The sequence below is a fragment of the Nocardia sp. NPDC058499 genome (assembly GCF_042719915.1).
Taxonomy (GTDB): domain Bacteria; phylum Actinomycetota; class Actinomycetes; order Mycobacteriales; family Mycobacteriaceae; genus Nocardia.
On the sequence record NZ_JBHXMZ010000004.1, the window covers coordinates 270,538 to 323,481 of the forward strand.

Below are 52,944 nucleotides of genomic sequence, written 5' to 3' on the forward strand. Positions count from 1 at the left end.
CTTCTCACCTCCTCTCTCTTTTCCTCCCCCCTCTTTTCCTCCGCCCCCCCCCCCCCCCCCGGGCCGAAACCTTTCAGGGCCTCGCTGAACTCGGCACCGCCGTTTCTCACGATTGGGTTCGGTGCGGTTCGAGTTCGGATGCTACGAGGGTTCGCGGGTCTGTTGGTGACCCGTTTGGGCGGGCACCACTACTTGTCGAGTTTGTCGCCGAGTTCGTCGACTACGAGCAGGTCGGCGCGGTAGCGCCCTTCCCGGTAGGAGGTGCGGCCGATGAGGTGGGCGATCACCGGGGCGGTGAGCAGGGTGAACAGGCCCACCAGGACCAGCATCCAGACGTTCGGGTCGTCGTAGACCCGCAGGCAGGTTCCGGCGAGTACCAGGTTGAGGCCGATCACCTGGGGTTTGGTGGCGGCGTGCATACGTAGCAGGGTGTCGGGGAAGCGGACGATCCCGATGGCCGCGGTGAGTGCCATCAGCGCGCCGATGATGATCAGGGTGCCCGACAGCCAGTTCAGTATCGTGCTCATCGGTCGTCCCGGACCCGGTAGCGGGTGACGGCCGCGGATCCCAGGAAACCGACCAGGGAGAGCGCGACGATGGCGGGTACCACGGACGTGTCGCGGCTGTAGGCGGCCCATACCGCCAGACCGCAGATCGCCATCGCGATGATCGAGTCGATGCCGACCACTCGGTCGAGGGTGCCGGGGCCGGCGAGGATCCGGTACCCGGTGATCAATGCGGCCGCCGAGAGCAGGATGCCGGCCACTACGGCTACGACGATCACGGCTTCACCTCCTGAGTGGGCAGCGGGGTTGCGCGGTTCTCGAGGCCCGCGATCAGCAGTGCTTCGATCTGCCGGATGGTGCGGTAGAAGCTGGTGACCGCCTTATCGCTGCTGACGTCGATGACGTGGACGTAGGCCACGCAGCGTTCCCGGTCGATCTCGAGCACCATGGTGCCGGGGATCAGGTTCAGCAGGTTGGTGCACAGCACCATCACGAAGTCCGAGCGGAACGCGAACTGGACTTCGAGCACACCCGATACGGGCGCCGGTCCGGGGCGTAGCGCGAACCAGGCGAGCTGGAGACTCGATTCGATCGCGGAGTAGACGCTCACGCCCAGCAGTTTCAGCAGCGGCCATATTCGCAGCCGGCCGCGTACCGGGATCCGGGGCAGCGGCAGCGCCACCATGATCACCGTGCCGACCGCCAGGCCCGCCAGCACGTTGGCCGGGCTGATCTGGCCCCACAGCGCGACCCACACGACCGTCAGCCAGGCCAGTACGCCGAGGCGATGGATGTTGTCGCGGCTGAGTGCCAGCCGCAGCCGGGTCATTTCGTACCCCCGTCGAGGACGGCGCCGATATAGATCCCGCGGTCCTGTAGTTCGGCGGCGGAGCGGTCGGCGATACCCAGTACCGGCCCGGCCCAGACCGTGAGCGCGACACCCACCGCGACCAGTGCGGCGGTCGGCAGCACCATCATGGCGGGCAATCGGCCGGGGTCGGTGCGTTCGTCGTAGAGCATGTCTGTGTTGTCCTCGACCAGCGAGGGCAGGGTCGCGGAGACCAGATGGCCGTCCGGTGCCTGTTCCCGCGGCCGCCAGAAGGCCTTGCTCCACACCCGGGCCATCACATACAGCGTGAGCAGGCTGGTCACGATCGATCCGGCGACGAGGATCCAGGCCAGCGCACTGCCGTCCTGGGCGCCCGCCTGCAGGAGCGCGACCTTCCCGATGAAACCGGAGAAGGGCGGTATTCCACCGAGGTTGAGTGCGGGGATCAGGAACAACGCGGCCAATATCGGGCTCGCCGCTGCCATTCCGCCCACCCGGCGTAGCGAGGTCGACCCGGCTTGTCGCTCGATCAGACCGGCGACCAGGAAGAGCGCGGTCTGCACAAGAATGTGGTGCGCGATGTAGTACACGGCGCCGGCCAGGCCGATCTTGCTCGCGATCCCCACACCGAACATCATGTAGCCGATATGGCTGACCAGCGTGAAGGAGAGCAGCCGGCGGATATCGTTCTGCGCGATGGCGCCGAATATGCCGATCAGCATCGTGAGCAGGCCGGCGATCAGCAGCAGATTGTCGAAGCCGCCGTCGGGGAACAGCAGGGTCTGGGTGCGCACGATGGCATAGACACCGACCTTCGTGAGTAGGCCGGCGAAGACCGCGGTGACCGGTGCGGGAGCGGTGGGGTAGGAGTCGGGTAGCCAGTTGGACAGCGGGAATACCGCTGCCTTGATGGCGAACGCGACGAGCAGGACGGCGTAGACCGCCTGGCGGATACCGTCGGGGACGGTATCCATCCGCATGGCCAGCTGCGCGAGATTCAGGGTGCCGGTGGCCCCGTAGACGACGGCGATACCGATCAGGAAGATCAGCGACGACACCATCGACACCATCACATAGGACACACCTGCCCGGATGCGTTCGGCGGTGGCGCCGAGGGTCAACAGGACGAACGAGGCCACCAGCAGGATTTCGAAGCCGACGAACAGGTTGAACAGGTCGCCGGCCAGGAAGGCCATCGAGACACCGCCGTTGAGCACCAGATAGGTGGGCCAGAAGATCGAGGTCGGCTGGCGCACCTTACTGTCGCCGATATTCTGCCCGGCGCCGTAGGCGGCGACGGCGAGCAGCACGATCTGCGAGACCAGCAGCATCGCCGCCGACAGCCGGTCCACCACGATGGTGATACCGATCGGGGTCTCCCAGCCGCCGACCTGAACCGCGACCGTACCGTCGCGGTCGGCCAGGTACAGCATGAAGGCGCACACCACGACGGCGGCGGTGAGCGCGACCATGACGACGGCTCGCTGGAAGCGGGGCCGGCGGCCGACGATGAGGGTCGCGGCGGCGGTGAGCAGCGGGATGAGCACCGGCAGCGGTGCCAGGACGGGAAGCAGGGTCTGCGGAAGGGTCATTCTTCGGGTTCCTCCGGCTCGCGCTCGGCGATCCCGACATCCTCCGGGTCGTTCTCGACCTTTTCGCTGGTGGTCAGGATGTAGGAGCGATACGCGAGGGCCAGGACGAACGCGGCGACCCCCATGGTGATGACGATGGCGGTGAGGATCAGAGCTTGGGCGAGCGGGTCGGCCATGGTGTCGCGCACGGTATCGGTCGCGCCTTGGATCGGCGGCGCACCGTCCGGGCCGCCCATGGTGAGGATGAGCAGGTTGACCGCATTGCCGACCAGCAGGATGCCGAGCAGCATCTTCGTGACCGTGCGTTCGAGCAGCAGGTAGACGCCGCAGGCCACCAGGACTCCGACGACGGTCAGCAGGGTGAGGTTCGCGCTCATGATTGCACCAGCTCGTCGTCGAGTCGCGCGCCGAGGCTGCGCAGTACGTCCAGGACCAGCCCGACCACGATCAGGTAGACACCGAGGTCGAAGAACAGCGAGGTCACCAGCTTGACGTGGCCGAGCACGGGCAGAGTGGCCTCCAGAATCACCGAGTGCAGCGGTGGCGCGCCGAACAGCAGCGGAACGGTGGCCGTTCCGGCGGCCAGGATCAGGCCGGCGCCCAGTAGATGACCGGCATCGACGGGTAGTGCCTCACCCAGTTCGTATTGTCCGCCGGCCAGATAGCGCAGGACCAGCGCGAGGCCGGCGATGAGCCCGCCGGCGAAACCGCCGCCGGGGGCGTTGTGGCCGGAGAAGAAGAAGTAGACCGACAGCACCATCATCGTCGGGAACACCAGGCGAGTGGTGATCTGCAGGACCATCGACCGGTCCCGGCGGTCCACCAGCCGGCCGGCAGGCAACCAGCCCACTTTCCCCGGGTTGTAGTTCGGTGCGTCGGCCGCCCGCGGCGGCAGGCCGAACCGGCGGCTGCGGAACACCAGCGAGGCCACGCCGGTGGCAGCCACCAGCAGGACCGATATCTCGCCGAGAGTGTCCCAGGCGCGCATATCGACCAGGAGTACGTTGACCGCGTTCTTACCGCCGCCGAATTCGTAGGCGGCCGCGGGGATCCGTTCCCAGATCGGCTCGGTACTGCGCGCGGCTGTGGCGAAGGCCGCCAGCACGGGCACCGTGATACCGGCGGCGAGGGCGATCGCGGCGCGGCCGATCTGGAAGCCGGCCTGCTGTTCCGGCCCGATTTCGGCCGGGAAAGCGCGCAGGACCAGGACGAAGGCGACCAGTGTCAGGGTTTCCACCAGGAACTGGGTCAGCGCCAGGTCGGGTGCGCCGTGCAGGGCGAAGATCACGCCGCAGCCGTAACCGGTGAGCCCGACCACCAGCACACTTGCCAGGCGGTTGCGCAGCACGGTGGCGCCCAGGGCCATGGCGATCATGATCGCGCCGATCACCAGTTGCAGCGGGCGGTCCCAGAGCCGCAGCTCGACTCCCGTGCGGGTGCCGAGGGCCAGCACCGTCGCCGGGAGAATCACCAGGGTGCCCAGGATGACGGCCTGGTTCAGGGGGAGGGAACCGCGCTGCACCGAACCGGTCATCCGCAGTGACGCCCGGTCCATGGCGCGCAGGGCGGCATCGTAACCGCGGTCGGCATTGCCGAGCAGGGTGGTCGACTCGCCGAACCGGTCGCGGAGGACGAAGAACACGGCACCGCAGCCCACGGCGACCACGGTGAGCAGCAGCGGCACTGTGAAGCCGTGCCACAGTTGCAGGTGGCCGGTCAGTGCGCCGGGCAGTGATTCGGCGTAGGGGGCCAGTAGTCCGTCGACCCAGGTTGCCGCCAGCCCGGTGCCCAGACCGGCCAGCGACAGCAGGGCCGGGGGCCCGATGAGCGAGATCTTGGGCGGATGCCAGTCCGGTATCTGGACGCCCGGTTTGTCGGCGAAGGCTCCCCAGAGGAAACGCGCGCTGTAGGCCGTGGTGAGCATCAGCCCCAGCACCAGCCCGGCACCGAGCAGCAGCCGGCCGGTGGTGCTGAATTGTTCCGCGTCCAGGACGGCGCCCAGCGCCGCCTCCTTACCCACGAACCCCAGCAGTGGCGGGATGCCCGCCATACTGGCCGCGGCCAGCACCGAGATGATCATCAGCGCGGGCGCGCGCCGGCCGAGGCCGGACAGTTCGCCGATGGTCCGAGTGCCCGCCCCGTGGTCGATTATGCCCACGACGAGGAACAAGCATCCTTTGAACAGGGCGTGCGCAACGACGAGGGCGATACCCGCGAGCGCCGCGGCGGGGGTACCGATACCGACCATCGTGACCAGGAAGCCCAGCTGGCTGACCGTACCGAAGGCCAGTACCAGTTTCAGGTCGGTGACCTGCATGGCGCGGAGTCCGCCCAGCAGCATCGAGGCCACTCCGAGGGTCAGTACCAGCGGCCGCCAGACCGGTTCCTCCGCGAAGGCGGGTGCGAGCCGGGCGATCAGGTAGACACCGGCTTTCACCATGGCGGCGGCGTGCAGATACGCGCTGACCGGGGTGGGCGCGGCCATTGCGCCGGGCAGCCAGAAATGCAGTGGTACCACGGCCGATTTGCTCAGCGCGCCGATGAGGACCAGCACCAGACCCACCTGGACGGCGATCCCGCCCGGCGCCTCGGCGGCGAGGATATCGGAGAGCAGATAGCTGCCGTAGGTCTGGCCGAGTACGACGATGCCGCCGAGCATGGCCAGCCCACCCGCGCCGGTGACCAGCAGCGCCTGGAGCGCTGCCCGGCGCCCGGCCGCGCTGTCGGAGTTGTGCCCGACCAGCAGGAAGGAGAGCACCGTGGTGATCTCCCAGAAGACGAACAGCAGCAGCATGTTGTCGCTGGTGACCAGTCCGAACATGGCTCCGGCGAAGGCGACCAGCCAGGCGGCGAAGGACCCCAGTTTCGGTTCGTCGTCGTCGAAGTAGCGGGCGCAGTAGGCGAGCACGAGTGCGCCGATACCGAGTACCAGCGCGCTCATGACGGTGGCGAGGGAGTCGAACCGCAACTGCAGCGAGAGGTTGATGGTGGGTGCCCAGGCGTAGCTGACCTGCTGGACGTCGTTCCATCCGGCGATCACCCACCCCAGGGAGACCAGCGGTACCAGTGCCAGCGGGTAGAACGCGTTACGCCCTACTACTCGCACGGCTGCGGGCGCGACAAGCGCGGCCAGGGCGTGTGCAAGCAGGATGGCGAGCAAGCGTTACCTCCGTCGGAATCAGGGGCGGCGGGGTATGCGCGCTCATCATATGCGAGCACGAACTGGCACAATCGTACACGTATGCGGACCTCGGTCCGTATTCGGCTACCGTCCGGCAACGATTTCTGCAGGTCAGACATAACGGACAGGGTGCTGCGGCGACCGGTATGCGGCCTCGACTCGGCCCGGCCTGCCCCCGGTGCGATCCGGCCGGTCCGAGGGCACTGCCCGGCCCGGTGTTGATGGTGAGGTCCGTCGGGGGCCGGATCGAAGGTGGGTGGCGCCGCCCTGTTCCATGTGCGTCCGTCGGGGCACGTAAAGGTCATGGACCGGAAGCGGCGATATCCGCTGCGCCGGAGCTGTCGTGAACCGCGAGCAGTATTTCACCGTTCGGAATAGCGGCGTAGCGCCTCGACCTGAGCCGGGTCGAGTGAAGGCCGGACGGCCTGACGTGCGGCGGCGATATCGTCGGCGGTGACATCGGCGGCCAGTACATCGCGGCGCATTGCGGCGAGCGCGGCTTCGCGGAGCAGTGCGGCGCAGTCGGCGGCGGAGAAACCGTCGAGGTCGGCGGCCAGCCGGGTCAGATCCACCGATTCGGTCAGCGGAACCGAGCGCCCCGCCGTCTGCAGAATCGCCTCTCTGGCCTGTGCGTCCGGCGGTGGAACGAACACCAGACGTTCGAGGCGACCCGGCCGCAGCAGTGCCGGGTCGATGAGTTCCGGACGGTTCGTGGCGCCCAGCACCACCACGTCACGGAGCGGTTCCACCCCGTCCAGTTCGGTCAGCAGGGCCGCGACCACCCGATCGCCGACCCCGGAATCGGAACTCTGCCCCCGGCGCGGCGCCAGCGCGTCCACTTCGTCCAGGAAGATCAGCGACGGCGCCGAATCGCGGGCGCGCTGGAACAGCTCGCGCACCGCCCGCTCCGACGAGCCGACCCATTTGTCCATCAACTCCGCGCCCTTGACCGTGTGCACACTCAGCTGCCCACTGCCGGCCAGCGCGCGGACCAGGAAAGTTTTCCCGCATCCCGGCGGGCCGTACAGCAACACTCCGCGCGGCGGTTCGATACCCAGCCGGGCGAACGAATCGGGGTGCCGCAGCGGCCACAGCACCGCCTCGGTGAGCGCCTGTTTGGTCTCGGCCATATCGCCGACATCGTCGAGGCCGAGACTGCCGATCGCCAGTTCCTCGGTCCCCGACCGGGACAGCGGCCGGATCACCTCCAATGCCCCCAGCAGATCCTCGTGCTCCAGCCGGGGTTCGGTGCTGTCATCCCGGCAGGCCCGGGCCGCCGCCCGCAACGCCGCCTCCCGGCACAGTGCCGCGAGATCGGCGACCACGAAACCGGGCGAGGACGCGGCGATCTTCTCGAGCCGGAGTTCACCGGTGGGCACCTTCGCCAGCAACTGCTCGAGCAGGGCCTTACGAATGGCTGCCGTGGGCAGGGTCAGCGCGAGTTCGCGATCACACAGGTCCGGCGCGCGCAGCCGGGAATCGACCGCCGCGGGATGCGCGGTGGTCGCCAGCAATGCCACACACGGTTCGGCCACCGCCGCGCGCAGCTGATCCAGGATGAGAGTGGCCACCGGTTCGGCCGGTTCCGGGAGCAGGGCATCGATATCGGTGATGAGCAGTATGCCGCCCTTACCCGAGGTTGCGGCCACAGCGGCTGCCACCTCGCGTAACCGGGCTCCGCTCTCGGCGGCGCCGACCGAGGGGCCGTCCAACTCCACCACCCGGCGCGGTGCGGCCACCGCCCGCGCCAGCGTGGCCTTGCCGACCCCGGCCGGTCCGGTGATGAGAACGCCCAGGTGGGGCGCGGCGCCCAGCGCTTTCAGCAACTCGGGTTCGTCGAGCGCGAGGCTCAGCCATTCCTCGAGTTTGGCGGCCTGCTGGCGCGCACCGGCCAGTTCTTCCACGCGGACTCCGGTGGCGGGTGTGCTGGTCACCGGTACGGCTCCCGGCAGGTCGGTTTCGCAGACGGTGTCGAGATGGCTCGGTACCAGCGGTTGGTCCGGCCCGGCTTGCCCGTTGACCCGCACCACCGCCGGCTGACTCCCGGCGACCGCGCCCGCAGTCCATTCGACCGCCGAATTCGGCTGCACACTCACCGGGCCGGGCGGCTCGGTGGCAACCACCGTGAGCAGTTCGGAGGTCCAGGCGATGCCGAACGCCCGGGACAAGGCCTGGCTGGCCGCCGACGACGGAATATCCGGGCCGAGATCGCGGGGCAGCAGTGAGACTGTATCGCCGACGGTTACGACCTTGCCGAGCAGCGCCTGCCGCAGGGTGGCGGCCGGTATCGACTGTGTGGCGTGCCGGGACCCGCTCACCGAAATATGCCGGGCGCCGTGCACCGCCGCGGGCGAGACCACCACGGTGGCGTTCTCCCGCAACCCCGCGTTGGACAGGGTCACATCGTCGAGCAGGGCGGTGCCGGCCGGCGTATCGGCCGGGGCGCGACCGGCGACGGCAGCTGTCCGGCGGGCGCCGACCAGCGTGATCCCATCCCATTCGCGTAGCCCCAGCGCGGTCAGCACTTCCGGGTGCAGGCGGATCACCCCCCGCCGGGCATCCGCGGCGGACGAATTCAGTCGGACGGTCAAAGCCAGTTCAGCCACAGTGTCTATTCTGCGCGCGGAGAAAGGAGCCTCACCCGTTGACGACGATCCCGGAGACCACGGCGACCTTCTGATCGGCGAGTTTGCTGGAATTGCAGACCAGTTTCGCGGTACCGAGGGCGGCATTCGGGTTGCCGACGAAGGTGGAATCGGGGTTCTCGGCGAGAATCGTCTGCACCAATTGCTGCTGCTCCGGTTCGTCGAGCTGGGCGAACTGGGCGCATGTGGTGTCGGACGCTCGTTCGGAGGCGGGGGCTTCCTCTTCGGCGGCGGAGGTCTGCGCGGGCGACTCGGAGGCTTCGGGGCTTTCGTCCGGTGCAGGGGTTTCGTTCGTGGCGCCGGTCTCGGACTCGGTCTGCGGCGATGTCTGCCCGGTAGCGGTGTTCTTGCGGAGCCCGGACGCTTCGGCGGGTTCTTCCGACGAGCAACCGGTCAGCATCAGCGCCGCGGTGGCGGTAGCGGCCAGGACAACAGTTGAAATTCGCTTCATAACGCATTCCCCGAGATCAGCCACGCCGGAGCCTCCGGCGCGACCAGCAGCGTACTGTAATTTTGGCGCCGCCTCCGGCGGCGCGGGGTTCGGGGCCCTAGGGGTCTCGTTCTTCACTCCTCCGCTCCTCCGCTTCGCTCCCCCGCTCCGTCGCTCCAGAACGAGACGGGCCCCGAACCATGGAGGTGATCAGAATCGAAGCGGCTGGATTCGTGGTGGCAGCGCAGCGTTGCTCGGGTGCAGTCGCCGCAGGTTCGAGACGGGCATCCAACCATCGAGGTGAACCGTCGTGGGAGGTTGGTTCTGTGTCTATGGCGCTGCCTGCGTAACGCCGGGTTTGCGGGGGCATTTTGTGCCGCACCATCAGGGGCCGGCCGGATCAGACCCGGTGTCTGCGCACCATATCGAGTTCGGTGGGGGTGAGCAGACGTTCCAGCCGTTCGTCGACGCGGTCGTCGCCGACGGCGTCCTCCGGTTCGAGCGCGGGCAACTTGGGTAGCCCCTCAGAGTTCTGGCGGCGTAATAGCGAGCGAAGGTTCACGGCCCATCACCTTACCGTAGCTGAGTGTTTGCTGGCGTCGTGTCGTCCTTGCGTTGGCGTTAACTGAACCGGCGGGTCTTACACCTCGATTCTGCTTCCGGATCCACGCTATCGATATGCCGGCCGGGAAAACGTGACCGAGACGAAGCCGATCGCTACTCTTTCTGATACTTGGAGTGTCAGCTATCTGGAGGCAGTGGTGCCGAAGAACTTGGAAGCCAGTATCGATATCGCCGCGGCGCCGGACCGGGTCTGGACGGTGCTCGCCGACCCGCGCCGGATGCCGGAGTTCAGCCCGCAATGCGTGCGCATGATCCCGATCGGCAAGCCGAAGGCGGGTGTGATCACCGTCAACCTCAACCGCGACGGCTGGAAGTTCTGGCCGACCACATCCCGCATCCTGCGCTACGAAAAGAACAGCGCATTGGCGTTCCGGGTCAGCCAGAACCGCACGGTCTGGACCTACACGCTCGAGCCGACCGCGGAGGGCACCCGGCTCATCGAACGCCGCGACGTTCCCAACGGCACCACCTGGGTCTCGAGCACCCTGGTGAACGCGATGCTCGGTGGCGAGGAGGCCTTCGAGGAGAGCCTGGTCCGCGGGATGAACGAATCGCTGGCGCAGATCAAGAAAGCGGTCGAGGCGAGCTGAACTCCGGCAGCTTCACGACCTGCGCCGCGTAGGAGAGTCCGGCGCCGAAGGCGATCAGCAGCGCGGTATCGCCCGGTTTCGACTCGCCGGTCCGCAACAGGGTCTCCATGGCCAGTGGAATCGAGGCTGCCGAAGTGTTGCCTGCCTCCTCGATATCGTTGGCCAGCGCGCAGTTCTCCGGAAGTTTCAGCACCCGCGCCATGATCTCGATGATCCGGCCGTTGGCCTGGTGCGGGATCATGGCGTCCAGGTCGTCCATGGCCAGCCCGGCCCGGTCGACCGCGTCGCGGCATACCTTCTCCAGCGAATGCGCCGCCCACCGGAACACCGCAGTGCCCTCCATCGCGAGGTAGGGCCGCACGGCGTCGAGGCCCTTCTCCTCGATCTCGGTGAAGAACTCGATCCAATCCTTGTCCTGCCGGATCGCCTGGTGCTGGGTGCCGTCGGACCCCCATACGGTCGGGCCGATACCCGGTTCGTCGGCCGGGCCGACCACGACCGCACCCGCGCCGTCGGCGAACAGGAATGCGGTGCTGCGATCGGCCGGGTTGATCGTGTCGGTCAGTTTCTCCACGCCGATGACCAGCACCCGCGACGACGTACCGGCGCGGACGAGATCCGAGGCCATGGCCAGGCCGTGGCAGAAACCGGCGCAGCCGGCGGAGATATCGAAGGCCGCGGCGCCGCCCGCGCCCAGTTCGGTGGCGATGCGGGGCGCGGCGGCCGGAGTGAGCAACAGGTGGGTCGAGGTCGCGACTATCACACAGTCGACCTGGTCGGCCGCGATCTTGGCGGATTCGAGGGCGCCCCGCGCGGCCGCGACGCTCATCGAGTGGATGGTTTCGGAATCGTCGGCGAATCGTCGGGTGCGGATACCCGAGCGGGTACGGATCCACTCATCGCTGGAATCGATCGGCCCGGCCACTTCGTCGTTGGTGACGACGCGGGCCGGGCGATAGACGCCCAGTCCCAGGATCGCGGTGAACTGCGCCCCGGTCGTCTGGGCGATCTGAGTAGCCATGGTGCTTCTCCTATGTACCTGCGGCGGCATCGCCGCGAGGGTTGACCCGATTCGATGTGGATTCCTCGCCCGGCGTCGGCTGACGTCTGCCGGGCAATCCGAAGACATGAGGCACCCTCATATTAGCTCGGTGTTCGCGCGATGGCAGCTCATATCCGATTTTCATCCAGGGGTTATCCGGACTGTGCCCGGGTATCGCCCGGATAGGCGTTCGCCACCGCGAGCGCGCAACCGAACAGATAGCGAGGGACACTCATGCTCGGTCTCGGCATCATCGGCTGGATCATCATCGGCGGGATCGCCGGCTGGATAGCCAGTAAGATCATGAAAACCGATGCACAACAGGGGATCCTGCTCAATATCGTGGTCGGTGTCGTCGGTGGTCTGCTCGGCGGCTTCCTGCTCGCGGCCTTCGGGGTCGACGTCGCGGGAGGTGGCTGGTGGTTCAGCTTCTTCACCTGCCTGGCCGGCGCGGTCATCCTGTTGTTCCTGGTGAAGTTGGTCGTCAGGAGGTAAGCCTGCGGCGACACCCGGCACGAATACCCCTGCTCGGCGTAAGGTGTGAACGCTTGCGCCGACAGGATCGGCCGGGACGCCACGGGTGTCCGACCGTACCGTCGGTCCGAGTGGATCGAATCGAGTATGAAAGAGGAATCTGTGGCACGCCGTCCCACTCCGCCCGGTACCCCGGAACGTACCGGGCCGGGCCATCTGGCCGATCTGGTGCGCAAAGCGGTCCCGCCGATGCATCCGGCCGGATTGCCGTTCGTAGCCGCGCCACTGGCCGTGGCGCTGGCAGGACGGCGTCGCCCCTGGCTACGGCGGGCCGGACTGGCCGCCGCCGCGGCGAGCGCCACATTCTTCCGGCACCCGCACCGGGTGCCGCCGAACCGGCCGGGCGTCGTGGTGGCGCCTGCCGACGGTGAGGTGGCGCTCGTCGATACCGCCGCCCCGCCCGCCGAGCTCGGTCTCGGGGATCGGCCGCTGCCGCGGGTGAGTATCTTCCTGTCCGTTCTGGACGTGCACGTGCAGCGGACACCGGTCTCCGGTGTGGTCCGCGAGGTGCAATACCAGCGCGGCAGCTTCAAATCCGCCGACCTCCCCGAGGCCAGCGCGGTCAACGAGCGCAACAGCATGCTGATCGACACCGAATCCGGGGAACAGGTGGTGGTGGTCCAGATCGCCGGACTGCTGGCGCGGCGGATCGTCTGCGATGCGGCCCCCGGTGACCGGATCACCATCGGCGACACCTACGGCCTGATCCGTTTCGGTTCCCGGGTTGATACGTATTTCCCGGCCGGTACCGAACTGCTCGTGAACACCGGGCAGCGGACGATCGGAGGGGAGACGGTGCTGGCGGTTCTGCCGTCGGCGGGTTCGTGATGGAGCAGGTCATCGAAGGCAGGCGGCGCCGGTCCATCAGGTTGCTGCCCAGTATCGTCACGATCCTGGCGCTGTGCTCGGGGCTCTCCGCGGTGAAGTTCGGTCTCGAAGGCGAACTGAAGATCGCGCTGGCCATGATCGGCGCCGCCGCGGTGCTCGACACCCTGGACGGCAGGCTGGCCCGGTTGCTGTCGGCCACCACCAAGATCGGTGCGGAGCTGGATTCACTATCCGACGCCATCTCGTTCGGGGTGGCGCCGGCGCTGGTGATCTATGTCGTGCTGTTCGACGGTGAGAGCAGTAGCGCGGGCTGGATCATCGCCCTGCTGTACGCGGTGAGCATCGTGCTGCGGCTGGCACGGTTCAACACGCTGATGGACGACGACACTCGGCCCGACTGGGCGCGGGAGTACTTCGTCGGCGTCCCCGCGCCCGCGGGTGCGCTGATTGCCATGGCGCCGATCGCGTTGTTCGTCCAGTTCGGTGACGGCTGGTGGACCAGTTTTCCGATCGTGGCGGCCTGGACGGTGTTCACCGCGGCGTTGTGTGTGAGCACGATTCCGACGCTCGCCATGAAATCGGTTTCGGTGGCCCCGCAGGCTGCTGCGGGGCTGCTGGTGCTGGTCGCGCTGGCCGGTGCCGCGCTGATCACCTACCCGATCGTGCTGCTGCTGGTGCTGATCGTGCTGTATATCGGGCATATCCCGTTCGCCTGGTATTCGCAGCGCTGGGTGGCCGCCCGGCCCGAGACCTGGCAGTACAAACCGGCCGAACGGCGGGCTCAACGGCGGGCCGGCCGCCGGATGCCGGTGCTGCGCCGGCCGGAGATCCGGCGGCCGGTGCTGCGTGGGGATTCCCGCCTGCGGTTGCGGCGGCCGAGCGGCCGGAACTGAGATCGTCAACCCTTGGTTGACGATGATAGGGCGTCAACCTATAGTTGACGCATGAACTCACCAGTGCGATTGGACGACCTCATCGAGGTCATCAAAAAAGCCCGTCCCGACAACGCCCTGGAACAGCTGTCCGACGCGGTGGTCGCCGCGGGACACCTCGGCGATGTGGCCGACCACCTGATCGGCCATTTCGTCGATCAGGCCCGCCGCTCCGGCGCCTCGTGGACCGATATCGGGGCGAGTATGGGTGTCAGCAAACAGGCCGCGCAGAAACGTTTCGTTCCCAAGCCGCCCGGGGATCCGTCGGCCGAAATGGACCCCAACGCGGGCTTCGCCAAATTCACCGAACGGGCTCGGACCATGGTTGTCGCCGCTCAGGAAGCAGCCGGCGGTGCCGAAAGTGCCGAAATCCACCTTCCCCATCTCATCCTCGGCCTGCTCAGCGAGTCCAACAGCCTGGCGGTCCGGCTCATCGCCGACCGGGGGGTCTCGCCGGCCGATCTCGCGGCCGCCGCCATCGCGGCATCTGGTGCGGAACCGGGCGCGCCGATCTCGCCCGAAGAATTGAAGGCCGCCACCTCCAGCGGCAAGATGGGCGCACTCGTGCCCTTCGACGCCGAAACCAAGAAGGCGCTGGAACTGACGTTCCGGGAAGCGCTGCGACTCGGACACAACTACATCGGCACCGAACATGTCCTGCTGGCGATCCTGGAGCAGGAGAACGGGACGGGCATCCTGTCCGGTGCGGGCCTTCGTAAGGATGCGCTCGAAGCGCGGTTGATCGAGATCCTTCAGCAGATCGTCGCCGGTAAGCAGTAGTCCGCGAGCGGCGACGTGCCCGATAAATGGCTTGACCAGCAGAAATCGGTCACGGGTAGGCGTCGCAGTCGCGGTCGGTGAAACTGTGGCGCGTCGTCTGCGTTCGCGTCGGCGCTCCCGGTGCGGGTGGTAGTCCCGGTAACCTATAGCAATGGCGGATGAAACGGACCCCGATCTGGTCGCCGGGGAACACCGGGACGATCTGCTGCGCGCGCTCACCTACGTCTCCACCGAATCTCTGTCCGATGGCAGTTACGTGGTCAACGGTGATCTGCCGCCCGAGGTCGCGCCGCCGTTCATCCGCGCGATCATGCGGGTCGAAGCGGAGCTGCTCCTGCACGATGCCGAATTCGTCACCATCGACGAGGGGGAGCCCCGGAGCCCGGAAGAGCGGCGCGCGGACGCTTTCCTGGCGCTCGCGCTTCGTGTCACCGACAGCCTCTGAGGTATTTCCGACGGGTGGAGCGGTTGGGTTCTCGCGGTCTCCGTACTCATCGACCTTGCACTCGCTATCGGCGAGTGCTAAAAATGGCTTTGGCACTCTCGAACCGAGAGTGCTAGGTCGGGACGGTGAGATCGGGTACACGACACCCCTGGTCGTCCGTCGCGGGCACCGAGCCTGGCCACAGCGTAGCTAAGGGTGACCCGACAAGGCGGTCATCCTGTGTGTCAGCCTCATCATTTGGAGGATCTCACCGCAATGGCCAAGACAATTGCGTACGACGAAGAGGCCCGTCGCGGCCTCGAGCGGGGCCTTAACAGCCTCGCCGACGCGGTCAAGGTGACGCTGGGGCCGAAGGGCCGCAACGTCGTGCTCGAGAAGAAGTGGGGCGCCCCCACGATCACCAACGATGGTGTGTCCATCGCCAAGGAGATCGAGCTCGAGGACCCGTACGAGAAGATCGGCGCCGAGCTGGTCAAGGAAGTCGCCAAGAAGACCGACGATGTCGCGGGCGACGGCACCACCACCGCCACCGTGCTCGCCCAGGCGCTGGTGCGCGAAGGTCTGCGCAACGTCGCGGCCGGCGCGAACCCGCTGGGCCTGAAGCGCGGTATCGAGAAGGCCGTCGAGGCCGTCACCGCCAAGCTGCTCGACTCCGCCAAGGAGGTCGAGACCAAGGAGCAGATCGCCGCTACCGCCGGTATCTCCGCGGGCGACCCGTCCATCGGTGAACTGATCGCCGAGGCCATGGACAAGGTCGGCAAAGAAGGCGTCATCACCGTCGAAGAGGCGCAGACCTTCGGTCTGTCGCTGGAACTCACCGAGGGGATGCGCTTCGACAAGGGCTACATCTCGGGCTACTTCGTCACCGACCCCGAGCGTCAGGAAGCGGTCCTCGAGGATCCGTACATCCTGCTGGTCGGCTCGAAGGTCTCCACCGTCAAGGACCTGCTGCCGCTGCTGGAGAAGGTCATCCAGGCCGGTAAGCCGCTGCTGATCATCGCCGAGGACGTCGAGGGCGAAGCCCTGTCGACCCTGGTCGTGAACAAGATCCGTGGCACCTTCAAGTCCGTTGCCGTCAAGGCCCCGGGCTTCGGTGATCGCCGCAAGGCCCAGCTCGCCGATATCGCCATCCTCACCGGTGGCGAGGTCATCAGCGAAGAGGTCGGCCTCAACCTGGAGACCGCCGGCATCGAGCTGCTCGGCCAGGCCCGCAAGGTCGTCGTCACCAAGGACGAGACCACCATCGTGGAGGGCTCCGGCGATGCCGAGGCCATCCAGGGCCGCGTCGCGCAGATCCGCACCGAGATCGAGAACTCGGATTCGGACTACGACCGCGAGAAGCTGCAGGAGCGCCTGGCCAAGCTGGCCGGCGGTGTTGCGGTCATCAAGGCCGGTGCCGCGACCGAGGTCGAGCTCAAGGAGCGCAAGCACCGCATCGAAGATGCCGTGCGCAACGCCAAGGCCGCCGTCGAAGAGGGCATCGTCGCCGGTGGTGGCGTGGCCCTGCTGCAGTCGGCTCCGGCTCTGGAGGACCTGAAGCTCGAGGGTGACGAGGCGACCGGCGCCAGCATCGTGAAGGTGGCGCTGTCGGCTCCGCTGAAGCAGATCGCCTTCAACGCCGGCCTCGAGCCCGGCGTGGTCGCGGAGAAGGTTTCCAACCTTCCGGCCGGCCAGGGCCTCAACGCCCAGACCGGTGACTACGAAGACCTGCTCGGCGCCGGTGTCGCCGACCCGGTCAAGGTCACCCGCTCGGCCCTGCAGAACGCGGCCTCCATCGCGGCCCTGTTCCTGACCACCGAGGCCGTTGTCGCCGACAAGCCGGAGAAGGCGGCCGCCGCGCCGGCCGACCCGACCGGCGGCATGGGCGGCATGGACTTCTGAGTCCAGCCTCCCGGCAACCCTTTACGAACCGTGGGCCGGTCCACCGTCAGGTGGGCCGGCCCACGGTTCGTTTGTCGCGGGGCACCGGCGTTACGTGCAGGAACCCGGCTGACCCGCGACGCCCGCCCAGCACCCGCGCCGCGGTCGCGGGCCGGAACAAGGCCGTGGGCGGATCGAGCAACGCGGCGACGCGCATGAACGCCACGGTGAGCCTGGAGTCGTACGCCGCGGCAGCGTGCAGCCGGCGGATGTAGTTGTTCGCCAGCCGCACCGCGGGCGTACGTTTGCCCGCGACGCCATCGAAGGCGAGGTCACCGCCCGCGGCGAGTTGCCACGGAATGTCGACCCTCGTAGCTATCCGCCGCATAACCTGCCGAGCTCGCGGTATGTGGCCACCTGTCAACGCCGCACGCAGGGCGTCGGCCTCCATCGCCGCAACACTCATACCTTGGCCGTAGATCGGGTTGAAACTGCACAGGGCATCGCCCATGACGACCAGCCGATCCGGGAAGCGCGAGAGTCGCTCGTATCGGTGTCGCTCGCTGGAGGGGAATCGGATACGCGCGGGTTCGCCGACCGGTTCGGCATCGTGGATGGCCTCGTAGATATCGGGTACCGGCAGCGATCTCGCATAATCCACGAAGGCGTCCATATCGACGGGCGGTCTGCTTCCGAGCAGTCCCATCAAGGTCACGATATGACAGCCGTTCTCGATCTCGGCCACGCCCGCGCCCCGGGTCTGTCCGGGCGCCGGAGGTGCGAGGATCGCCCGATCCTGTCCGAGCGCACCCTTGCGTAAGCGCAGCACCACGGTCGTGTAGGCAATATCGGCGGTGATCCGCTGTATCGCCGGCGCGGGGTACCCGAGTGCGGCCAGCCATCGCGGAGTGCGGGAACCGCGGCCCGTGGCGTCGACGACCAGTCCGGCGTCGATGATTTCCGCGGCACTGCTATCTGCGCGGCCGATCACCTCGACGCCTGTGACTCGGCTGTCCGCAGTCCGCAACCCGAGCGCGTCGTGCCGGTCGGCGATGACGATTCCGGGCATCCTCCGAACGCGTTCGCGCACATAGCTTTCCAGTAGTGGGCGGGAGGCGCTGATCACGGTGCCGCCGCCGGGCGCCTGCCGCAGCCGCTGCCCGCCCAGGAAAAGCCTGGCATCACCGGACTGGTCCAGCACCGGGGCCCCGCACGCGCTCAGGTCGGCGCCGAAGCCAGGGAAGAGTTCCTCCAGAATCTGCTGGCCGCGACCCATCAAACCGTGAATATGGCGGCCCTGCGGTACTCCCCGCCGATGTGCGGGCCCGGTCGGTAGCTCGTCACGTTCCACGACGACCACCTCACGGAACGATTCGGCAAGAACGCGCGCGGCGAGCAGTCCGGCCATACTGGCGCCGAGTACGACGGCCCGGTCGCCGCCGCTGATAGCACTGTCGTTCATGGCAACCTCCTCGATATGTGAGGAGTGTGTCCCCGGCGACTACTCAGTCGCCAGGCCGAAAGCTGCTCATTTTTGTTCAGTGCGTCCGCCGCCTGAGAACCCGTGTACGTCGCGCTCCCACAACCATGCGGTCAGCCAGGTGGTTCCGTGGCCCAGATGACGGCGATACGTGCTGAACGGCAGGCCGAGCAGCGCGGCCGCCGATTCCTGGGTCGCGGCGGGGCGTAGATAGGTTCGGTCGACAGCGCGCAGCGATTTGTCACCCCGCGGCTCCTCACCCAGGGCGACCACCGCATCGCGGAGCAATCGCTCCAACGCACCCGCATCCGGTTCGCCGTGCGCGTACTCATGCAGTAACCGCGTGCGGAGCAACGGATTCCGCGCCAGGGCAGCGGGCGCGCGTAGATCGTGCAGCGCCTGTTTGGCCGCCAGGGCGAATTCGGCCTGCGAGAGGACGAGCAGTTCCGGCTCGGCGGGTCGCGCTACCGGAGTGGAATCGCGTGCCAGTGCGCGTTCGGTGACGAATTCGAGCCAGCTGTCCACCGGTATCCGCCGGAAATCGTGCGCGAACAGGCCGTATCGGCGTCCCCCCACCGTGAAGTCGGCGCCGGTCGCGCGGGGCAGATCCGCGGCAGCGAAGTAGGCGTCCCACTGGTCGGGCTCGGCGAGAGCGAGAAAATCCCAGGCCAGATCGGGTGTGCACAGGTATCGCTGCATAGTGAGAATCGGTGTGGCGTTGAGGGTGGGTGAGGGGGCCTGATATGCCGTGCGGTCGATGACGAACCTCGTTTGCGTCACCACATCCCCGTCCCGCAACCGGGCGTCTCGGGTGGCGAAGGCCCATGCCGCTCGCGCTCCCGGGTCGGCGGCGATATCACCGGGATCGGCCCGAGTGAGTTCGAGCAGGGCGAGGAAACCACGTACCTCGCCGTCGTGCTCGCGCAACACGTGGAAGCCGCCGGGTTGCCGGTCGAACCAGTGCGCCGCGATGGCGGCCGACTCGTCTCCCTCCGCGGCCGCTACCAGGGCAACCACGGTCGCGCGGTCGGCAGTTACGGCAGGTTCGGGATAGGCGCCGCCCCAGGATTCCCAGTCGACCGGCGAGAGTACACCCGGAAGATTCCGGAATACGTACTTGAGATCGAAGATGGCGCGCTGCTGGGCCCTGCCGGAGGTGCTGCGCAGCGCCTGCCGGATATGCGTCCACACTCCGTGGAATATTCGCTGATAACCGTCGATATCGCGCCAGCGCAAGTCGGCGTCCAAGGCGTCGCGGGCCAACTCGTGCGGATACAGGCCGTCGCCGCCCGGGTACACGAATGAGAGGTCACGCAGCCAGGCGAACAGTTCGTGCGCGTCGGCGAGGCCGAGCGCATCCCGCAGCAATGACTCGGTGGTCACCCGGGCCAGCGCGCACACCTCGAGTGCCTGCCGATGCCGCTCGGACGGCACTACGTCGACAAAGCGGTGCAGCAGCATCGCCACCAGATCAGGTGGGAGCGGATCCTCCAGCGGGCCGGTGCCGTGCGCGCAGAGGTCGGTGAGCAGGGCGAGCCCGAGGGGATGCCCGTGGCTGACGTCCACGATCCGGCCGTGATGTTCCGGATCCACCTGGTTCACCAGCAAGTACTCGCGCGACTCGGCCGGGCTCAGATTCCGCAGCGCCACCACCCGGAGCAGCCCACCGAGCCCCGTCTCCGCGCGCCACGCGGGGTCCGGCGGCGGCCGGCCCGCGATCACGACGAATGCGGTCGCGGGTAGCCGAGGCAGTAATCGGCGGCGCAGCCAGCCATCGAGCGGGGCCATTCGCTCATAGGTGTCGATGAGCAGGACGAGCCGGTTCGGTGCGGTGATGCGGCCGGTACCGGCCACATCCACCGAGGCGGCGAGCGCGTCGAGAAGGTCAGCGGGAGTCGGAGTGAGCTCCCGGCCGTCGATTCGGACGATGGTGGCGCCGGTCGCGGCCGCCGATTCGGCGATGATATCGAGCAGGCTGGATTTGCCGATCCCACCCGGCCCGTGCAGGTACAGCACCGAAAGCAACGGTTCATCGCATTCGAGCGTCTCTCGCGCCAACGCCAGTTCCGCCGTCCGGCCCACGAAACGATGCCGCCGTCGCTCGGCGAGAAGTTCCCCCAGGCTGCGCTCCGCTGCCATACGTACCTACTTTACCGCCGCGACGCGGAGAATTTGGTGCTCATGCGCTCCGAACTGCTCGACGACTGAGACGCGATGCACCGTCCAGCGAGTGCACGATCTCGAACATGACATTCCATACGGTGCTCACCGATAACGCGGAATTCAGGCCGATAATTGATGTGTACTACGACAACGACGTCGAGGGGGCCGGCCCGGTTCCGGCGGGCTCGAAAGTCGTCTACCACGCTTCGCAGGCTCATCCGGCAGGTACCGGCCGGGCCGGGACAGCTGACCTTCTGAAGAAGTTCGCCGACGAAACTGTCGGCTGCCTCAGTGATGCGACGATCGAGACCGTGGTCTTCAACCCGCCGATTGATGATGGCGATGTGGACCGTTCGATGACGGTGTACTACACCACCGAGTAGCGCATACTCTCGCAGTTCTATCCGAGTCCACCCGCGGCGTGCCCACCCGGACCCTGTTCCTGGACGCTACCCTGCGGGTCGGACCGGTGGGTGCAGGCTCTCGAACATTCGCTCGGAGCTTTCGTGGCCGTATCCGGCGGCGACCTGCCGGTCGATGAGGTTTTTCACCGGGCCGATGATGTCGAGGTCCACGCCGGCGTCGCGGCTGGCGGAAACGATAGTGTCGACGGCGGCTTTGGTGAAGTTCAGGCTCTGGAACGGCACCGAGTAGTCGCCGCTGTCGATCTGCTCGCCCGCGGCGGTCAAGGTCGAGAGAACGGCGCCCATCCATGCTTCGGCGCGGCGGCCGAATTCGGTTGCGGACATTCCGGCCGAACGCACCATCGCGGCGCCGTGGTAATAGCCGGAGAACATTACATACATCCCGGACAGCAGTGCGAAATCGACGAGTGAGGCCTTTCCCGGTTCGGCGCCGAAATACTCCGCGGAGCCCAGTAGTTCGAGAACCTTCCGATGCCGGTCGAAAACCTCTGCCGCGCCGCTGTACAGCAATGCGGAACCCGGTTGTCCGATCATGGGCGGCGTGGCCATGATGCCACCGTCCAGGAACGGAATCCTCTGTCGGGCAGCCCAATCGGCGAGCTCCCGGGCGCCGGCGGGTTCGGTGCTGGTGAGGTTCACCAGGTCACGGCCGGCCAGTATTCCGGTCACCGGGTCGAGGGTTTCGTGGACCGATGCGTGGTCGAACAGGCAGGCGATGACCAGTTCTCCGGCGGCGACGGCTGTTTCGACCGAATCGGTGCCGAGCGCGCCGGCCGCTATCAGTTCGGCGTCCTTGCCGGGGGTTCGGTTCCAGACGGTTGTGGGGTGTCCGGCCTTCACGAAAGCGGCTGCGAGGGCGCTGCCCATCGCGCCGAGTCCGAGCACGGTGACAGGGGTCGGTGCGGGTTGTCCCATCGGGGGTTACTCCTTTTCGAGCACTGGTTCGGCACGTCGTTTGTGCGTGCACCGAGCGTCCCCCGGGTACTGTTGCTCCGGCAAGTACCTACTTTATGGTCCGGTACTTACCAAATAGTATGTATGCAGGTAGTGAGGTCGAACGAATGAGCGATAAGCGATGCGGTCCGTACTTCTGCGGTATCGACGCCGCGATGGACGTTGTCGGTGGCAAATGGAAATCGCTGATTCTGTGGGAGTTGCACGAGAAAGGCGTCCGGCGGTTCGGTGAACTCAAACGCGGGCTGCCCGGGGTCTCCGAGAAGATGCTCATCCAGCAATTGCGGGAGCTGGCCGAGGACGGGATTGTGCACCGCGAGGTGTACCGGGAGGTGCCGCCGCGGGTCGAGTACTCGCTGACCGCCGACGGGACCGCGCTCAACGCCGCGCTGGAACCGCTCGGCCGCTGGGGTGTCGACCGTATCGCCCGGATCGACGCCGAGCGGGTGCACGTCCCCACCTGATCGCCGGCTCGGCGGGGTCGCGTCTGCGCGGGGTTGTCAGAATCCGGATACCGCCGATACCCGGAACGGGGTGGTGGGGCTGCCCGGCCCGAGCGGGCCGCCTTTGTCGAATTGCGAGGCGACGACCAGGGTCGTCTCCGGTCCGCGGACCAGGGTGGTCGGGGTGGCGAGGGTGTCGTCGTGGTGGCGGCCGGTGCGAGTTGCGGTGGTGCCGTCGGGCGACAACTCCCAGCGGGTGAGGGTGTTCTCGGTGTTGTGGGCGACCCGGAGGGTACCGGCGTGGAGGTCGAGGCCGTCACCGAGAGTGAGGTCGCCGCCGTCGAGGGCTACTTTGCTGATTGTGGTGGTGGTGAGGTCGATTCGGTAGAGGTCGCCGCCGGTGGAGTCGACTGTGAGCAGGTAGGACCCGGTGGGGTCGGCGACTATGCCGTTGAGGGTGTAGGCGCCTGGATCGTGGGGTTCCAGGGAGGGGGTCAGGTCGAAGGATTCGGTGAGTTCGCCGTGGCCGCCGGTGCTCATGGCATGGGTGAGGGCGTCGGCGGTGATCCGGTAGACGATTGAGCGGCGGCTGTCGGTGAGATAGGCCGTGCCGTCGGGAGTGAGGGCGATGTCGTTGAGGAATCGGTCTGCCGGGCCGGTGACGTCGAAGCGGGCCAGCAGGGTGCGTGCGGTGAGGTCGTAGACGGTGACGCCGGTGGTGGAGTCGATCACCCAGAGCCGGCCGGCGGGGTCCACGCGTAACCCGTTGGCCGTCCGGCGGCCGTCGGTGCCCGCGGGCAGGAAGACCTCGGCGCGTGGGGTGCCGGGGGTGGCTCGGTAGATGGTGCCGTCGGCAAAGGAGCCGACGTAGATATCGCCGGTCCGTTCGTCCAGGGCGATGCCTTCCGGGTAGACCCGGTCGCCCGGAAGTGCGAAGGCCGTCTCGACTCGGGGTGGCGATGCGGCCGGGGCTGTATCGCCGCAACCGGTGAGAGTAAGGCCCGCGGCAGCCGCCAGAAGTGTGGTTGACCAGCGGAATTTCTGTGGATCGAGCATCGGGTTTCCGGCCTTCCGTTGCTATGCGATAGAGGGCAAATTCTAATTTGAATACGAATATAGATTAGAGCTCTAATGAACGTCAAGGGTCTAATCTTGAAGGGGCTGGATACCATGCCTGCATGACCTCCATGCCCGCCGGCGAGCGCATCGGTTCGTACGTGAAACGCGCGGAACAAGCCCGCACCGCGGCCAAACTCGCCGTGCTGAAGCCGGCGGGGGTCACCGAGGCGCAGTACGCGGCGCTGTTGTTCCTCACCGAGAACCCGGGGATTTCCGCCGCGGCGCTGGCCCGGCTCTGCGGGGTGACGCCGCCCACCATGAACACCGTGCTCACCAACCTCGTCGATCGCGGGCTGATCGAACGCACCCCGCACCCCTGGCACCGGAATGTGCTGGAAACCCGGCTCACCGAGAAAGGCGAATCGGTGATGCACGATGCCGATGCGCGCGCGATTGCCGTGGAGCGGTCCGTCGGCGAGGGGTTCACCGATTCCGAACGGGAAACGTTGTTCCGGTTGCTCAGCCGCTGCGCCGACCTGTTCGACACTGCCCGCGCAGAAGTACCTGCCCGCTTCCGAACCTGAACCTGCGCCCATCCGGACCGCGGCGGCAGGGATAACCGGTGACGACATCGGCGCGCACCGGCCACAGCCTGCCGGCCCGGCATGCAGATCGAGCGAACTGGACGTCTGCCCGCCGGCCGCGCGCCGGGGTCGGGCGCCGACCGGCAGCGCACCCTCCTGTCCTGCTGGGCCAGAATGGTCGGATGAGCGATGCACCGGACAGCGCAGCCGACCCCTATTTGTGGCTCGAAGAGGTCGCCGGCGAGCGGTCGCTGGATTTCGCCCGGGCGAACAACGAAGTGGTGATGCAGCGGTTCGCCGCCGATGACCGCTTCGACCTGTTACAGCGGCGGATCCTGGACATGCTCGATACCGATGCCAAAATTCCGTTTCCGGGCCGGCGCGGGGAATGGTTGTACAACTTCTGGCGTGATGCACAGCATCCGCGAGGGTTGTGGCGACGGACCACTTTCGCCGAGTACCGGAAAACCGAGCCGGAGTGGGATGTCCTCATCGATCTCGATGCGGTCGCCGCGGCCGAGGACGAGAACTGGGTATGGGGCGGGGCGGGGGTGTTGCGGCCGGAGCAATCCCGCGCCCTGATAAGTCTTTCCCGGGGCGGCGCCGATGCCAAGGTCGTGCGCGAATTCGATCTCGGGACACGGGAATTCGTCGCGCCCGAGGCCGGCGGATTCTTCCTGCCCGAGGCGAAATCCCGGCTGAGCTGGATCGATATCGACACCGTGTATGTGGGTACGGATTTCGGGCCCGGCTCGCTCACCGATTCCGGCTATCCGCGGATCGCGAAACGCTGGCACCGCGGTACCGCACTCGAAACCGCGGAAACGGTTTTCGAGGGCGCGGCGACGGATGTTGCGATCAGTGCCGGTTACGATCGCACGCCCGGTTACGAGCGCCACTATGTCGGGCAGGCGACCGATTTCTACAACGAGGACGTCTACCTGCTGCAGGCCGACGGTTCCCGGGTCCGCCTCGAAACCCCTTCCGACGCGGACGAATCCTGGTACAAGGAGTGGCTGCTGGTGCGGTTGAAATCGCCGTGGGAGACCGGTGGGCGCACGTACGTAGCCGGATCACTGATCGTGACGAATTTCGACCGTTTCCTTTCCGGCGAACGCGATTTCGACGTGCTGTTCGAACCCGATGCGCATACCGCGCTGCACGGTTACGGCTGGACCGAGAACCATCTGCTGCTGGTGACCTTGGAAGATGTGCAGACCAAACTGTATGTCCTCACTCCGGGCGACGGCGGTTGGCGCAGTGAGCCCCTCGCCGATACCCCGGCCATGGCCACCACGAGCGTCATGAATCTCGACCCGCTCGAAGGCGGCGACGATTTCATGCTGATGACCAGTGGTTTCACCACGCCGACAACGTTGCTGTCGGGTGTGGTGGGCGCACCGGCGACCGAGTTGAAACAGGCGCCCGCCTTCTTCGACGCGACCGGGATCGAAACCGAACAGTTCTTCGCCCGCTCCGACGACGGCACCATGATCCCGTACTTCGTGATCCGGCATCGCGATAATCGCGGCCGGCCCGCCCCGACGGTGATGTCCGGCTACGGCGGATTCGAGGTTTCCCGCACCCCCGGATACAGCGGGGCATCCGGTATGGGCTGGCTGGAACAGGGCGGCACGTGGGTGATGACGAATATCCGCGGTGGCGGCGAATACGGGCCCGAATGGCATACCTCGGTACAGAAAGCGAACCGGCACAAGGTCTACGAGGATTTCTCGTCGATCGCGCGGGATCTGGTGGAGCGGGGGATCACCACCGCACCGCAATTGGGCGCGGTGGGCGGCAGTAACGGCGGTTTGCTGATGGGTGTGATGCTCACCCGGTATCCGGAATTGTTCGGCGCCCTCGTCTGCCAGGTTCCGCTACTCGATATGCGCCGGTATCACCTGCTGCTGGCCGGGGCGTCGTGGGTCGCGGAATACGGTGACCCCGATATACCGGAGGAATGGGAGTACATCAGCCGCTATTCGCCGTATCAGAAGGCGATGGAAAACGGTGCGGGCGCGACGTATCCGCCGATTCTGCTCACCACCTCCACCCGTGACGACCGGGTCCATCCCGGGCATGCGCGGAAAATGGCGGCGCTGCTCGAAGAGCAGGGGCATCGCGTCTGGTATCACGAGAACATCGAGGGCGGGCACGGCGGTGCCGCGGACAACAAGCAATCGGCGTTCCAGGCGGCGCTCATCTACGAATTCTTCACCCAGATGCTGATCGAGGGCCGTACCTCGAAATAGCCGCTTCAGCGGTCGTGCAGCCATTTCTCGATGCTGTCCACCACCGGGGCCGGGTCGGAGATCCAGCCGTTGTGGCCGAGCTTCCGGGGTTCGTGCCGGCTGGTCTTGTCAGCGGCGGGAAGCTTTTCCAGCAGGTGGCGGGCCGAGGCCGGCGGCGTCAGTTCGTCGCCGGCGAGGGTGATCGACAGTACCGGGAGTTTCAGCCGGGAGATTCGTTCCTCGTAGTCGATATCGGCACCGGCCGGCGTGAACCGGCCGGTGCGGGCCAGCCGCGCCCAATCCGAGATCAGGACCTTGGATTGGCGGCCGAACCCGTTCGGGCCGAGTTTGTCGCCGGGCCAGACACCGGCGAGGTTCGCGGTGAGCGAGACGGCGGCGGTGCCGAGCAGCAATCCCGGGCCCAGGATGCCGCGGAATCCGCGGTAGTACGGGGTGCCGGAGGCGATGAGGATCAGCCCGCCGAGCCGTCCTCGGACCCGCGCCGCGTACAGCACCGAGAGATGCCCGCCCATACTGTGGCCGAGCAGGTACGGGGTGCTGTCCGGGAACCGGGTGCGCACCGCTTCGAAGATCGCCGGGAAATCGACCGCGGCCAGTTCGTGGTAGCCGTAGGAACTGGTAGCGCTCGGTTTCGGTGTGCTGGCACCGTTGCCGCGGAGTTCGCCGACCGCCACATCCACGCCGCGGCGCGCGAGTTCCCGGGCGAAGTACAGGTAGTACTCCCCGGGCACGCCGAGCCCGGGGATCAGCACGAGCACGGGGCGCGGCCGGTCGAGGGTGATCGGATGCCGGTGCGGTCCGGTGGCGGGGATCAGCCGCACCGGGACGGTGCTACCGTCCGGCATCTGGATGGCAACGGTTTCCACGGCGTCAACGCTAGTGGACGCGCGCGGTCGTGGCGGCGCGTCACGCGCGGATGGCGCCGATGATGATGCGGCTCAGCACGCGGATGACCTCGTCCAACGGTCGCTGGGGTTCGTTTCCGCTCCACTCCTCGATCACGTAGTTCACGGCGCCGATGATGGCGAGCATGCGCAGGTCGTAGTCGCCGGTCGGGATCTCGCCGTGCAGCGCGGCGTCCTCGGCGGCGCCGGCGAGGACGGCACTCCAGGCGCGGCGCGATTCGGTGCGTATCTTCTCGACTTTGGCGCCCGCGCCGACGACCTCGACCAGGACCACCCTGGCCCGCCGCATATCGGACCCGAGGGAATGTACGTACGCCCGGACGGCCGCATCGATCCGCTGGATCGCGCTCTGTTCGGCGCTGTGGTCCAGCGATGCCAGCACTGCCGACCGGGATTCGCGGTCGATGAGGGTGAAGAGTTCGAGAAGTAAGGATTCGCGGCCGGTGAACTCCTCGTAGAACTGACGCGAGGACAACCCCGCGTCTTTGCAAATCGCACCGACCGAGCTATTGGCGTACCCGTCGCGGGCAAAAACCGTCAGGCCGGATTCGAGAAAACGTGCGCGTCGCTCGCGTTGCCGATCTTCTACGGGCTGGCCGGCATACCTTCGTCCCGAATTCGCTTCCTGTGACATCGCGCAGAACAATACCGAAAAGCCCGATCCCCTCGTCATCGATCGGGCCTTTCGCAGCGCACCGGCCGGAGCCCGCGGGTTTGCCGAAAGTTGGCTGCTCGCAGGCATGGTCGCCGGTAAAACCGCCAAACCGGACATTACCGGGTCGAGGTCCGGATGCCGCATTTTAGAGGGAAATAATAGAATAATTCTCGGTAGCCGCGTGGAGTCGAGGTAATTACCGGGAAACACATAGTGTCAACCCTATGGGAACCGCACTCCTGTACGGACTCGGTACGGCAATTCCATTGGTGATCGGTGCGGCCATCGGGCTGCGCACCACATTGCCCAAACCATTGCTCGCTTCGTTGATGGCCTTCGGTGCGGGCACCATGATCGCCGCGGTCTCCAACGAATTGTTCGAACCCGCCTTCCTCCAGGCCGGCGCCGTCACCGCCGGCGCCGCACTGTTCCTGGGTGCCGCCGTCTACGTGGTGGCCAACCGATTCCTCGAACGAAAGGGCGGCGGCGCGGCCGTCGGCTGGGCCCTCATGCTCGGAACCGTCCTCGACGGTGTTCCCGAGAACACGGCACTCGGGGTCACGCTCGGGTCCGGTGGCGGGCTGGCGCTGCTGGTGGCCATCGCGGTCGGCAACGTGCCCGAGGCGATCGGCGGATCCGCGCTGCTGCGCCGGGAACGCGATGTCTCCACCCGCAAGGCGTTCGGTCTGTGGGTTTCGACGGGGGTCGCGCTGGTCGTGGTCACCGTGGCCGGGCATATGCTCGCCGAACATCTCGGTGCGACCCCGATCAGTGCCATCCAGGCCTTCGCCGGTGGCGCCACGGTCGCCGTCCTCGCCGATTCCCTCATGCCGGAGGCCTATCGCGAGGGCGGCTGGTGGGTCGGTATCGCGACCGCGGCGGGTTTTCTGGTCGCTTTCCTCCTGGGCTGAAACCCGGCACGGGTGGGGTGGGCCCGGCCACGGGGAGAGAGTTAGGCTCGACACCGTGACTTCCCACTACGATGTCGTCGTTCTCGGTGCTGGTCCCGGCGGTTACGTCGCCGCGATCCGCGCCGCTCAACTCGGCCTGCGAACAGCGATCGTCGAGCAGAAATACTGGGGTGGCGTATGCCTGAACGTGGGCTGCATCCCGTCCAAGGCGCTGCTGCGCAATGCGGAGCTGGCTCATATCTTCACCAAGGAAGCGAAAACCTTCGGTATCACGGGGGAGGCGTCGTTCGATTTCGGGGCGGCGTTCGATCGGAGCCGTAAGGTCGCGGACGGCCGGGTCAAGGGCGTCCACTTCCTGATGAAAAAGAACAAGATCACCGAATACGACGGTAAGGGCTCGTTCACCGATCCCAACACCATCGCGGTGGAACTCAGCAAGGGCGGTACGGAGTCGATCACCTTCGACAATGTCATCATCGCCACCGGCACCGAGACCAAACTGCTGCCGGGTACCTCGCTGAGCCGCAATGTCGTCACCTATGAGGAGCAGATCCTCACCCGTGACCTGCCCGGTTCGATCCTGATCGTCGGCGCCGGTGCCATCGGGATGGAGTTCGGCTACGTGCTGCGCAACTACGGCGTGGACGTGCGGATCGTGGAATTCCTGGACCGCGCGCTGCCCAACGAGGACGCCGATGTGTCCAAGGAGATCACCAAGGCGTACAAGAAGCTGGGGATCACCATCTCCACCGGTGCCGCCGTGCAGTCGATCGACGACGACGGTTCGAAGGTCACCGTGGCGATCAAGGACAACAAGTCCGGCCAGGTGGAGACGGTTACGGTCGACAAGGTGCTGCAGGCCGTCGGGTTCGCGCCCCGCGTCGAGGGCTACGGGCTGGAGAACACCGGGGTCGCGCTCACCGAGCGTGGCGCCATCGCCATCGACGACAATATGCGCACCAATGTGGGGCATATCTACGCCATCGGCGACGTCACCGCCAAGCTGCAGCTCGCGCATGTCGCGGAAGCCCAAGGTGTGGTCGCGGCCGAGACCATCGGCGGCGCGGAAACCCTCACCCTGGGCGATTACCGGATGATGCCGCGCGCCACCTTCTGCCAGCCGCAGGTCGCCAGCTTCGGGCTCACCGAACAGCAGGCGCGCGACGAGGGCTACGACGTGAAGGTCGCGACCTTCCCGTTCACCGCCAACGGCAAGGCGCACGGCCTGGGTGACGCCACCGGTTTCGTCAAGCTGATCTCGGACAACAAGTACGGCGAGCTGATCGGCGGGCATCTGATCGGCCCGGACGTCTCCGAACTGCTGCCGGAACTCACCCTGGCCCAGAAGTGGGACCTCACGGTGAACGAACTGGCCCGCAACGTGCATACGCACCCGACGCTGAGCGAGGCGTTGCAGGAGGCCATTCACGGCCTGGCCGGCCATATGATCAACTTCTGATCGTATTCCGGTCGATTCGGCCAGAAGGCCCGGAGTGGAATCCACCGCTCCGGGCCTTATGCGTTTTCGGGCAGAGGGCGCTCTCTGGACTGATCGTCTCGCCCATCGGCAGACGACGAGGTTCAGTTCGATTGCGGGCACGAGGTACCTCGTGCCCGCAGGCTCAGTCGGCAAGCGGTGGTGAAGCCCGGTAACGAATGTCAGGTGGACCGTGGAGCCGGACAGATTGTTCAAAAGGATGTCGGCCCGGCAGTTTGCGGCGTTCACCAGCCTCTATAAGCCGTCCTTGCTCGGTGCGGACGGCCGGATCGTTGGCCCGGCACGAACAAGTGGTGTGCGCGGCGGCGGGCCTGACCGGCCGCACCGGTCACGCTCCCTGGCGGTGAGCGGCCGGCTCAGAATTCGTCGCGGGGGACGCGGAGTGTCTGGATGGTGGCGGCGAGGCCCTCGTACTGGTTGACCAGCAGGACGATTTCGATCAGGCGTTTATCGTCGTAGTAGGTGGCCAGGTGGTTCCAGGTGGAGTCGTCGATATCGCGAGTCTGCACCAGTTGGTCTACTGCGGTCAGGAGGGCTCGGTGTTTATCGGTCCAGCCGTCCGCGCCCGCGCCCTGGCGGATCCGGTCCAGGATTTCCGGGGTGACTCCGGCGCGGCGGCCGAGGCGGATGTGGTGGTCGGTTTCGTAGGCGCAGTCGCGTAGGTGGGCGACGCGCAGGATCACCAGTTCGCTGTCGTGGCGGCGCAAACGGCCGGCGGGCATCAGCATTCCCGAGAAATGCAGCCAGCCGCGGAACAGGCGGCCGGTGCGGCCGAGGGTACTGAACAGTTGCGCGTCCGAGGTGCCCGAGGCGCGGGACAGTACCTGCCAGGCGGCCCAGTTGATCGGTCCCAGCTCGCGCAGGCGGCCGGGGGCGATCCGGGGTGGCGACGCCGAAACCATCATTCTGCCCCTTTCGGTGGAAGTCGTTATCTGCCGCTACCGGATTCCGGCAGCGTGCGGTTGCCTGCGAACCTACCTGTCTCGAAGGGTCACGGCTTGCCGGAACCGGCGCCGATCAACTCCGAAACCGTGACGAACCGGTAGCCGTCGGCCCGCAGTTTCTCGACGATCGGGCCGATCGCCGCCCGCGACGCGGCACCGCTGCCGAACATGGTGTGCAGCAGGATTATCGATCCGGGCCGAACCTGGTCGAGGGTCGAGGCCACGATCGCGGCGGCGGAGCTGTTCCCGGCTTCCGGTTCCACATCCCAGGTGACTGTGGTGCGGTCGTGGTCGGACAGGTAATTCGGCAGCGCCCACAATTTCTTGCCGTACGGCGGACGGAACGTGATGTCGCCCTGATAGCCCGTCTTGCGGATCTCGGTATCGGTGCGTTCCACCTCGTCGGCGACCGTTCCGGACGAGACCAGCACCATGCGGCGGTGGTTGTAGGTGTGGTTGCCGATCTCGTGACCGGCTGCGGCGATCGCCCGGCCCAGTTCGGGGCGAGCGGCCAGATCGCGGCCGTTGAGGTAGAAGGTTGCGGGTATATCGGCGGCGGCGAGCAGATCGAGTACTGCACCGGCGTGTTCGCTGGGGCCGTCGTCCAGGGTCAGCGCGACTACTTTCTCGTCCGTCTCCACCCGGTCCACCAGCCGTCCGGCCAGCTGGTAGGTGCGGGAATTCATCAGGAAGTATCCGCCGGCGAGCACCACCAGTACCGTCACCAGACCGAGTGCCGCCCAGATCATCCACCGCCGCATCCAAGCTATATACCAGGAGTGTTGCGCGCGAACCACTCGGAAAGCCGGACATCCCGGGTGGTCGTGCACGCGCCGGCGTCCCCTCGCCGGCGCCGTCTGACGTGCACCGCGGCCGCTGAACAGCCGGCAACCTGGACAAGGCCCGCCAGCTGCTGTGGCCGGTGAAGAAGAAACCCATTCGGCAGGTTCGGTTACCGGCCGCCGCGTCACCAGGTGCGCGCCAGGCCGGGCCGGGCCGGTGGCTCAAGCGGACCGGGTATCGCGGTCCGGTCGGCCGGTGCCGGGGTGCTGCCGGCGGCGCTCGCGTTTACCGCGCGCGACTTCGGTGGCGAGCGCGTCGAGCGGCTGTGCGAACGGCGCCATCGGATCGAGCAGGGCGGCCAGCCAATCCCGGGCCGCGGCGATACCGTCCGGGTCCAGCGTGTAGATCCGCTGGGTTCCCGCCGGTCGTACCCGCAGCAGCCCGGCCGCGCGGAGCACTTTGAGATGCTGCGAGACGGCGGGCTGGGAGATCGGGGTATGCGCGCGGACCCCGGCCACGAGCGCACCGGCCGGCTGTTCACCGGCGGCTACCAGAGCCAGGATGGTGCGCCGGACCGGGTCGGCGAGTGCCTCGAATACGGCGGGCGGAACAGGACTCGACATCAGGACTGCTGATCTTCCTCCGGGACGGTGGTGTAGAACGCCAGTGTCGCCTCGGCGGCCGGCCGGGCGAGGGCGGGGTCGTCGCCGTCGGCTATCGCCGCTTCGGCCCATGCGGTGGCCGCGGTGCGCACGAACGTTTTGCCCTCGGGAGTGGCCGGGAACTCCAGGGCGGCATCCTGGTCGACGCCCGCGCCGGTGTCCAGGTGCAGGCCCAGCCCCATGAGGCCCAGATCCCAGCCCACGCCCACCGCTCCGGGGCCGAATTGTGTCCACATATCCGGATCCACCGGCGCTTCGTGCAGCAATTCCAAAGTGGTTCCCTCGGCGGCCGGATCGAGCCGGATTTCCAGCCAGGAGATCATCGGGCCCATTTCCCAGGTGACGGCGAACCGTTTCGGCGGCTCGCATTCTTCGACGGTACCGCCGGCATTTCCCTCGAGCTGATATCTGCCGCCTACGGACAGGTCCCCGCTGATGGGCAGGAACCAGCGCGGTATCCGGCCGATATCGGTGAGCGCATTCCAGAGATCGTCCGGGCCCGTGCCGTAGGTGCGCCGGGCGACGGCGATCCTGGTCGGCGTACCTCGGCGTTCGCCGGTGCGGACTTCCCGGGTCACGAGTCCGGCGACGGTGACGGGATCGATGAGCATGGCCACGTTGTCCTCCTTTGATAAGTTGCTACTTATATTAGTCGAGTGGGTTCGAGCGCGCTACCGGCACCTCGTCTCGTGTCCCGGTCGAGGCCGCTGCGCCGATCGGTCGCGTGATGTCTCCGGCCGGGCCGATGCGGAATGGGCCGTTTCGCGTGCCCGAATTTCTCCGTAATCCCGGGTTGCTGTACGGAAAAAACGCGTCCCTGTGGGTCCGGTCCGGAAAAACCGCATTCCCCACCGTCCCTATGCGGTAAATCGGTATCGCCGATCGGTACCCGGCCGTGGTGCGGGCCCTACTATCGGCCCAGGGTCGGAGAACTGCATCCGGTCGCAGCGAAAGGCGCATCCCACTGATGACTGATCACGAATCCGGGATCGGGCGCCGGATTGCTTATTACCGGGCCCGAAAAGGATTGTCCCAACGTGATTTCGCGCCGCTGATCAAACGGTCCGAGGCATGGGTGTCACAGGTGGAACGCGGGGTGCGGCCCGTCAAGGCACTCGATGTGCTGCAGCGGATCGCCGACGTCCTGGATATGCCGGTGGCGGAGCTGGCGCCGAGCGCGCCCACTGCCCGGGTGGAACCGGTTCCGGCGCATACCCGGGCCCTGCGTCTGCTGCTGGTCACCGACCATGTCCTCGCAGCGGCCGTGGCAGAGCCGGAGGTGCGGCCCGATCTCGACCGGCTTGCCGAACAGGTCGACGAGGTCTGGACCTGCGCACGCCGGGCGCGCTACGCCGAACTGTATACGTTGCTCGAAGATCTGCTGCCGCAACTCGAAACTGCTACCGCGACTCGGGATCCCGGTCGGGCCGACGAACTCCTGGCCGAAACCTGCCAGGTGTGGGCGGTCGCATTGGCCGAATTGCAGCAGTTCGACGCCGCCTGGGCCGCCGCCGAACGCGCGATGCGGGTGGCGCAGCGTCGCGCGGATCCGGTGCTCATGGCGGCCTGCGCATTCCGGCGCACCATTGTTTTCCAGCGTGGGCAGCGTCTCGACCTCGCCCGGCAGACAGCCGATAGTGCGCGGGCCGCCCTGGAAGTACTGCTGAACCAACCGGCATCGCAAGCGCTGGTCGTCTACGGTGCGTTGACACTGCAGTCCGCGCTGATCGCTGCCCGGATGGAGGACGCCGAGCGCGTTCGCGAGTTGCTGGACAGCGCCCACAAGGCGGCGAGCGCCGTCGGGGCCGACCGGGAGGAGTACCGGATCGAATTCGGCCCGGCCGCCGTCGCTCTGCACGAGGTCGCCGCCGCGGTGGAACTCGGTGATGCGGGGACCGCGATCCGGCTTGCGGCCCAGATCAATACGGACCGCCTTCCGGATTTCCCCCGCGCCCGGCTGCTGGTCGATACCGCTCGAGCGTGGGCGCAGCGGCGCCGGCCGGACCGTGCGCTGGCCCTGCTCCTCGACGCGGAGGCGCTCGCCCCGGAGTATCTCGCCCGGCAGCGGTCGGTGCGGTCGACGATTGTGGATCTGCTCAGCATGGATCACCGCACCCCCGGGCTCGGCGAGTTCGCGCGGCGTATCGGTGTGGATGCGCCGCCCGTGCATCCGGCGGAAGCCGGTAGGGAGAGCGCTCGTACCGCAATGCGGGCGGCTCGCGGCCCGCGGACGCTGTGAGGGCGTATCCGGCAACTCCGATCGGCACGGCCGCCGACAGCGATGTGGACTCCGGGGCGGATCGTTCGGGACGCCGGATGGCCGGGTTTGCGGAATCCGCGGCCGGCGCGACTCGTATGCCGTACCGGGCTCAGGCGCCCGGCCAGAAGTCCCGCAGCTCCGTGGCGGCCGCGGCAGCTTGGCGCAGCCCGGATTCGTAGGACGGGACCAGTGCGGCCGCGCCGAAAAGGTCGGGACCGAAGGCGGCGACCGCGATCTCGTCCGGCGCGATCGTGACCTCGCGGACGGCACCGACGTTCCGATCGGCCCGGGCCCGGGGGTACAGGTGCGCGAGTGGTTCGAGGATCACCACCGCGTCGTAACCGGCGGCGAGGTCGGCGTTGATGGTGGAGCGCACCCCGCCGTCGATGTAGTGGCGTCCGGCGATCTCGATCGGCGGAAAAACACCCGGGACCGCGGTGCTGGCGGCCAGCGCCTGCACGAGGGTGGCGGCATCGTCGCGGGTCCAGGCGGTGAGCGCACCCGAACCGATATCGATGGAGGTGACCAGCAGATCGTGGTCGGGCCAATCGGCGAAATCCACCAGTGCGCCGATCCGTTTCAGGTGTTCGGCGGGATCGCCGGTATCCGCGCCCAGCGCCAGTTCGCCCACGCGCTGCAGGGCGAGGTCGCGGTCTTGATCGACGGCGCGCAGCAGAGTGGTGATCTCGAGCAGTACGCCGTAGTCGTGCGCGGGTGCCGCTGCGGGCGGTTCGGCCGAGTCTGGGCGTGGGGTGAGCAGGCTGGAGAGATCCGTGCCGGCGGCGATGGCCGAGCCCACCACCGCTCCGGCCGAGGTGCCGATGATGCGATCGGCACGCGCCAAATCTATTCCGGCCGCCCGTAATCCATGGGCGAGGCCGGCCAGCCAGGTTATTCCGACGGGTCCACCGCCTCCCAATACCAGGGCGATGGTGGTTTCTCGGTGCGATACGGCGTCGGGCATGGCAGCAGGTTAGCCAAAACTCGAACCGCATGCTCGGTTCGGTGGCCCGCGGAAACGCGGCACGCCCGGCCCCGGTCATGTGAAGCAGATCACGGTGTAACGCGCGGGTCCGTCAGGTAGAAATAACTACGTACGATGTACGTAGTTTTCGAGCACGTGGAGGCCGCATGCGCACAACCGGAACCGCCATTTCACTCAACGTCGCCGATCCGGCCGCCTCGGCGGGTTTCGTCTCCGCGTATTTCGGGTTCACCGAGCAGATGTCGGCCGACGGATTCGTCTCCCTGTCCCATCCCGATGCCGGCGTGAACCTCATCTACCTGCGCACCGGGCTGTCCACGTTCAAACCGGCCCGTATCGCGGGGGCCGCGGGCGACGGTCTGCTCGTGGCGTTCGTGGTGGCCGATATCGATACCGAATACGCGCGTCTACAGGCGGCGGGCGCACCGATCGTCACGCCGATCGAGACCGAGGAATGGGGTGAACGCTATTTCCAGACAACGGATCCGAACGGCATCGTCTACCAGTTGGTGCAGTGGGTCGACTGATCCCCGACCGGCCGGATATCCCGGAATATCGGCCACTGATTACTGATTCACCCGAGCCGTAGCCCATAGGAGTGGTACGAAAGGGGCTGGTGGGTGAAGATCGACAGTGGGGGGTCAGTGGTGGTACCGGGAGCAACGGCACGCAGCAGAGGTGGAACACGATGCTGGTGAAGGTCGACGATCGGGCGGAACTTTCCGCTGCCGAGCGGGAATTCGTGGAATGCCTGCGGCAACTGCCGTCGACCGGGCTGGCGATCGTCGACCTCAGAGTGGGGACCCAGCGCGGCACCAAGCAGATCGGTGCGGTGGTCTGGACTCCACAGGGCATCCTCGTGGTGGAGGTGATCGGTTTCCGCAGCAAGCAGAGCGGAATGCTGGCCGTCTCCACCGAACGTCCCTGGCGGGTGGGTGACATCGCCGCCGACCTGGATCTGGAACTCGGGGCCGACCCGGTGCGCCGCGTGGAGAGTGCCCTACGGGAGGTGCAGTTCACGTTCGAACGTGCCTCCTACGACCCCGGCCACCTGTGCGGTGCGGTGGCGCTGATCCCGCAGCGGGGTGCGGTGTTACGCCCGGCACGCGAGACGCTGCGACCGGGTCTCGATGTGGTGGTGGGCAATACCGCCGAGCCCACCGAGTTGCGGATCTTCCTGGAGAATTTCGCTCCCGGGCCGCCGCGCTGGACGCTCGGCCGGGTCTGTGCGGCGACCCGGGCGCTCACCGGCTGGGCGCCCGACCGCGGCGAATTGATCGCCGCCGGGTTCGAGGACAAACTGCCGGAGCCGCCGAAGAAGCCGCGCACATGGCCGCTGCGGCGCCCGGATTCGCGGCGCGCGCACGATCTGATCGGCTGGGCGGTGCTGGCGGTCGCGGTATTCGGCATGCTCATCGTGCTGGGGGCAATCGCCGGGTCCCTGATCACCGATGGTCCCGCCGCCGAACCTGCGGCGCCCAGTAGCAGTGCCGACCCGACGGTGCCGCCGCCGACCGGTCCGGCGGAGTGCTGGCCGCTGCAGGCGGATTGCTGAATAGGCCGGGAATGCCCGGTCCGGGGTGGCTACCGGTTGGTAAGGCTACGGTTGCGTAGCCGTTGTGCGGTCCGGCAGGCTGCGGTTTGTACGATGTCCAAACGCCTGTAACCAAGCGGTCCGCCCGGCCGCCAGGGAATCGACCAGGAGGACCACCGGTGGGCCACTACCAGGCAAATCTGCGCGATATCGAATTCAACCTGTTCGAAGTATTCGAACTCGGCAAACTCCTCGATACCAGTGCGTACGGCGACCTCGATACCGATACCGCCCGCGCGATACTGGCCGAGGTGAAACGGCTGGCCGAGGGGCCGGTCGCGGAATCGTTCGCCGCCGCCGACCGGGAGCCGGTGGAATTCCGGCCGGAAACCCATTCCATCGAGGTCGGCGAACCGTTGACCAAGACGATCCTGGCCATCCGCGAAGCCGGTTGGAACCGGTTGGGTAAACCCGAGGAAATGGGTGGGATGCCCGCGCCCGCCGCGTTGATCTGGGCGGTCAGCGAGATGATCACGTGCGCCAACCCGGCCGCGATCTTCTTCGATATGGGCGCGGCCATGGCCCAGGTGCTGTACGGGATCGGCAACGAGCAGCAGAAGCATTGGGCGGCGGCCGGTTTCGAACGGCACTGGCAGGGCACGATGGTGCTCACCGAGCCGGATGCGGGCTCCGATGTCGGTGCGGGCCGGGCCAAGGCGACCGAACAGGCCGACGGCACCTGGCATATCGAGGGCGTGAAACGGTTCATCTCCGGTGCCGATGTGGGCGATACCGCGGAGAACGTCTTCCATCTCGTACTGGCTCGCCCCGAGGGCGCCGGACCCGGTACCAAGGGGCTGTCGCTGTTCTACGTGCCGAAGTACCTGTTCGACCCGCAGACCCTGGAACTGGGTGAGCGCAACGGTGTGTACGTCACCAACGTCGAACACAAGATGGGCCTGAAATCCTCGCCGACCTGTGAGCTCACCTTCGGCGGTGACAAGCCGGCCGTCGGCTGGCTGGTCGGCGATACCCACAACGGGATCGCCCAGATGTTCAAGGTGATCGAGAACGCGCGCATGATGGTGGGCGTCAAATCGAGCGGCACCCTCTCGACCGGATATCTGAACGCGCTGGAATACGCCAAACAGCGTGTCCAGGGTGCGGATCTGACCCAGATGTCGGATAAGGCGGCGCCGCGGGTCGCCATCACCCGTCATCCGGATGTGCGGCGCAGCCTGGCCACCCAGAAGGCGTACGCGGAAGGGCTGCGTGCGGTGTATCTCTACACCGCCGTCCACCAGAACGCTGATGTCGCCGAACTGGTTTCGGGTATCGATGCCGCTACCGCGCACCGGGTCGACGATTTCCTGCTGCCGATCGTGAAGGGTGTGGGTTCCGAGCGGGCCTACCAGTACCTCACCGAATCGCTGCAGACCCTGGGCGGTTCCGGGTATCTGCAGGACTACCCGATCGGGCAGTACATCCGCGACGCCAAGATCGACTCGCTGTACGAGGGCACCACCGCCATCCAGGCGCAGGACTTCTTCTTCCGCAAGATCATCCGGGACAACGGGGTCGCGGCGGGACATATCTTTACCAAGATCAACGAATTCCTGGATGCGCCCGGCGGGCGGCTGACCGCCGAGCGCGACCTGTTGCGCACCGCGCTGGGCGATGTGCAGGGAATGGCCGCGGCGCTGAGCGGGTATGCGATGGCCGCCCAGACCGACCCGGCGGAGCTGTACAAGGTCGGCCTGGGTTCGGTGCGCTTCCTGCTCGCGGTGGGTGATCTGCTGATCGGCTGGCTGCTGCTGTGGCAGGCCGAGGTGGCCGCGGGGGCGCTGGCCGGCGCCGCCGAGGACCGTGACCGGCCCTTCTATACGGGCAAGGTCGGGGTGGCGAGCTTCTTCGCGAAGAACGTCCTGCCCACACTGACCGCCACCAGGACCGTTATCGAGAACCTCGATACCGACATCATGGCGCTCCCGGAGGATGCTTTCTGACCTCCGGGAGGTCCCGGCCGGCGCCTCGGGCCGCCAGGTAACTTATGTTTCCATAAGTAAGTATCTGGAGGAGGTGCGCCGAAATGCCGATCACAACCCGCCCCGGAGTGTCCGGTCTGCTGCTGGTGGTGCTGGCCTTGTTGTCGGCGGCGGCGCCGTTCGCCGTCGATATGTACCTGCCGGCCTTCACCGATCTGGCCGACGATCTGGGCACCAGTGCCGCCAGTGTGCAGCTGACCTTGACCACGTTCCTGATCGGGCTGGCCGTCGGACAGCTGTTCATCGGGCCGCTGTCGGATCGGTACGGCCGGCGCACGCCGCTGATCCTCGCGACGGCGATCACCGTCGTCGTGACAGTGGTCTGCGCGCTCGCCCCGACCATCTGGCTGCTGATCGCGATGCGGTTCGTCCAGGGCGTGTCGGCCTCCGCGGGTCTGGTCATCGGCCGCGCGGTCGGCGCCGACCGGACCGAGGGGGCGGCCACCGCCAAACTGTTCACCCTCTTTTCGGCGATCGGTGGTATCGCGCCCGTGCTGGCGCCGCTGCTCGGCGGGGCGCTGGTGTCCTTCGGCTGGCAGGCCGAGTTCTGGGCCCTGAGCGTGATCTTCGCGCTGATGTTCCTGGGAGCCCTGCTGGTGGTCCCGGAATCGCTGCCACCGGAGAATCGGCAGACCGCCGGATTCGCCGGGACGCTGCGGACGCTCGGCCGCCTGACGGCGGACCGCGGCTACCTCGGCTATATCTTCGCGTTCGGCTTCGGGTTCGCCGCGCTGATGTCCTATATCTCGGCTTCACCGTTCGTGGTCGAGAATGTTCTGGGTATGTCGAATCGGGCGTACACGCTCATCTTCGCGATCAACGCGGCCGGAATGGTCCTCGTCGGTACGGTGAGTTCGCGGCTGCTCGGCCGGTTCGGTCCGGAGCCCATTCTGCGCACTGGGCAGGCCGTGACCCTGGCCGGTGGGCTCGCGTTGCTGGTGCTACTGGCCGCCGGTGCTCCCGCCGTGGCGGTTTTGCCGGTGCTGTTCCTGACGGTGATCTCGGCCCCGATGGTCATGGGTACCGCCAGCGCGCTGGCGATCGGCCGCGCCCGGCATGTTGCCGGCAGCGCCTCTGCGCTGATGGGTGCGCTGCAGTTCGGTCTCGGTGCGCTGGTCTCCCCCCTCGTCGGACTCGGTGGTCCGGGCACCGGCATCCCGATGGCGGTATCGATCGTGGTCGCCGTCGTACTGGGTGTGCTCGCCCGGCTGGTGGCGCGTAACGCCGGTCCCGTGCCCGAACCCGAACACTTCGGCAACGACGCCGTACCGGTTTCCGGTGGGACGTCGCCCGGCGTGCACAATGCCTGATGTGACAGTAGAGCTGCTGATCCTGCTTGTCGTCATTGTCACCGCGCTGGCTTTCGACTTCACCAACGGATTCCACGACACCGCCAATGCGATGGCGACATCCATCGCCACCGGGGCGCTGCGCCCCAAAATCGCCGTGGCCTTGTCCGCGGTCCTCAACCTGGTGGGTGCCTTCCTGTCGGTGGCTGTGGCGGCGACGGTGGCCGAGGGGATCGTGCGCCTCGACGCGGTTTCCGGGCACGAGCTGCTCATCATCGTGTACGCCGGTTTGGTCGGCGGCATCCTGTGGAACCTGCTCACCTGGCTGTTCGGCCTGCCCTCCAGTTCCTCGCACGCGCTGTTCGGCGGTTTGATCGGCGCCACCCTGGCCTCGCTGGGCTGGACCGGGGTGGTCTGGGCCGAAGAGGGCGGCGGTGTGCTCTACAAGATCGTCTTGCCGGCCCTGCTCGCGCCGGTCATCGCGGGAATGGTGTCGGCCCTCGGCACCTGGTCGGTGTACCGGATCACTCGCGGCGCCGAACCCGGAAAGGTGACCACCGGTTTCCGGTGGGGACAGATCGGATCGGCGTCACTGGTATCGCTGGCCCACGGCACCAACGACGCGCAGAAAACGATGGGCGTGATCTTCCTGGCGCTGGTCGCGCACGGTACGGTCACCGCCGATACGGAAATCCCGATCTGGGTGATAGCCGCCTGCGCGATCGCCATCGCCGCCGGCACCTACCTCGGCGGCTGGCGGATCATCCGCACCCTGGGCAAAGGCCTGGTGGAGATCGAATCACCGCAGGGATTCTCGGCCGAATCGGCCTCGGCGGCGATCATCCTGACCTCCGCCAATTTCGGGCTGCCGCTGTCGACCACCCAGACGACCACCGGTGCGATTCTCGGCACCGGAATCGGCCGCGGCGCCGAAGTGCGCTGGAGTGTGATGGGCCGGATGGCGGTGGCCTGGCTGCTCACCCTGCCGGCCGCCGGAATCGTGGGCGCGGTGTGCTGGGCGCTGGCACATTACATCGGCGGGCTCGCCGGGGTCCTGATCGTCTTCGCGCTGCTCGTGGGGCTGGCGGGCCTCATGTACCGGCGTTCGCTGCGGGACCGGGTCTCCAGCCACAACGTCAACGATCCGGCACCGCCCTCGACGCCCCCGCCCGGCGCGGCACCGGCGCCGCCCGAACCGCGGGCCGCGTTCCGGACCCCTGCCGGAGAGGAGGCATGAGATGTCCACTCTGCTGACCCAGCTGCGGGCACTGTTCGACGTCACGCTGGCGGCGCTCGTCCTGGGTGCCGCCGTACCCATGCTGTTCGCCCTGGGGGTGCGCTGGTGGTCGGGCGCCGAGGTGACCGGCCCGGACGGGACCGTCCGGCGTAACCCGGTCGCACTGGCCGGTGCCTGCCTCTGCCTGCTGATCGTGCTGACGGTGGTGGTCGCCGGGGTGCTGTTCGTCGCCAAGGGCTTCCTCTCCGACCGGCTCGGTATCCACCTGTTCGGGGAGTCCTGATGGCCACCGACGAGGTGCAGCCGCCGCGGCAGGGTCTGCTGTCGCGGATCGTGGGCTGGTTGCGGGCCGGATACCCGCAGGGTGTGCCGCAGACCGACTATGTCGCGCTGTTCGCGGTACTACATCGCGACCTCACCGAATACGAGGTTCTCCTCGTGGCCGAGGAGGTACTGCGCGACCGGGTGGAACGGCAGGAGATCACGCACGCCGATATCGAGGCGGCCGTACAACGGGTGGCCAAGGAACAGGCCGGTCCCGAGGATATCGCGCGGGTGGCTTCGCATCTGGCCGCCGGCGGGTGGCCGCTGGCCGCACCGGCCCCGGCGCCGGGGGACCAGCAGCAATGATGCCCCGGATGCTGCACGCTGTGATCGATTGGTTGCGGCGCGGGTATCCCGACGGGGTGCCGGAGGCGGATTACATTCCGCTGGTCGCGCTGCTGCGACGGCGGCTCACCGACGAAGAGGTCGAGCAGATCGCGGCCGAGGTGTTGAATTCCCCCGCCCACCGGCTGGACCGTATCGATATCCGCGTGATGATCACCAAGGTCACCGACGAGATGCCGTCCGATACCGATGCGCAGCGCGTGCTGTCCCGTCTGGATCCGCCCGACTGGCCGGAATGACATCCGGCGCCCCGCGCTCGCGAAGTTGCTAACCCTGCTATCGCAGCTTGCGAACATCTTCTAAACTGGACATATGGCCATGACCTATGTCGGCGCCCGGCTCCGGCAACTGCGCACCGAACGCGGGCTGAGCCAGGTGGCGCTGGCCCAGCAGCTGGAGATATCGGCGAGCTATCTGAACCAGATCGAACACGATGTCCGTCCGCTCACCGTGCCGGTACTGCTGCGGATCAGCGAGGTGTTCGGTGTCGAGGCGACCTTCTTCTCCCCGCAGGACGACACCCGGCTCATCGCCGAACTGCAGGAAGTCGTGATGGACCAGGAACTGGGCATCGAGGCCGACGCCCGCGAAATCGCGGAAATGGTCTCCGCCCATCCGAGCATGGCCCGCGCCCTGGTCAATATGCACAACCGCTACCGCAACACCAGCGCCCAGCTCGCCGCGGCCACCGAAGACCGGTTCGCCGACGGCTCGGGCAGCGCCACGATCAGCAAACCGCACGAGGAAGTCCGCGACTACTTCTATCAGCGGCAGAACTATATTCACGAGCTCGATACCGCCGCCGAGGAACTGGCCAACCGGATCCGCTTCCACGGCGGCGACGCGCACAGCGAAATCCCCAAGGTGCTGCGCAGCCACGGCGTGCGGATCATGGAACGGATCGACCTCGGCGAAGGCGTCCTGCACCGATACGATACCGAAAACCAGGTGCTCGAAATCGCCCCGCACCTCTCGGGCGGGCAGCGCCTGTTCAAACTCGCCGCCGAACTGTCCTATTTCGAATGCGGCCCGCTGCTGGACAAACTCGTGGACGAAGGGAATTTCTCCGGCCCCGACGCCCGCCGCCTGGCACTGCTGGGCCTCGCGAACTACTTCGCGGCCGCGACGGTCCTGCCCTACACCTACTTCCACGAAGTCGCCGAGGACTTCCGCTACGACATCGAACGGCTCTCGGCGTTCTTCACCCAGAGCTACGAGACGATCTGCCACCGGCTGTCCACCCTGCAGCGACCGGAACTCCGCGGGGTGCCGTTCTCGTTCGTCCGGGTGGACCGCGCCGGCAATATGTCGAAACGGCAGTCCGCCACCGGATTCCACTTCTCCTCCAGCGGCGGCACCTGCCCCCTGTGGAACGTGTACGAAGCCTTCACCTTCCCCGGCAAGATCATGACCCAGATCGCCCAGATGCCCGACGGCCGCAAATACCTGTGGGTGGCCCGCACCGTCGAACGCCGCGCCACCCGCTACGGGCAGCCGAGCAAAACCTTCGCCATCGGCCTGGGCTGCGAAATCCGCCACGCCGCACGGGTGGTGTACGCGGACGGAATCGATACGCGCGAGGTCAACGCCACCCCGATCGGCGCGGGCTGCCGGGTATGCGACCGCGCCAACTGCCCGCAACGCGCCTTCCCACCGCTGGGCAAAACCCTCGATATCAGCGAACACCGCAGCTCGGTATCGCCCTACGTGCTGAAATAATTGCGCCGACTCCGTCGGCGCGGGTTTCCGCCCCGGGAGGTCCCTGCTTTCCGCACTCGACACTCGCGGCTGCGCCGCATCGCATCGAGCACGGAAAGCAGGGACGGGCCGAAACCTTTCAGGGCCTCGCTGAACTCGGCGCCGCCGTTGGTTGCGTTGGGTCTCCTCGGTCGGAACCGTTGAGGGTTTCGCTGAACTCGGCGCCGCCGGGCGGTTTGCTCCGTTTCGTGTCTCGCCTACGGGGCGCAGGCCGGCGGTTGCTCAGGCCCGGGGCGATTCAGAACTCGGCGTTCCCAATTCGGAAACCACGACGGTGGGGGCGAGGTGGCCGCGTAGGCGGCGGTCGATCTCGCCGGCCACCGGAATGACCACGGACGCCGCCGAGGTGGCGACCGCGTCCACCAGGATCGCCGGCCAATCGGGCGGGTTCGCATTCGCCAGGGCGGCAATCACCGCCGCTGCGACGGTATCGCCTGCGCCGGTGGGGTTTCCGGTGAGCGGTTCGGGCAGATGGGCATCCCAGGCGCCGTCGGCGGTTACCGCCACCATGCCCAGCGGGCCGCGGGTGATGATCACCGCCCCGGCTCCGCGATCCACCAGCGGCCGGGCCGCGGCGACCAGCGCGGCCGGCGTCTCGGCGCCGGATTTCGTCAGCTCCTCGAACTCCGCGAGCCCGGGCAGCAACACCACACCGGGCACCCGCGACGCCATCCGCAACGCGGGCCCGTCCAGATCGCATACCGTGGGCACCCGCGCCTCGAGCGCCGCCTGGGCGATGCGGGCGGGTAGACCCGGATCGATCCCTTCGGGTAGCGAGCCGGCGATCACCAGCCCCGAGATATGCGGCAGCATGCCCGAAACCCGCACCTCGAGCTGTTCGGAAGCATGCGGGTTGGCGACCCGGGCGCCCGGCTCACGCAGCGCGGTCGCGGTGCCGGTATCGGATTCGCTGATCACGACGGTGCGCCGCACCCACGGCAGTGCGTGCACGAAATCCACCGGCACCTCGGCCTCGGCCGCGGCGGCGAACGCATGATCCGCGAAACCGGTGGCCCGGGCGTAGCGGCCCAGCTGATTCAGCACCCGGGTCACATTGATGCCCTTGCCGCCGAGACGCTGCTCCACCGATTTGACCCGATGCGTCCGGCCGCACGTGAAATTCTCGACCCGGTAGGTCACATCGTATGCGGGATTCATTGTCACGGTGAGGATCACGAGAACCACTGTCCACGAGAGTCGGCGCGCCGCAAATCCGGGCGGACGGCGGGCGCGGATGAGGTGGGCCGCCGGCCGCCCCGGCTCCGGCGCGGAAAGTACGGAATCAGATCGCCGCCTCCGCGGGGAACGCGACGGTGATGCGGCCCAGCCGGCCGTTCCGGGCTGCCACCATCTCCGCCGCCACCGCGAGCGCGGTCTCGGTGGCGGTCGCGGGGCCGATATCCATACCGGCCGGTGCGTGCAACCGCGCCAGCATCGCCTCGTCGAACCCGCTGGCACGTAGCTCGTCGAGGCGGCGCGCGCAGGTGAGGGCCGACCCCGCCACCCCGATATAGCCGATTTCCGGTAGCCGCAGCGCCACCGTGAGCAGCGGAATCTCGAACTGCGGATCGTGGGTGGCCAGCACTATTCCGGTCGAGGCGTCCACTTCGCCCTCGGCGACCAGCACATTCAGATACCGGTGCGGCCAATCGCAGACCACCTCCGCACCCGGGAAAGATTCCGGAACGGCGAATGCGGGCCGGGGATCGCAGATGGCCACCCGATAGCCCAGTAGCTGGGCCTGCGCGGCGAGCGCGGCGGTGGTCGTATTGGCGCCGAAGATCACCAGCAGTGGCGGCGGGGCGAACGACGCGACGAAGATATCGGACTGCGGTAGCGATACCAGCTCGGTCGCATGCCGTTTATCGGTGATCAGATGCTGCCCGATCATCCCGGGCTCCGGATTCCAGACCACGGTGAAAACCGTTACCCGCCGATGTTCGGCTATTTCGGCGGCCACGGCCGGGAATTCCGGGAAATGGCCGCGCGAGAAGGGTTCGGTGAACACATCAATGATCCCGCCGTCGCCCGCCGATTCGGCGCCGGGCACAGTGAGCCGGTGTAAAGAGCGCTGACCGGTCCGTGCCGATTGCACGGTGGCCTCGTAGACGGTGTCCTCGATACCGGTGGACGCCATGGATCCGTAGATCATTCCGTCCGGATCCACGAGCATTGCCGTTCCCACCGGAATATCCACGTACCCACCCGTGCGCACGATGGTGGCCAGCCCGCCGGTCCGGCCCGAACGCCACACTTCGAGCAGGTCGTCGACGATATCGCGCATCAACAGCTCCGATCCCACCGTGCTGCGGAGGGCAGGCGCTCACCATCGGCACCTGTCACCGATGACCGCGCACGTGACGGACACCCTAGCGTTGTTCGGTGAGAATTTGGCACGGCTGCGAAAATCTCATCCGGCGAGCATATGAATGGGTGGCAAAAACTTCTGTGTTGTCGGCGCGCTGGCGCGCGCGAGGGTTCGGCCCCTTTGGTCCATGCGTTCAGCCCGCGATACTCGCGGCTGCGCCGCATTGTCTCGCGGGCTGAACGCATGGACGGGCCGAACCCTCTGGGGGCCTCGCTGGACTCGGCGCCGTTGTAGCCGGGCCCGCTAGGAGTACTGCTCTCTCTATCCGTCGGGAGTGCTGGCGGGTGACTTCAGTTATGAACGTCCTCACAGCGGGTGTCCGGGCTCGGTGGGGGCGGCCGGGATAGGTGCTTCGGCTAACAGTACGGGCGTTACGCTGAAACCCCATGTCAGCACTACTCGTCAGTAGATTTCGCGAGGGCAATGTGCTGGCTACTTTCGCAGACTTAACAATCTTGTGGTCGATCCTAGCTCAGATTCACAGAAGCAACAGGTAGACGACGTTTTGATCGTGTGCCATGGTGTGCAAGTACCCCCGCTGGGCATTGCAAGCCTGCAAATCGTCGATCCAGCAGTGCGGTGCGGAAACGCACCGTCGACGCGGGCCGACGGACCGACCGACCAAGGAAGTGGAGTCGAAGATGTCGACCACCGGCACCCCGAAGACCCCTGAGGAAATCCAGAAGGATTGGGACACCAACCCGCGCTGGAAGGGCGTCACCCGCAACTACACCGCCGAGCAGGTGTCGAAGCTGCAGGGCACCGTCGTCGAAGAGCACACCCTCGCGCGGCGTGGCTCCGAGATCCTCTGGGACCTGGTGAACAACGAGGACTACATCAACTCGCTGGGCGCTCTCACCGGTAACCAGGCGGTGCAGCAGGTCCGCGCCGGGCTCAAGGCCATCTACCTGTCGGGCTGGCAGGTCGCCGGTGACGCGAACCTCTCCGGGCACACCTACCCGGACCAGAGCCTCTACCCGGCCAACTCCGTGCCCAACGTGGTCCGCCGCATCAACAACGCGCTGCTGCGCGCCGACGAGATCGCCACGGTCGAGGGCGACACCTCGGTCGAGAACTGGCTGGCCCCCATCGTCGCCGACGCCGAAGCCGGCTTCGGTGGCGCGCTCAACGCCTACGAACTGCAGAAGGCCATGATCGCCGCCGGCGCCGCCGGTGTGCACTGGGAAGACCAGCTGGCCTCGGAGAAGAAGTGCGGCCACCTCGGTGGCAAGGTGCTGATCCCCACCCAGCAGCACATCCGCACCCTGACCTCCGCGCGGCTGGCCGCCGACGTCGCCCAGGTGCCCTCGGTGATCATCGCCCGCACCGACGCCGAGGCCGCCACCCTGATCACCTCGGACGTCGACGAGCGCGACCGTGAATTCCTCGACGGCACCCGCACCGCCGAAGGCTTCTTCGGCGTGAAGAACGGCATCGAGCCCTGCATCGCCCGTGCCAAGGCCTACGCCCCCTACGCCGACCTCATCTGGATGGAAACCGGTGTGCCGGACCTCGAGGTCGCGCGGAAGTTCGCCGAATCCGTCCGCAGCGAGTTCCCGGACCAGCTGCTGGCCTACAACTGCTCGCCGTCCTTCAACTGGAAGGCGCACCTGGACGATTCGACCATCGCGAAGTTCCAGCGTGAGCTGGGCGCCATGGGCTTCAAGTTCCAGTTCATCACGCTGGCGGGCTTCCACTCGCTGAACTACGGCATGTTCGACCTTGCCTACGGCTACGCCCGCGAGGGTATGACCGCCTTCGTCGACCTGCAGGAGCGCGAGTTCGCCGCCGCCGCCGAGCGTGGCTTCACCGCCATCAAGCACCAGCGTGAGGTCGGTGCCGGCTACTTCGACACCATCGCCACCACAGTCGACCCCAACACCTCCACCGCGGCGCTGAAGGGTTCGACCGAAGAAGGCCAGTTCCACTGAGCCATCGGCCGCGGGGTTGTGGTTTCCGCTCGCGAGAGCCACAACCCCACCGGCCCGGTTCCGGGTTCGCCCGGACCGGACGTGGTATCCGTGACGGATACCGGCAACCACTACCTCGGTAGGGGTGTACCCGCCGCCCCCTCGCAACAGCCCGGCGAGGGGGCTTCGGTGCCTCTACCGTGAAGTACGACAGACTTCTCATCACGAACTTCGAATCGAAGGCTCCGCTCACACCAGAGCAACACCTTCGTTCCCACCGACCCACCACAAACTGATCAGGAGCGGGACGTGAGCAGCGAAAAGATTCAGCGCGTCGGTGTCATCGGCGCCGGACAGATGGGTGCCGGCATTGCGGAGGTGTGCGCCCGGGCGCATGTCGATGTGCTGGTGTACGAGCAGACCCGTGAGCTCGCCGCCGCCGGCCGTTCACGCATCCTGCGGTCGCTGGACCGCGGCGTGAGCAGCGGCAAGATCACCGAACGTGAGCGTGAGCAGACGGCCTGGCGGCTGCGGTTCACCTCCGACCTGGGTGATTTCGCCGACCGCCAGCTGGTGGTCGAGGCAGTCCTGGAAGACGAGAAGGTCAAGACCTCGATCTTCGCCGAACTGGACAAAGTGGTCACCGACCCGAATGCGGTGCTCGCCTCCAACACCTCCTCCATTCCGATCATGAAGATCGCCGTCGCGACCAACACCCCCGAGCGGGTCGTGGGCATGCACTTCTTCAACCCGGTACCGGTGCTGCCGCTGGTCGAGCTGGTGACCACGCTGAAAACCAGCGCCGCCGTCTCCGAACGCGCCGAGAAATTCGCCGCCGAAATCCTCGGCAAAGAGGTCGTGCGTTCCTCCGACCGTTCCGGTTTCGTGGTCAACGCCCTGCTGGTGCCGTATCTGCTGTCCGCCATCCGGATGGTCGAGTCCGGGTTCGCCACCAAGGAAGACGTCGACAAGGCGATGGTCCTCGGTTGCGCCCACCCGATGGGCCCGCTGGCGCTCACCGACCTCGTCGGCCTCGACACGGTCAAATCCATCGCCGATTCGATGTACGGCGAATTCAAGGAACCGCTCTACTCGGCCCCGCCGCTGCTGATGCGCATGGTGGAGGCCGGCCTGCTCGGCAAGAAGACAGGCGCCGGCTTCTACCAGTACTGAGTCTTTGGCGCCGCCTCCGGCGGCGCGGGTTTCGGCCCCCTGAGGTCCCTGCTGTCAGCGCTCGACACTCGCGGCTGCGCCGCATCGCATCGAGCACTGACAGCAGGGACGGGCCGAAACCTCTCAGGGCCTCGCTGGACTCGGCTGTGCCTTTGGTTGCGTTGATTTTGTTCGTGGGCCGAAACCTTTCAGGGCCTCGTAAGACTCGGCACCACCGTTGGTTACGTCGGGATCGGTGAGCCGGCATCGTTCAGGGCTTCGCTGGACTCGGCACTGTTGCTGGTGATGTCGGGATCGGTGAGCCGGCATCGCTCAGGGCCTCGTTGGACTGGGTGCCGCTGTTGGTTGCGTTGGGGTCGGTGTCGGTGAGCAGTTCGTTCGATGTTCGGTCCCCGGCCGGTTGGTGGGACATTCGGGTGAAACTCGACAGGTGTGGCGCTGGGGTGATGTGGGTGGTTCGGGGTAGGCAGTTCATGATGCCGGAAGCGGCAGCTCTGATGCGTGGATAGGACAGGGGCGAGGCCCGTACCGTCGGCGGTAATGGCCCCAAATGACACGGAGGTCGGCAAATGGTCAATGTCAGCGAGGGGTTCGGGTCGAGTGTGCTCGGATATCCGCGGATCGGCCCGCACCGGGAGCTCAAACGAGCACTCGAGGCGTACTGGCGGAAAGCGATCACGCAAGCGGAGTTGCGTGCGGTCGCGCGCGATATCCAGGAGCAGCAGTTCTATGAACTGGCGGCGACCGGGCTCACCCAGGTTCCGGGTAACACCTTCTCCTTCTACGACCATGTGCTCGACAACGCGCTGCTTTTCGGTGCGGTGCCGTCCCGGTTCGCCGAACACCAGGGCGAGATGGACCCCTTGGATTTCTATTTCCTGATGGCGCGGGGCCGACCGGATCTGCCGCCGCTGGAACTGGTGCGTTTCTTCGGTACGAATTACCACTACCGCCAGCCCGAACTCGACGCCGATACCGAATTCTCGCTACATCCCGAGGCGTTGCTCGACGAATGGGATCGGGCGATGGCGGCCGATATCGAGCTGCGCCCGGTGGTGCTGGGGCCGGTCTCGCTGCTGCTGCTGTCCAAGGCCGGCAGTGTGCCGGGCGAATCCGCGGGTTTCGACACCATCGAACTGCTGGACAAACTGCTGCCGGTGTACGAGGAGCTGTTCGCCATCCTGGCGCAGCGCGGTTCCACCTGTATTCAGCTCGACGAACCGTGTTTCACCGCCGAGCGTTCGCCGGCCGAACTCGCCGCGTTCGAACGCGCCTACGACCGGCTGTCCAAGGCGCCGTTGCGGCCGCGGATCCTGGTCACCGGTCAGTACGGTGATTTCGGCGAGGCGCTGACCATTCTCGCCGCCTCCGGGGTGGAGGCGATCGGCCTCGATCTGGCCTCTTACCGGATCCGTCCCGAGGTGCTGGCTGCCATCCCCGGTATCCGGCGGAAACGGCTGTATGCGGGCGTGATCAGCGGGACGAATGTGTGGCGGGCCGACCGCCACGTCACCCTGGAATACCTGAACGAGCTCGCCAAGGTGTGCCCGGACCTCGTGGTCTCCACGGGGACCACGCTGCTGCACGTGCCCTACGACGTGCTCGCCGAATACGATATCGACGGAAATGTGGCCGACCGGCTCGCTTTCGCGAAGCAGAAGGTCGGCGAGGTCGTTTCGCTGGCGAAGGCGCTCACCGAGGGGCCGTCCGACAAATGGCGTAAACGCCCCGGGGAAGTGCATTTCAAACAGAAGCACGCCGTGCGTCAGCGCGTTTATGCGATCACCCCGCAGATGCGCGAACGCGAACCCTATCCGGTGCGCCGGGCCGCGCAGCAGGAGAAACTGCAGTTACCGCCGGTGCCCGCGACGACCCTGGGTTCGTACCCGCAGAGCGCCGAAGCTCGGCAGGCCCGCCACAATCTGGGTGAGGGCCGGATCTCCTACGACGAATACCGCAAGAAAATCGAATCGGAGATCGCCGCGACCATCGCGCTGCAAGAGGATATCGGCCTCGATGTGCTCGTCCACGGCGAGCACGAACGCAACGATATGATCCAGTACTTCGCCGAACTGCTGGACGGTTTCGCGACCACGCATTTCGGCTGGGTGCAGGTGTACGGTTCGCGCTGCGTGCGGCCGCCGATCATCTACGGCGATGTGTCCCGGCCCGCCCCGATATCGGTGGAGTGGAGCACCTACGCGCAATCGCTCACCGAGAAACCGGTCAAGGGGATGGTCACCGGCCCGGTCACCATGGTGGCGCGCTCCTTCGTCCGGCAGGATCAGCCGCTCTACGAAACCGCCGACCAGGTGGCGCTGGCCATCCGCGACGAGGTGGTGGATCTGGAACGCGCCGGTATCGGCATCATCCAGGTCGACGAGCCCGCCCTGCGTGAGCTGTGGCCGGCCCGGCCCGAGGGGCGCGCCGAATACCTGCGCTGGGCGATCGGCGCGTTCCGGCTGGCGACCTCCGGGGTGCGTCCGGACACTCAGATCCACACCCATATCCCGTACTCGGGCCGCACCGAGATCGTGGAGGCCATCGACCAGCTCGACGCCGATGTCACCGCGATCGTCGCCACGCGGTCCATCGAATGGGTGCTCAAGGCGCTGGAGGAGGACTACGCCTCCGGGCACGGTCTCAGCCACGGTGTCGGGCCGGGTGTGTACGAGAGCCGCTCGGCCCGGATACCCGATATCGACGAATTGGATGCGCTGCTCACCGCCGCAGCCGCCGCCGTGGGCCCCGAACGCCTGTGGGCCAACCCGGACGGCGGCCTGAAAACCCGCCATCACTGGCAGCTCGATCCGGCCCTGCGCAATATGGTCGCCGCCGCCCGCCGGGTCCGGCGCCGCTTGCGGGAAACCGAGCAGTAGCAACGCTGCCCGTCGCCGCATGGGTGGTCGCATTGCGACGGGCAATGGTTGCGGCCTTACGCCGGCCTGTGAACCCTTCAGAAAGCAGCTAGGAAGGGCTCACCTTCCGGCCCAGAGGATCCACCCGAAACCCAACGCAACCACGGCGGTGCCGAGTCCAGCGAGGCCCTGCAAGGTTTTGGCCCGCGTGGTCGTTCAGCACTCGACGCCCCCCAAATCACCCCCCAGCCTCCCCCGTTGACCGCACCCACCACAAAGATACCCACCCCCCCCCGACCCCAATCCCGCACCCCCCTCC

General features: G+C 66.9%; 49 protein-coding genes. 26 read left to right on the forward strand and 23 right to left on the reverse strand.

All coding sequences use genetic code 11. The features are described 5' to 3' along the window. Nucleotides 1-188: 188 nt before the first annotated feature. The 9 genes from mnhG to ACFWPH_RS14945 all read right to left on the reverse strand — a co-directional run bounded on the left by mnhG (nt 189) and on the right by ACFWPH_RS14945 (nt 9,745). Nucleotides 189-527 carry a monovalent cation/H(+) antiporter subunit G gene (gene mnhG / locus ACFWPH_RS14905; RefSeq protein WP_378751215.1) on the reverse strand — a complete coding sequence of 113 codons (339 nt, stop codon included), beginning with the start codon at nt 525-527 and terminating at the stop codon, nt 189-191. Continuing rightward, nucleotides 524-784 carry a monovalent cation/H+ antiporter complex subunit F gene (locus ACFWPH_RS14910; protein ID WP_062977854.1) on the reverse strand — a complete coding sequence of 87 codons (261 nt, stop codon included), beginning with the start codon at nt 782-784 and terminating at the stop codon, nt 524-526. Before ACFWPH_RS14910 ends, mnhG begins: the two co-directional genes overlap by 4 nt. Further along, on the reverse strand, nt 781-1,335 hold the full coding sequence (locus ACFWPH_RS14915) for a Na+/H+ antiporter subunit E (RefSeq protein ID WP_378751218.1): 555 nt from the start codon (nt 1,333-1,335) through the stop codon (nt 781-783). The genes ACFWPH_RS14910 and ACFWPH_RS14915 overlap by 4 nt, the downstream gene beginning before the upstream one ends. After that, on the reverse strand, nt 1,332-2,927 hold the full coding sequence (locus ACFWPH_RS14920; RefSeq protein WP_378751220.1) for a Na+/H+ antiporter subunit D: 1,596 nt from the start codon (nt 2,925-2,927) through the stop codon (nt 1,332-1,334). The genes ACFWPH_RS14915 and ACFWPH_RS14920 overlap by 4 nt, the downstream gene beginning before the upstream one ends. After that, complete coding sequence (locus ACFWPH_RS14925; RefSeq protein ID WP_378751222.1) at nt 2,924-3,304, reverse strand: Na(+)/H(+) antiporter subunit C; 381 nt, start codon at nt 3,302-3,304, stop codon at nt 2,924-2,926. The genes ACFWPH_RS14920 and ACFWPH_RS14925 overlap by 4 nt, the downstream gene beginning before the upstream one ends. Next, nucleotides 3,301-6,087: a Na+/H+ antiporter subunit A gene (locus ACFWPH_RS14930; protein WP_378751224.1), complete on the reverse strand. Its 2,787-nt coding sequence runs from the start codon at nt 6,085-6,087 to the stop codon at nt 3,301-3,303. The genes ACFWPH_RS14925 and ACFWPH_RS14930 overlap by 4 nt, the downstream gene beginning before the upstream one ends. Before the next feature lie 383 nt (nt 6,088-6,470). Continuing rightward, nucleotides 6,471-8,714, reverse strand: coding sequence for an AAA family ATPase (locus tag ACFWPH_RS14935; RefSeq protein WP_378751226.1), 2,244 nt, complete (start codon nt 8,712-8,714; stop codon nt 6,471-6,473). Between the two features lie 31 nt (nt 8,715-8,745). Further along, nucleotides 8,746-9,204: a hypothetical protein gene (locus ACFWPH_RS14940; protein WP_378751228.1), complete on the reverse strand. Its 459-nt coding sequence runs from the start codon at nt 9,202-9,204 to the stop codon at nt 8,746-8,748. 379 nt (nt 9,205-9,583) lie between these two features. Further along, nucleotides 9,584-9,745 carry a hypothetical protein gene (locus ACFWPH_RS14945; protein ID WP_378751230.1) on the reverse strand — a complete coding sequence of 54 codons (162 nt, stop codon included), beginning with the start codon at nt 9,743-9,745 and terminating at the stop codon, nt 9,584-9,586. A 199-nt stretch (nt 9,746-9,944) separates the two neighbouring features. Here ACFWPH_RS14945 and ACFWPH_RS14950 point away from each other — a divergent pair, with 199 nt between their 5' ends. Further along, entirely contained in the window at nt 9,945-10,397 is a 453-nt protein-coding gene (locus tag ACFWPH_RS14950; protein WP_378751232.1) for an SRPBCC family protein, read from the forward strand. Here the strand turns inward: ACFWPH_RS14950 and ACFWPH_RS14955 are convergent. Beyond that, nucleotides 10,372-11,418, reverse strand: coding sequence for a beta-ketoacyl-ACP synthase III (locus tag ACFWPH_RS14955; RefSeq protein WP_378751234.1), 1,047 nt, complete (start codon nt 11,416-11,418; stop codon nt 10,372-10,374). The genes ACFWPH_RS14950 and ACFWPH_RS14955 overlap by 26 nt on opposite strands. A gap of 255 nt (nt 11,419-11,673) precedes the next feature. On the opposite strand from ACFWPH_RS14955, the gene ACFWPH_RS14960 reads away from it, so the two are divergent. From ACFWPH_RS14960 to groL, 6 genes are all read left to right on the forward strand, one after another. Continuing rightward, nucleotides 11,674-11,934, forward strand: a complete 261-nt coding sequence (locus ACFWPH_RS14960; RefSeq protein ID WP_062977869.1) for a GlsB/YeaQ/YmgE family stress response membrane protein — start codon at nt 11,674-11,676, stop codon at nt 11,932-11,934. 141 nt (nt 11,935-12,075) lie between these two features. Next, on the forward strand, nt 12,076-12,801 hold the full coding sequence (locus ACFWPH_RS14965; protein WP_378751758.1) for a phosphatidylserine decarboxylase: 726 nt from the start codon (nt 12,076-12,078) through the stop codon (nt 12,799-12,801). After that, complete coding sequence (locus ACFWPH_RS14970; protein ID WP_378751237.1) at nt 12,801-13,694, forward strand: CDP-alcohol phosphatidyltransferase family protein; 894 nt, start codon at nt 12,801-12,803, stop codon at nt 13,692-13,694. The genes ACFWPH_RS14965 and ACFWPH_RS14970 overlap by 1 nt, the downstream gene beginning before the upstream one ends. A 51-nt stretch (nt 13,695-13,745) precedes the next feature. Then, nucleotides 13,746-14,513 (forward strand): Clp protease N-terminal domain-containing protein, encoded by a 768-nt coding sequence (locus ACFWPH_RS14975; protein ID WP_378751239.1) that lies wholly within the window; start codon nt 13,746-13,748, stop codon nt 14,511-14,513. A gap of 151 nt (nt 14,514-14,664) precedes the next feature. Next, nucleotides 14,665-14,958 (forward strand): DUF222 domain-containing protein, encoded by a 294-nt coding sequence (locus tag ACFWPH_RS14980; RefSeq protein ID WP_033246356.1) that lies wholly within the window; start codon nt 14,665-14,667, stop codon nt 14,956-14,958. A gap of 255 nt (nt 14,959-15,213) precedes the next feature. Beyond that, nucleotides 15,214-16,839: a chaperonin GroEL gene (groL, locus tag ACFWPH_RS14985; RefSeq protein ID WP_378751241.1), complete on the forward strand. Its 1,626-nt coding sequence runs from the start codon at nt 15,214-15,216 to the stop codon at nt 16,837-16,839. A gap of 46 nt (nt 16,840-16,885) precedes the next feature. Here groL and ACFWPH_RS14990 read toward each other — a convergent pair whose 3' ends face one another. Both ACFWPH_RS14990 and ACFWPH_RS14995 read right to left on the reverse strand, forming a co-directional pair. Then, a complete protein-coding gene (locus ACFWPH_RS14990) occupies nt 16,886-18,280 on the reverse strand; it encodes an FAD-dependent oxidoreductase (protein ID WP_378751243.1) in 1,395 nt (464 codons plus the stop codon). A 66-nt stretch (nt 18,281-18,346) separates the two neighbouring features. Beyond that, the gene (locus ACFWPH_RS14995; protein ID WP_378751245.1) at nt 18,347-20,437 is read right to left on the reverse strand and encodes an ATP-binding protein; all 2,091 of its coding nucleotides are present in this window, start codon (nt 20,435-20,437) and stop codon (nt 18,347-18,349) included. Nucleotides 20,438-20,559: 122 nt separating this feature from the next. On the opposite strand from ACFWPH_RS14995, the gene ACFWPH_RS15000 reads away from it, so the two are divergent. Beyond that, nucleotides 20,560-20,844, forward strand: a complete 285-nt coding sequence (locus tag ACFWPH_RS15000) for a hypothetical protein (protein WP_378751247.1) — start codon at nt 20,560-20,562, stop codon at nt 20,842-20,844. Between the two features lie 66 nt (nt 20,845-20,910). Here the strand turns inward: ACFWPH_RS15000 and ACFWPH_RS15005 are convergent, their stop codons facing one another. Further along, the gene (locus ACFWPH_RS15005) at nt 20,911-21,801 is read right to left on the reverse strand and encodes an NAD(P)-dependent oxidoreductase (protein ID WP_378751249.1); all 891 of its coding nucleotides are present in this window, start codon (nt 21,799-21,801) and stop codon (nt 20,911-20,913) included. Between the two features lie 146 nt (nt 21,802-21,947). Here ACFWPH_RS15005 and ACFWPH_RS15010 point away from each other — a divergent pair, with 146 nt between their 5' ends. Next, nucleotides 21,948-22,304: a winged helix-turn-helix transcriptional regulator gene (locus tag ACFWPH_RS15010; RefSeq protein WP_378751251.1), complete on the forward strand. Its 357-nt coding sequence runs from the start codon at nt 21,948-21,950 to the stop codon at nt 22,302-22,304. 36 nt (nt 22,305-22,340) lie between these two features. On the opposite strand, the gene ACFWPH_RS15015 is transcribed toward ACFWPH_RS15010, so the two are convergent. Further along, nucleotides 22,341-23,339 (reverse strand): SMP-30/gluconolactonase/LRE family protein, encoded by a 999-nt coding sequence (locus tag ACFWPH_RS15015; RefSeq protein ID WP_378751253.1) that lies wholly within the window; start codon nt 23,337-23,339, stop codon nt 22,341-22,343. A 122-nt stretch (nt 23,340-23,461) separates the two neighbouring features. Between ACFWPH_RS15015 and ACFWPH_RS15020 the strand changes: the two genes are divergently transcribed. Both ACFWPH_RS15020 and ACFWPH_RS15025 read left to right on the forward strand, forming a co-directional pair. Continuing rightward, complete coding sequence (locus tag ACFWPH_RS15020) at nt 23,462-23,926, forward strand: MarR family winged helix-turn-helix transcriptional regulator (protein ID WP_378751255.1); 465 nt, start codon at nt 23,462-23,464, stop codon at nt 23,924-23,926. Between the two features lie 182 nt (nt 23,927-24,108). Continuing rightward, complete coding sequence (locus ACFWPH_RS15025; RefSeq protein ID WP_378751256.1) at nt 24,109-26,181, forward strand: prolyl oligopeptidase family protein; 2,073 nt, start codon at nt 24,109-24,111, stop codon at nt 26,179-26,181. 5 nt (nt 26,182-26,186) lie between these two features. On the opposite strand, the gene ACFWPH_RS15030 is transcribed toward ACFWPH_RS15025, so the two are convergent. Both ACFWPH_RS15030 and ACFWPH_RS15035 read right to left on the reverse strand, forming a co-directional pair. After that, nucleotides 26,187-27,047, reverse strand: a complete 861-nt coding sequence (locus ACFWPH_RS15030) for an alpha/beta fold hydrolase (RefSeq protein ID WP_378751257.1) — start codon at nt 27,045-27,047, stop codon at nt 26,187-26,189. A 40-nt stretch (nt 27,048-27,087) separates the two neighbouring features. Next, nucleotides 27,088-27,720, reverse strand: a complete 633-nt coding sequence (locus tag ACFWPH_RS15035) for a TetR/AcrR family transcriptional regulator (RefSeq protein ID WP_378751258.1) — start codon at nt 27,718-27,720, stop codon at nt 27,088-27,090. A gap of 245 nt (nt 27,721-27,965) precedes the next feature. On the opposite strand from ACFWPH_RS15035, the gene ACFWPH_RS15040 reads away from it, so the two are divergent. Both ACFWPH_RS15040 and lpdA read left to right on the forward strand, forming a co-directional pair. Further along, nucleotides 27,966-28,652: a ZIP family metal transporter gene (locus ACFWPH_RS15040; protein ID WP_378751260.1), complete on the forward strand. Its 687-nt coding sequence runs from the start codon at nt 27,966-27,968 to the stop codon at nt 28,650-28,652. Between the two features lie 55 nt (nt 28,653-28,707). Then, nucleotides 28,708-30,111 (forward strand): dihydrolipoyl dehydrogenase, encoded by a 1,404-nt coding sequence (gene lpdA / locus ACFWPH_RS15045; RefSeq protein WP_378751262.1) that lies wholly within the window; start codon nt 28,708-28,710, stop codon nt 30,109-30,111. Nucleotides 30,112-30,506: 395 nt separating this feature from the next. On the opposite strand, the gene ACFWPH_RS15050 is transcribed toward lpdA, so the two are convergent. The 4 genes from ACFWPH_RS15050 to ACFWPH_RS15065 all read right to left on the reverse strand — a co-directional run bounded on the left by ACFWPH_RS15050 (nt 30,507) and on the right by ACFWPH_RS15065 (nt 33,150). Further along, nucleotides 30,507-31,052: a carboxymuconolactone decarboxylase family protein gene (locus tag ACFWPH_RS15050; RefSeq protein WP_378751760.1), complete on the reverse strand. Its 546-nt coding sequence runs from the start codon at nt 31,050-31,052 to the stop codon at nt 30,507-30,509. Nucleotides 31,053-31,141: 89 nt separating this feature from the next. Further along, entirely contained in the window at nt 31,142-31,855 is a 714-nt protein-coding gene (locus tag ACFWPH_RS15055; RefSeq protein ID WP_378751264.1) for a polysaccharide deacetylase family protein, read from the reverse strand. Nucleotides 31,856-32,098: 243 nt separating this feature from the next. Then, nucleotides 32,099-32,500: an ArsR/SmtB family transcription factor gene (locus ACFWPH_RS15060; RefSeq protein ID WP_378751266.1), complete on the reverse strand. Its 402-nt coding sequence runs from the start codon at nt 32,498-32,500 to the stop codon at nt 32,099-32,101. Then, on the reverse strand, nt 32,500-33,150 hold the full coding sequence (locus ACFWPH_RS15065) for an SRPBCC family protein (protein ID WP_378751762.1): 651 nt from the start codon (nt 33,148-33,150) through the stop codon (nt 32,500-32,502). The genes ACFWPH_RS15060 and ACFWPH_RS15065 overlap by 1 nt, the downstream gene beginning before the upstream one ends. Before the next feature lie 356 nt (nt 33,151-33,506). Here ACFWPH_RS15065 and ACFWPH_RS15070 point away from each other — a divergent pair, with 356 nt between their 5' ends. Further along, nucleotides 33,507-34,778: a helix-turn-helix domain-containing protein gene (locus ACFWPH_RS15070; protein ID WP_378751268.1), complete on the forward strand. Its 1,272-nt coding sequence runs from the start codon at nt 33,507-33,509 to the stop codon at nt 34,776-34,778. 130 nt (nt 34,779-34,908) lie between these two features. Here ACFWPH_RS15070 and ACFWPH_RS15075 read toward each other — a convergent pair whose 3' ends face one another. Continuing rightward, entirely contained in the window at nt 34,909-35,763 is an 855-nt protein-coding gene (locus tag ACFWPH_RS15075; protein ID WP_378751270.1) for a patatin-like phospholipase family protein, read from the reverse strand. A 167-nt stretch (nt 35,764-35,930) separates the two neighbouring features. Between ACFWPH_RS15075 and ACFWPH_RS15080 the strand changes: the two genes are divergently transcribed. The 9 genes from ACFWPH_RS15080 (at nt 35,931) to ramB (ending at nt 44,277) form a co-directional block, all read left to right on the forward strand. Then, nucleotides 35,931-36,311, forward strand: a complete 381-nt coding sequence (locus tag ACFWPH_RS15080) for a VOC family protein (RefSeq protein ID WP_378751272.1) — start codon at nt 35,931-35,933, stop codon at nt 36,309-36,311. A 161-nt stretch (nt 36,312-36,472) separates the two neighbouring features. Beyond that, nucleotides 36,473-37,339 (forward strand): nuclease-related domain-containing protein, encoded by an 867-nt coding sequence (locus ACFWPH_RS15085; protein ID WP_378751274.1) that lies wholly within the window; start codon nt 36,473-36,475, stop codon nt 37,337-37,339. A gap of 158 nt (nt 37,340-37,497) precedes the next feature. After that, the gene (locus ACFWPH_RS15090) at nt 37,498-39,324 is read left to right on the forward strand and encodes an acyl-CoA dehydrogenase (RefSeq protein WP_378751276.1); all 1,827 of its coding nucleotides are present in this window, start codon (nt 37,498-37,500) and stop codon (nt 39,322-39,324) included. Between the two features lie 83 nt (nt 39,325-39,407). Then, a complete protein-coding gene (locus tag ACFWPH_RS15095; protein WP_378751278.1) occupies nt 39,408-40,673 on the forward strand; it encodes a multidrug effflux MFS transporter in 1,266 nt (421 codons plus the stop codon). 1 nt (nt 40,674) lies between these two features. Beyond that, complete coding sequence (locus ACFWPH_RS15100) at nt 40,675-41,889, forward strand: anion permease (protein WP_378751280.1); 1,215 nt, start codon at nt 40,675-40,677, stop codon at nt 41,887-41,889. A gap of 1 nt (nt 41,890) precedes the next feature. Then, on the forward strand, nt 41,891-42,172 hold the full coding sequence (locus ACFWPH_RS15105) for a hypothetical protein (RefSeq protein WP_378751282.1): 282 nt from the start codon (nt 41,891-41,893) through the stop codon (nt 42,170-42,172). Next, entirely contained in the window at nt 42,172-42,519 is a 348-nt protein-coding gene (locus ACFWPH_RS15110; RefSeq protein ID WP_378751284.1) for a DUF3349 domain-containing protein, read from the forward strand. Before ACFWPH_RS15105 ends, ACFWPH_RS15110 begins: the two co-directional genes overlap by 1 nt. Nucleotides 42,520-42,527: 8 nt before the next feature. Next, complete coding sequence (locus ACFWPH_RS15115; RefSeq protein WP_378751286.1) at nt 42,528-42,797, forward strand: DUF3349 domain-containing protein; 270 nt, start codon at nt 42,528-42,530, stop codon at nt 42,795-42,797. A gap of 73 nt (nt 42,798-42,870) precedes the next feature. After that, nucleotides 42,871-44,277, forward strand: coding sequence for an acetate metabolism transcriptional regulator RamB (gene ramB / locus ACFWPH_RS15120; protein WP_378751288.1), 1,407 nt, complete (start codon nt 42,871-42,873; stop codon nt 44,275-44,277). 261 nt (nt 44,278-44,538) lie between these two features. On the opposite strand, the gene ACFWPH_RS15125 is transcribed toward ramB, so the two are convergent. Both ACFWPH_RS15125 and ACFWPH_RS15130 read right to left on the reverse strand, forming a co-directional pair. Beyond that, on the reverse strand, nt 44,539-45,501 hold the full coding sequence (locus tag ACFWPH_RS15125) for a hexose kinase (protein WP_378751290.1): 963 nt from the start codon (nt 45,499-45,501) through the stop codon (nt 44,539-44,541). Between the two features lie 97 nt (nt 45,502-45,598). Then, the gene (locus ACFWPH_RS15130) at nt 45,599-46,600 is read right to left on the reverse strand and encodes an XdhC family protein (protein ID WP_378751292.1); all 1,002 of its coding nucleotides are present in this window, start codon (nt 46,598-46,600) and stop codon (nt 45,599-45,601) included. Between the two features lie 725 nt (nt 46,601-47,325). On the opposite strand from ACFWPH_RS15130, the gene aceA reads away from it, so the two are divergent. The 3 genes from aceA to metE all read left to right on the forward strand — a co-directional run bounded on the left by aceA (nt 47,326) and on the right by metE (nt 52,646). Beyond that, complete coding sequence (gene aceA, locus ACFWPH_RS15135; protein ID WP_378751294.1) at nt 47,326-48,615, forward strand: isocitrate lyase; 1,290 nt, start codon at nt 47,326-47,328, stop codon at nt 48,613-48,615. Between the two features lie 288 nt (nt 48,616-48,903). After that, entirely contained in the window at nt 48,904-49,767 is an 864-nt protein-coding gene (locus ACFWPH_RS15140) for a 3-hydroxybutyryl-CoA dehydrogenase (RefSeq protein ID WP_378751296.1), read from the forward strand. Between the two features lie 569 nt (nt 49,768-50,336). Next, nucleotides 50,337-52,646 (forward strand): 5-methyltetrahydropteroyltriglutamate--homocysteine S-methyltransferase, encoded by a 2,310-nt coding sequence (metE, locus tag ACFWPH_RS15145; RefSeq protein WP_378751298.1) that lies wholly within the window; start codon nt 50,337-50,339, stop codon nt 52,644-52,646. Nucleotides 52,647-52,944 lie beyond the last annotated feature (298 nt).

Bases quoted from the DNA above. Each gene is read 5' to 3' on its own strand.
- mnhG (WP_378751215.1), bottom strand. From the start codon at position 527: ATGAGCACGATACTGAACTGGCTGTCGGGCACCCTGATCATCATCGGC.
- ACFWPH_RS14915 (WP_378751218.1), bottom strand. From the start codon at position 1,335: ATGACCCGGCTGCGGCTGGCACTCAGCCGCGACAACATCCATCGCCTC.
- ACFWPH_RS14920 (WP_378751220.1), bottom strand. From the start codon at position 2,927: ATGACCCTTCCGCAGACCCTGCTTCCCGTCCTGGCACCGCTGCCGGTG.
- ACFWPH_RS14925 (WP_378751222.1), bottom strand. From the start codon at position 3,304: ATGAGCGCGAACCTCACCCTGCTGACCGTCGTCGGAGTCCTGGTGGCC.
- ACFWPH_RS14940 (WP_378751228.1), bottom strand. From the start codon at position 9,204: ATGAAGCGAATTTCAACTGTTGTCCTGGCCGCTACCGCCACCGCGGCG.
- ACFWPH_RS14955 (WP_378751234.1), bottom strand. From the start codon at position 11,418: ATGGCTACTCAGATCGCCCAGACGACCGGGGCGCAGTTCACCGCGATC.
- ACFWPH_RS14960 (WP_062977869.1), top strand. From the start codon at position 11,674: ATGCTCGGTCTCGGCATCATCGGCTGGATCATCATCGGCGGGATCGCC.
- ACFWPH_RS14970 (WP_378751237.1), top strand. From the start codon at position 12,801: ATGGAGCAGGTCATCGAAGGCAGGCGGCGCCGGTCCATCAGGTTGCTG.
- ACFWPH_RS14975 (WP_378751239.1), top strand. From the start codon at position 13,746: ATGAACTCACCAGTGCGATTGGACGACCTCATCGAGGTCATCAAAAAA.
- ACFWPH_RS14980 (WP_033246356.1), top strand. From the start codon at position 14,665: ATGGCGGATGAAACGGACCCCGATCTGGTCGCCGGGGAACACCGGGAC.
- groL (WP_378751241.1), top strand. From the start codon at position 15,214: ATGGCCAAGACAATTGCGTACGACGAAGAGGCCCGTCGCGGCCTCGAG.
- ACFWPH_RS14990 (WP_378751243.1), bottom strand. From the start codon at position 18,280: ATGAACGACAGTGCTATCAGCGGCGGCGACCGGGCCGTCGTACTCGGC.
- ACFWPH_RS14995 (WP_378751245.1), bottom strand. From the start codon at position 20,437: ATGGCAGCGGAGCGCAGCCTGGGGGAACTTCTCGCCGAGCGACGGCGG.
- ACFWPH_RS15005 (WP_378751249.1), bottom strand. From the start codon at position 21,801: ATGGGACAACCCGCACCGACCCCTGTCACCGTGCTCGGACTCGGCGCG.
- ACFWPH_RS15010 (WP_378751251.1), top strand. From the start codon at position 21,948: ATGAGCGATAAGCGATGCGGTCCGTACTTCTGCGGTATCGACGCCGCG.
- ACFWPH_RS15015 (WP_378751253.1), bottom strand. From the start codon at position 23,339: ATGCTCGATCCACAGAAATTCCGCTGGTCAACCACACTTCTGGCGGCT.
- ACFWPH_RS15020 (WP_378751255.1), top strand. From the start codon at position 23,462: ATGACCTCCATGCCCGCCGGCGAGCGCATCGGTTCGTACGTGAAACGC.
- ACFWPH_RS15025 (WP_378751256.1), top strand. From the start codon at position 24,109: ATGAGCGATGCACCGGACAGCGCAGCCGACCCCTATTTGTGGCTCGAA.
- ACFWPH_RS15035 (WP_378751258.1), bottom strand. From the start codon at position 27,720: ATGTCACAGGAAGCGAATTCGGGACGAAGGTATGCCGGCCAGCCCGTA.
- ACFWPH_RS15040 (WP_378751260.1), top strand. From the start codon at position 27,966: ATGGGAACCGCACTCCTGTACGGACTCGGTACGGCAATTCCATTGGTG.
- ACFWPH_RS15050 (WP_378751760.1), bottom strand. From the start codon at position 31,052: ATGGTTTCGGCGTCGCCACCCCGGATCGCCCCCGGCCGCCTGCGCGAG.
- ACFWPH_RS15055 (WP_378751264.1), bottom strand. From the start codon at position 31,855: ATGCGGCGGTGGATGATCTGGGCGGCACTCGGTCTGGTGACGGTACTG.
- ACFWPH_RS15060 (WP_378751266.1), bottom strand. From the start codon at position 32,500: ATGTCGAGTCCTGTTCCGCCCGCCGTATTCGAGGCACTCGCCGACCCG.
- ACFWPH_RS15065 (WP_378751762.1), bottom strand. From the start codon at position 33,150: ATGCTCATCGATCCCGTCACCGTCGCCGGACTCGTGACCCGGGAAGTC.
- ACFWPH_RS15070 (WP_378751268.1), top strand. From the start codon at position 33,507: ATGACTGATCACGAATCCGGGATCGGGCGCCGGATTGCTTATTACCGG.
- ACFWPH_RS15075 (WP_378751270.1), bottom strand. From the start codon at position 35,763: ATGCCCGACGCCGTATCGCACCGAGAAACCACCATCGCCCTGGTATTG.
- ACFWPH_RS15080 (WP_378751272.1), top strand. From the start codon at position 35,931: ATGCGCACAACCGGAACCGCCATTTCACTCAACGTCGCCGATCCGGCC.
- ACFWPH_RS15085 (WP_378751274.1), top strand. From the start codon at position 36,473: ATGCTGGTGAAGGTCGACGATCGGGCGGAACTTTCCGCTGCCGAGCGG.
- ACFWPH_RS15095 (WP_378751278.1), top strand. From the start codon at position 39,408: ATGCCGATCACAACCCGCCCCGGAGTGTCCGGTCTGCTGCTGGTGGTG.
- ACFWPH_RS15105 (WP_378751282.1), top strand. From the start codon at position 41,891: ATGTCCACTCTGCTGACCCAGCTGCGGGCACTGTTCGACGTCACGCTG.
- ACFWPH_RS15110 (WP_378751284.1), top strand. From the start codon at position 42,172: ATGGCCACCGACGAGGTGCAGCCGCCGCGGCAGGGTCTGCTGTCGCGG.
- ACFWPH_RS15115 (WP_378751286.1), top strand. From the start codon at position 42,528: ATGCTGCACGCTGTGATCGATTGGTTGCGGCGCGGGTATCCCGACGGG.
- ramB (WP_378751288.1), top strand. From the start codon at position 42,871: ATGGCCATGACCTATGTCGGCGCCCGGCTCCGGCAACTGCGCACCGAA.
- ACFWPH_RS15130 (WP_378751292.1), bottom strand. From the start codon at position 46,600: ATGCGCGATATCGTCGACGACCTGCTCGAAGTGTGGCGTTCGGGCCGG.
- aceA (WP_378751294.1), top strand. From the start codon at position 47,326: ATGTCGACCACCGGCACCCCGAAGACCCCTGAGGAAATCCAGAAGGAT.
- metE (WP_378751298.1), top strand. From the start codon at position 50,337: ATGGTCAATGTCAGCGAGGGGTTCGGGTCGAGTGTGCTCGGATATCCG.